49 protein-coding genes, 1 tRNA gene and 2 pseudogenes (1 of these 52 cut by a window edge) are annotated in these 55,363 nt (G+C 73.2%); 20 read left to right on the top strand and 32 right to left on the bottom strand.

The window, feature by feature from the left end; all coding sequences use genetic code 11:
• The 9 genes from ABZ854_RS13405 to ABZ854_RS13365 all read right to left on the bottom strand — a co-directional run.
• A protein-coding gene (locus ABZ854_RS13405; protein ID WP_361208878.1) for a 1,4-alpha-glucan branching protein crosses the window boundary here: on the bottom strand, window positions 1–519 show its 5' portion. It extends 126 nt beyond the left edge of the window; only the first 519 of its 645 coding nucleotides appear in the window; its start codon is at window positions 517–519; its stop codon lies off the left edge, out of view.
• 67 nt (window positions 520–586) lie between these two features.
• Entirely contained in the window at window positions 587–1,237 is a 651-nt protein-coding gene (locus tag ABZ854_RS13400) for a spherulation-specific family 4 protein (RefSeq protein ID WP_361208875.1), read from the bottom strand.
• Entirely contained in the window at window positions 1,234–2,139 is a 906-nt protein-coding gene (locus ABZ854_RS13395) for an NAD(P)-dependent oxidoreductase (RefSeq protein ID WP_361208872.1), read from the bottom strand. Before ABZ854_RS13395 ends, ABZ854_RS13400 begins: the two co-directional genes overlap by 4 nt.
• 7 nt (window positions 2,140–2,146) lie before the next feature.
• Entirely contained in the window at window positions 2,147–2,860 is a 714-nt protein-coding gene (locus tag ABZ854_RS13390; protein WP_361208869.1) for a sugar phosphate nucleotidyltransferase, read from the bottom strand.
• A gap of 49 nt (window positions 2,861–2,909) precedes the next feature.
• Window positions 2,910–3,911: a GDP-mannose 4,6-dehydratase gene (locus ABZ854_RS13385; protein WP_361208866.1), complete on the bottom strand. Its 1,002-nt coding sequence runs from the start codon at window positions 3,909–3,911 to the stop codon at window positions 2,910–2,912.
• Between the two features lie 41 nt (window positions 3,912–3,952).
• Complete coding sequence (locus ABZ854_RS13380; protein WP_361208863.1) at window positions 3,953–5,356, bottom strand: hypothetical protein; 1,404 nt, start codon at window positions 5,354–5,356, stop codon at window positions 3,953–3,955.
• Window positions 5,353–6,858, bottom strand: coding sequence for a GT4 family glycosyltransferase PelF (gene pelF / locus ABZ854_RS13375; RefSeq protein ID WP_361208860.1), 1,506 nt, complete (start codon window positions 6,856–6,858; stop codon window positions 5,353–5,355). The genes ABZ854_RS13380 and pelF overlap by 4 nt, the downstream gene beginning before the upstream one ends.
• Window positions 6,859–6,948: 90 nt before the next feature.
• Complete coding sequence (locus ABZ854_RS13370; protein ID WP_361208857.1) at window positions 6,949–9,087, bottom strand: hypothetical protein; 2,139 nt, start codon at window positions 9,085–9,087, stop codon at window positions 6,949–6,951.
• Window positions 9,088–9,487: 400 nt separating this feature from the next.
• Window positions 9,488–10,012: a hypothetical protein gene (locus ABZ854_RS13365; protein ID WP_361208854.1), complete on the bottom strand. Its 525-nt coding sequence runs from the start codon at window positions 10,010–10,012 to the stop codon at window positions 9,488–9,490.
• A gap of 466 nt (window positions 10,013–10,478) precedes the next feature.
• On the opposite strand from ABZ854_RS13365, the gene ABZ854_RS13360 reads away from it, so the two are divergent.
• Window positions 10,479–11,414, top strand: coding sequence for an SGNH/GDSL hydrolase family protein (locus ABZ854_RS13360; protein ID WP_361208851.1), 936 nt, complete (start codon window positions 10,479–10,481; stop codon window positions 11,412–11,414).
• 61 nt (window positions 11,415–11,475) lie between these two features.
• On the opposite strand, the gene pgm is transcribed toward ABZ854_RS13360, so the two are convergent.
• Window positions 11,476–13,116 (bottom strand): phosphoglucomutase (alpha-D-glucose-1,6-bisphosphate-dependent), encoded by a 1,641-nt coding sequence (pgm, locus tag ABZ854_RS13355; protein ID WP_361208849.1) that lies wholly within the window; start codon window positions 13,114–13,116, stop codon window positions 11,476–11,478.
• Window positions 13,117–13,223: 107 nt separating this feature from the next.
• Here pgm and ABZ854_RS13350 point away from each other — a divergent pair.
• A pseudogene (locus tag ABZ854_RS13350) lies at window positions 13,224–13,541 on the top strand (DUF4328 domain-containing protein); the annotation flags it as partial.
• Window positions 13,542–13,626: 85 nt separating this feature from the next.
• Here ABZ854_RS13350 and ABZ854_RS13345 read toward each other — a convergent pair.
• Window positions 13,627–14,469: a chitosanase gene (locus ABZ854_RS13345; RefSeq protein ID WP_361208846.1), complete on the bottom strand. Its 843-nt coding sequence runs from the start codon at window positions 14,467–14,469 to the stop codon at window positions 13,627–13,629.
• A gap of 266 nt (window positions 14,470–14,735) precedes the next feature.
• On the opposite strand from ABZ854_RS13345, the gene mgrA reads away from it, so the two are divergent.
• The 3 genes from mgrA to ABZ854_RS13330 all read left to right on the top strand — a co-directional run bounded on the left by mgrA (window position 14,736) and on the right by ABZ854_RS13330 (window position 16,794).
• Window positions 14,736–15,779: an L-glyceraldehyde 3-phosphate reductase gene (gene mgrA / locus ABZ854_RS13340; protein ID WP_361208843.1), complete on the top strand. Its 1,044-nt coding sequence runs from the start codon at window positions 14,736–14,738 to the stop codon at window positions 15,777–15,779.
• A 124-nt stretch (window positions 15,780–15,903) separates the two neighbouring features.
• Complete coding sequence (locus tag ABZ854_RS13335) at window positions 15,904–16,098, top strand: hypothetical protein (protein WP_361208840.1); 195 nt, start codon at window positions 15,904–15,906, stop codon at window positions 16,096–16,098.
• Window positions 16,099–16,173: 75 nt separating this feature from the next.
• A complete protein-coding gene (locus tag ABZ854_RS13330; RefSeq protein WP_361208837.1) occupies window positions 16,174–16,794 on the top strand; it encodes a DedA family protein in 621 nt (206 codons plus the stop codon).
• Between the two features lie 40 nt (window positions 16,795–16,834).
• Here the strand turns inward: ABZ854_RS13330 and ABZ854_RS13325 are convergent, their stop codons facing one another.
• Together ABZ854_RS13325 and ABZ854_RS13320 are read right to left on the bottom strand one after the other, a co-directional pair.
• Entirely contained in the window at window positions 16,835–18,571 is a 1,737-nt protein-coding gene (locus ABZ854_RS13325; RefSeq protein ID WP_361208834.1) for an MFS transporter, read from the bottom strand.
• On the bottom strand, window positions 18,568–19,047 hold the full coding sequence (locus ABZ854_RS13320) for a MarR family transcriptional regulator (RefSeq protein WP_361208831.1): 480 nt from the start codon (window positions 19,045–19,047) through the stop codon (window positions 18,568–18,570). Before ABZ854_RS13320 ends, ABZ854_RS13325 begins: the two co-directional genes overlap by 4 nt.
• Window positions 19,048–19,204: 157 nt before the next feature.
• Between ABZ854_RS13320 and ABZ854_RS13315 the strand changes: the two genes are divergently transcribed.
• A complete protein-coding gene (locus ABZ854_RS13315; RefSeq protein WP_129311377.1) occupies window positions 19,205–19,378 on the top strand; it encodes a CsbD family protein in 174 nt (57 codons plus the stop codon).
• A gap of 112 nt (window positions 19,379–19,490) precedes the next feature.
• Here ABZ854_RS13315 and ABZ854_RS13310 read toward each other — a convergent pair whose 3' ends face one another.
• Window positions 19,491–20,417 (bottom strand): SigB/SigF/SigG family RNA polymerase sigma factor, encoded by a 927-nt coding sequence (locus tag ABZ854_RS13310; RefSeq protein ID WP_361208828.1) that lies wholly within the window; start codon window positions 20,415–20,417, stop codon window positions 19,491–19,493.
• Window positions 20,418–20,654: 237 nt separating this feature from the next.
• Here ABZ854_RS13310 and ABZ854_RS13305 point away from each other — a divergent pair, with 237 nt between their 5' ends.
• The 3 genes from ABZ854_RS13305 to nrfD all read left to right on the top strand — a co-directional run bounded on the left by ABZ854_RS13305 (window position 20,655) and on the right by nrfD (window position 23,279).
• Entirely contained in the window at window positions 20,655–21,101 is a 447-nt protein-coding gene (locus ABZ854_RS13305; protein WP_361208825.1) for an ATP-binding protein, read from the top strand.
• A 111-nt stretch (window positions 21,102–21,212) separates the two neighbouring features.
• Entirely contained in the window at window positions 21,213–22,220 is a 1,008-nt protein-coding gene (locus ABZ854_RS13300; protein ID WP_361208822.1) for a 4Fe-4S dicluster domain-containing protein, read from the top strand.
• 33 nt (window positions 22,221–22,253) lie between these two features.
• Window positions 22,254–23,279, top strand: coding sequence for an NrfD/PsrC family molybdoenzyme membrane anchor subunit (gene nrfD / locus ABZ854_RS13295; RefSeq protein ID WP_361208819.1), 1,026 nt, complete (start codon window positions 22,254–22,256; stop codon window positions 23,277–23,279).
• Window positions 23,280–23,430: 151 nt separating this feature from the next.
• Here nrfD and snpA read toward each other — a convergent pair whose 3' ends face one another.
• Window positions 23,431–24,120 (bottom strand): snapalysin, encoded by a 690-nt coding sequence (gene snpA / locus ABZ854_RS13290; RefSeq protein WP_361208816.1) that lies wholly within the window; start codon window positions 24,118–24,120, stop codon window positions 23,431–23,433.
• A gap of 185 nt (window positions 24,121–24,305) precedes the next feature.
• On the opposite strand from snpA, the gene ABZ854_RS13285 reads away from it, so the two are divergent.
• Both ABZ854_RS13285 and fdh read left to right on the top strand, forming a co-directional pair.
• Window positions 24,306–25,376: a LysR family transcriptional regulator gene (locus ABZ854_RS13285; RefSeq protein ID WP_361208813.1), complete on the top strand. Its 1,071-nt coding sequence runs from the start codon at window positions 24,306–24,308 to the stop codon at window positions 25,374–25,376.
• Between the two features lie 149 nt (window positions 25,377–25,525).
• A complete protein-coding gene (gene fdh, locus ABZ854_RS13280; protein WP_361208810.1) occupies window positions 25,526–28,795 on the top strand; it encodes a formate dehydrogenase in 3,270 nt (1,089 codons plus the stop codon).
• A 16-nt stretch (window positions 28,796–28,811) separates the two neighbouring features.
• Here fdh and selD read toward each other — a convergent pair whose 3' ends face one another.
• Window positions 28,812–29,825, bottom strand: coding sequence for a selenide, water dikinase SelD (selD, locus tag ABZ854_RS13275; protein WP_361208807.1), 1,014 nt, complete (start codon window positions 29,823–29,825; stop codon window positions 28,812–28,814).
• 36 nt (window positions 29,826–29,861) lie between these two features.
• On the opposite strand from selD, the gene ABZ854_RS13270 reads away from it, so the two are divergent.
• Window positions 29,862–29,955: transfer RNA gene (locus ABZ854_RS13270), tRNA-Sec, on the top strand.
• Window positions 29,956–29,995: 40 nt separating this feature from the next.
• On the opposite strand, the pseudogene ABZ854_RS13265 reads toward ABZ854_RS13270, so the two are convergent.
• From ABZ854_RS13265 to ABZ854_RS13235, 7 genes and pseudogenes are all read right to left on the bottom strand, one after another.
• A pseudogene (locus ABZ854_RS13265) lies at window positions 29,996–31,729 on the bottom strand (SelB C-terminal domain-containing protein); the annotation flags it as partial.
• A complete protein-coding gene (gene selA / locus ABZ854_RS13260) occupies window positions 31,729–33,132 on the bottom strand; it encodes an L-seryl-tRNA(Sec) selenium transferase (RefSeq protein ID WP_361208804.1) in 1,404 nt (467 codons plus the stop codon). The pseudogene ABZ854_RS13265 and the gene selA, both read right to left, overlap by 1 nt.
• Before the next feature lie 100 nt (window positions 33,133–33,232).
• Complete coding sequence (locus ABZ854_RS13255; RefSeq protein ID WP_361208801.1) at window positions 33,233–34,792, bottom strand: MFS transporter; 1,560 nt, start codon at window positions 34,790–34,792, stop codon at window positions 33,233–33,235.
• A 110-nt stretch (window positions 34,793–34,902) separates the two neighbouring features.
• Window positions 34,903–35,898 (bottom strand): MASE1 domain-containing protein, encoded by a 996-nt coding sequence (locus tag ABZ854_RS13250; RefSeq protein ID WP_361208798.1) that lies wholly within the window; start codon window positions 35,896–35,898, stop codon window positions 34,903–34,905.
• Between the two features lie 60 nt (window positions 35,899–35,958).
• Window positions 35,959–36,813 carry a PP2C family protein-serine/threonine phosphatase gene (locus ABZ854_RS13245; protein ID WP_361208795.1) on the bottom strand — a complete coding sequence of 285 codons (855 nt, stop codon included), beginning with the start codon at window positions 36,811–36,813 and terminating at the stop codon, window positions 35,959–35,961.
• Between the two features lie 102 nt (window positions 36,814–36,915).
• A complete protein-coding gene (locus ABZ854_RS13240; protein ID WP_361208792.1) occupies window positions 36,916–37,236 on the bottom strand; it encodes a hypothetical protein in 321 nt (106 codons plus the stop codon).
• Window positions 37,237–37,309: 73 nt separating this feature from the next.
• Complete coding sequence (locus ABZ854_RS13235; RefSeq protein ID WP_361208789.1) at window positions 37,310–38,512, bottom strand: hypothetical protein; 1,203 nt, start codon at window positions 38,510–38,512, stop codon at window positions 37,310–37,312.
• 156 nt (window positions 38,513–38,668) lie between these two features.
• Here ABZ854_RS13235 and ABZ854_RS13230 point away from each other — a divergent pair, with 156 nt between their 5' ends.
• Window positions 38,669–40,114: a glyceraldehyde-3-phosphate dehydrogenase gene (locus ABZ854_RS13230; RefSeq protein ID WP_361208786.1), complete on the top strand. Its 1,446-nt coding sequence runs from the start codon at window positions 38,669–38,671 to the stop codon at window positions 40,112–40,114.
• Window positions 40,115–40,197: 83 nt separating this feature from the next.
• On the opposite strand, the gene ABZ854_RS13225 is transcribed toward ABZ854_RS13230, so the two are convergent.
• The gene (locus tag ABZ854_RS13225) at window positions 40,198–42,147 is read right to left on the bottom strand and encodes a collagenase (RefSeq protein WP_361208783.1); all 1,950 of its coding nucleotides are present in this window, start codon (window positions 42,145–42,147) and stop codon (window positions 40,198–40,200) included.
• Window positions 42,148–42,356: 209 nt separating this feature from the next.
• Window positions 42,357–43,310, bottom strand: a complete 954-nt coding sequence (locus ABZ854_RS13220) for a LysR family transcriptional regulator (RefSeq protein ID WP_361208780.1) — start codon at window positions 43,308–43,310, stop codon at window positions 42,357–42,359.
• Window positions 43,311–43,472: 162 nt separating this feature from the next.
• Between ABZ854_RS13220 and ABZ854_RS13215 the strand changes: the two genes are divergently transcribed.
• Entirely contained in the window at window positions 43,473–44,048 is a 576-nt protein-coding gene (locus tag ABZ854_RS13215; RefSeq protein WP_361208777.1) for a TetR/AcrR family transcriptional regulator, read from the top strand.
• Between the two features lie 35 nt (window positions 44,049–44,083).
• The gene (locus ABZ854_RS13210; protein WP_361208774.1) at window positions 44,084–45,292 is read left to right on the top strand and encodes a lipase; all 1,209 of its coding nucleotides are present in this window, start codon (window positions 44,084–44,086) and stop codon (window positions 45,290–45,292) included.
• A 6-nt stretch (window positions 45,293–45,298) separates the two neighbouring features.
• Here the strand turns inward: ABZ854_RS13210 and ABZ854_RS13205 are convergent, their stop codons facing one another.
• The 4 genes from ABZ854_RS13205 to ABZ854_RS13190 all read right to left on the bottom strand — a co-directional run bounded on the left by ABZ854_RS13205 (window position 45,299) and on the right by ABZ854_RS13190 (window position 48,783).
• Window positions 45,299–46,000: a class F sortase gene (locus ABZ854_RS13205; RefSeq protein WP_361208771.1), complete on the bottom strand. Its 702-nt coding sequence runs from the start codon at window positions 45,998–46,000 to the stop codon at window positions 45,299–45,301.
• A 111-nt stretch (window positions 46,001–46,111) separates the two neighbouring features.
• Entirely contained in the window at window positions 46,112–46,606 is a 495-nt protein-coding gene (locus ABZ854_RS13200; RefSeq protein ID WP_361208768.1) for a hypothetical protein, read from the bottom strand.
• A gap of 270 nt (window positions 46,607–46,876) precedes the next feature.
• A complete protein-coding gene (locus ABZ854_RS13195) occupies window positions 46,877–48,076 on the bottom strand; it encodes a cytochrome P450 (protein ID WP_361208765.1) in 1,200 nt (399 codons plus the stop codon).
• On the bottom strand, window positions 48,073–48,783 hold the full coding sequence (locus ABZ854_RS13190) for a tRNA-dependent cyclodipeptide synthase (protein WP_361208762.1): 711 nt from the start codon (window positions 48,781–48,783) through the stop codon (window positions 48,073–48,075). The genes ABZ854_RS13195 and ABZ854_RS13190 overlap by 4 nt, the downstream gene beginning before the upstream one ends.
• A 228-nt stretch (window positions 48,784–49,011) precedes the next feature.
• On the opposite strand from ABZ854_RS13190, the gene ABZ854_RS13185 reads away from it, so the two are divergent.
• A complete protein-coding gene (locus ABZ854_RS13185; protein WP_361209181.1) occupies window positions 49,012–49,848 on the top strand; it encodes a fructosamine kinase family protein in 837 nt (278 codons plus the stop codon).
• A gap of 79 nt (window positions 49,849–49,927) precedes the next feature.
• Here the strand turns inward: ABZ854_RS13185 and ABZ854_RS13180 are convergent, their stop codons facing one another.
• Window positions 49,928–50,311, bottom strand: coding sequence for a hypothetical protein (locus ABZ854_RS13180; protein ID WP_361208759.1), 384 nt, complete (start codon window positions 50,309–50,311; stop codon window positions 49,928–49,930).
• A 172-nt stretch (window positions 50,312–50,483) separates the two neighbouring features.
• On the opposite strand from ABZ854_RS13180, the gene tgmA reads away from it, so the two are divergent.
• Genes tgmA through ABZ854_RS13165 form a run of 3 tightly spaced genes read left to right on the top strand, consistent with a single transcriptional unit; the run spans window position 50,484 to window position 52,630 of the window.
• Entirely contained in the window at window positions 50,484–50,675 is a 192-nt protein-coding gene (tgmA, locus tag ABZ854_RS13175; RefSeq protein WP_129311354.1) for a putative ATP-grasp-modified RiPP, read from the top strand.
• A gap of 16 nt (window positions 50,676–50,691) precedes the next feature.
• Window positions 50,692–51,675 (top strand): ATP-grasp ribosomal peptide maturase, encoded by a 984-nt coding sequence (gene tgmB / locus ABZ854_RS13170; protein WP_361208756.1) that lies wholly within the window; start codon window positions 50,692–50,694, stop codon window positions 51,673–51,675.
• Window positions 51,676–51,733: 58 nt separating this feature from the next.
• Window positions 51,734–52,630 (top strand): Gfo/Idh/MocA family oxidoreductase, encoded by an 897-nt coding sequence (locus ABZ854_RS13165; protein WP_361208753.1) that lies wholly within the window; start codon window positions 51,734–51,736, stop codon window positions 52,628–52,630.
• A 111-nt stretch (window positions 52,631–52,741) separates the two neighbouring features.
• Here ABZ854_RS13165 and ABZ854_RS13160 read toward each other — a convergent pair whose 3' ends face one another.
• A complete protein-coding gene (locus tag ABZ854_RS13160; protein ID WP_361208750.1) occupies window positions 52,742–53,635 on the bottom strand; it encodes a GNAT family N-acetyltransferase in 894 nt (297 codons plus the stop codon).
• Window positions 53,636–53,876: 241 nt separating this feature from the next.
• Between ABZ854_RS13160 and ABZ854_RS13155 the strand changes: the two genes are divergently transcribed.
• The gene (locus ABZ854_RS13155; protein WP_361209178.1) at window positions 53,877–54,992 is read left to right on the top strand and encodes a PP2C family protein-serine/threonine phosphatase; all 1,116 of its coding nucleotides are present in this window, start codon (window positions 53,877–53,879) and stop codon (window positions 54,990–54,992) included.
• 4 nt (window positions 54,993–54,996) lie between these two features.
• Here the strand turns inward: ABZ854_RS13155 and ABZ854_RS13150 are convergent.
• The coding region (locus tag ABZ854_RS13150) for an MMPL family transporter (RefSeq protein WP_361208747.1) at window positions 54,997–55,363 on the bottom strand (367 nt) is incomplete at its 5' end.

The following is a 55,363-nucleotide window of genomic DNA, read 5'->3' as shown; positions in this document are numbered from 1 at the left end:
GACGTGGAGGGTCAGGCCCTGCGGGAGGGGAACGCGCGTGCCCGTGTCGTCGTCGGCGGCGGGGGCCGGGGCGACCGCCGCCGGGAGGGGGCCGCCGGTGCAGGCGCGGGTGACCTCGTGGTCCGGGGTGTCGGTGAGGCTCTGCGCCTGGGCCTGGGCGCGGCCCTCGATCAGGGCGAGCGACTCGGTGACCAGCACCGGGTCGTGACAGCCGTCGTAGGCCCAGCGGGTGCCCAGGACTCCGTGCTCCATGGTGCCGACGAGGGCGCGTTCGGCCCCCGCCAGCGGTGCGCCCCGGTAGGTGAGCGGCACCAGGTAGGCGGTCGGCTCGGGGCCCGAGGCGTCGGTGACCACCATGAACTCGATGCCGACCTCGCCGTCCGGGTCGTCCAGCCGGAACCCGCCGGACTTCTCCAGGACCGGGGTGGGGCCGCCCCGGTACCAGGGGCGGGTGGGCAGCCACTCCGTGAGCAGTTCGAGCTTGGTCGGGCTGACGGTGGTCCGGTGGATGACGGCCATGCCGGTGACGCTCCTCCGTGGCGCGCGGGATACGGGCTCTCGCAGCCTTTCACACCGTCCGTGCCGCTCAGGCCAGTGCCGGCGTCAACCGCGCCCAGGGGTTGGGCGGTTCTCCCGTCACCGGCCCGGCGATGGCCGCCCCGCGTTCGTGCGCGGTGCGCACGGCGAGCGGGACGAGGGCCTCGGGCACGCCGTAGACGAGGTGGCAGAACCGTTCGGGCGGGTGGCGTGCCGTCCAGGCCGGCCGGGTGAACGCGGCGACGTATGTCGACCAGTGGCCCTCGAAGGTGACCGTCAGGTCGGCGAGGCGGACGTAGCCCGGTGCCGGATGGACGCCCGGATTGAGGACGACCGTCCCGGCGCCGAGCCGCCGCACCTCCCGCAGCAGCCGCCGGCAGGCGGGCAGTCCGTCCGCGGTGGCGGTGACCCGGTCCAGGAAGCAGCCGTCAGCCGCGTACCACTCCTGGTGCCGGCGCACGTCCTCGGCGATCTCGGCCCGGTCCCGTACGCCGTAGTCGGTGTCGACGTAGCCGAGCAGGCGGGCGCCGGCCGTCCTCAGGGCCCGGGCGGCCGCCGTGAAGGCGGGGTCGGGGGCGGTGCCGGGCCCGCTCGCGGGGTTGAGGACGACCGCGTAGGTGCGGTCGGCCGCGCCGATCAGCCGGTGCCAGGCACCCGGGTCCTCGGCCGGGTGCACATACAGCGGGACCAGCAGGCTCACGGTGTACGCCCGTCGTCCGCGCCCGCCGCCCACAGCGCGTCGAGGGCGTCGTCGAGTCCGTGGGCGGGCCGCCAGCCGACCGCCCGGCCGGCGGCGGTGATGTCGGAGCACTGCCAGGACACCTGCGCGGAGCGCGCCGAGCCCGCTCCGTCCTCTTCCAGACGGCCCCGGAAGCCGGCCCGGCGGGCCAGGCCCCGCACCAGCTCCCGCACCGGAACGGCCGTGCCGCCGCCGATGTTGAGGACGGACGGCAGCGGGCCGGTCGCCGTGACCGCGAGGGCGACCGCGTCGGCCACGTCCCGGACGTCGACGAAGTCGCGGTACGCGGACAGGTCGCCGAGCCGCAGGACCGCGCCGGGGTCCCGGTCTGCCGTACGCAGCAGCACGACCATCCGGCCGGGCAGGCTCGCGGCCGGCGCGCCGGGGCCGACCGGGTTGCCGACGCGGAGCACCACGCCGTCCAGGGCGGAGGTGCGCACGGCGACGGTGCCGGCGAGTTTGGTGGCTCCGTACGGGGTGACGGGGCAGGCGGGCGCCGCCTCGGTGACCGGGCTGCCCGGCATGCCGGGCCCGTACTCGGCGGCCGAGCCGAGGTGGACCAGCCGGGCGCCCGGTGCCGCCTCGCGGAGCGCGGCGCACAGCGCGGCCGGGCCGCGGGCGTTGACCTCGGCCAGCGTCACGGCGTCACCGCCGGTGGCGCCCGCGCAGTTGACCACCGCGTCGGGGGCTGCCGCCGCCAGGGTCTTGGCGAGCCGCTCGGGCGCGTCCGTGGCGAGGTCGGCGCGGAACCCGTCGCGGGCGCGGCGGCCGGCGACGAGGATCTGCGCGCCCCGCAGGGCGCGCAGCCGCCGCGTCACATGACGGCCCAGGTACCCGGTGCCGCCGAGGACGAGAATGCGCATGCGGTTCTCAGGCTCCCTTGAGCAGCAGGGACTTGCGGCTGGTGAACTCGGCGTTGGCCCGGTCGTAGTCGTCGGGGCGGCCGATGTCCAGCCAGTACCCGTCGAACTCGTAGGCGTGCGGCGGGTTCTGGGTGCGCAGCAGGTCGAGGACCAGTTCGTCGAAGCCGAGCGGCAGGCCCGGGGTGTAGCCGTCGAGGGTGGCGCGGCTGAGGCCGTAGACGCCCATGGAGACGCGGTAGTCCATGCTGGGCTTCTCGGTGAAGGCGACGACCCTGCTGGCGTCCGTGGTGAGCACCCCGAAGTCGATGTGTACCTTGCGGGCGTACGTGGCGATGGTGAGCGGCGCCGCGGAGTCGCGGTGCCGGCGCAGGACGTCGGCGTAGTCGAGGTCGGTGAGCACGTCGCCGTTCATCACCAGGAACGTCTCGGGCAGTCTCTCGCGCAGGGTGAGCAGCGGGCCCAGGGTACCGAGGGGGTTGTCCTCGGTGGCATAGTCGACGGTCATGCCCCACTGGGAGCCGTCTCCGACGTAGGCGCGGATGATCTCGCCGAGGTGCCCTATGGCGATGGTGCAGCGGGTGAAGCCCGCGGCGGAGAGCTGGCGCAGCACGATCTCCAGGATGGCGTGCTGGTCGCCGATGGGGACGAGCGGCTTGGGCAGGGCGGTGGTGTAGGGCCGCAGCCGGACGCCCTTGCCTCCCGCCAGGATCACTGCGTGCACGGTTTCCTCCTAGGTCGGTGTGGGGGAACTCGGTGACGTGCCGGACGGGTCAGATGTTGTAGATGCCGGTCTTGTAGCGGGCCAGGTTGGCGGGGTCGCGGAAGAACTCCACGGTGTGCGCGAGGCCCTGCTCCAGGGTGTGGGCGGGCTGCCAGCCGGTGGCCTCGGTGAGGCGGGTGGCGTCGGCGACGAGCCGCATCACCTCGGAGGCGGCGGGGCGGACGCGTGCCGGGTCCTCGCGGACGTCGAGCGGGGTGTTCATCACCTTGCCGATCAGGGCGACGAGGTCGCCGACGGAGATCTCACCGCCGGTGCCGGCGTTGAAGGTGCGTCCGACGACGTCGGCGGCGGGCGCGGTGCCGACGGCGAGGAACGCCGCCGCGGTGTCCTTCACGTAGCTGAAGTCGCGGGTGGGGCGCAGGTCGCCCAGGGTGAGGGTGCGCTCCCCCGCCGCGACCTGGCCGATGACGGTGGGGATGACCGCGCGCATCGACTGGCGTGGTCCGAAGGTGTTGAAGGGTCTGAGGGTCACCACGGGGGTGTCGAAGCTGGCGTGGTAGCTGTCGGCGAGCCGGTCCCCGCCGGCCTTGGAGGCGGCGTACGGCGACTGGGTGTTGATGGGGTGGTCCTCGGTGATGGGCACGGTCCGGGCGGTGCCGTAGGTCTCGCTGGTGGAGGTGTGCACCAGGCGCGGCGTGCCGAGGGCGCGGACCGCCTCGAGCACGTTGAGGGTGCCGGTGACGTTGGTCTCCACGTAACTGTGCGGGGCCCGGTAGGAGTACGGGATCGCGATCAGCGCGGCCAGGTGGTAGGCGACGTCGGCGCCGTCGAGGAAGCCGCGGACCGAGCCGGGGTCGCGGACGTCGCCGAGGACGATCTCCACGTGGTCGAGGACGTCCGGGGCGAGGGTCTCCAGCCAGCCGTAGGACGAGAAGGAGTTGTACTGGGCCATGGCCCGGACCCGGTGTCCGGAGGCGACCAGGGCTTCGGTGAGGTGGGAGCCGATGAAGCCCTCGGCTCCGGTGACGGCGGCGCGCGGTGCGGAGGTCAACTCAGGGGTCCTTCCGGTCGGTTGGTCGGATGGGTGCGGTGTCAGGCGTGCCGGGCGGGCCGGCCGAGGAGCGCGGGTACGCAGGCCACCAGGCAGAGGGCCGCGGCGCCGCAGCACAGCGGCAGCGCGGCCGGTCCCGGTGGCAGCCGCAGCAGCTGGGCGGCGCCGGCGCCGGCCGCCGCGGTCAGGCAGATCGCGGCGGCCGGCCACGCCGTGCCGAACGCCTGCAGGAGCAGGGCGGTCCACAGGGTCGCGGCGAGCGCCAGCAGCGTGGCCGGGTCGGCACCGGTGAGGAGCGCGGCCGGCAGCAGCGGCAGGAGGTAGGCGAGCAGGCACGCGCCGAGGACGGCGGCCGAGCGGAGCAGGAATCCACGGGGGGTGGCGGTGGCGCGGAGCGCGGCGACGGACAGGCCGCGGTAGCGGTAGAGCAGCCATTCGGCCGGCCCCATGCTGACGGTGAGCACGATCACGGCGTACGGCGCCCGGCTTCCCTCCAGCAGCACCAGGACCGCGGCGGCCAGCCCGAACAGCCCGTACGGCAGCGAGCGCAGCAAAGGGTGCCGGGGACCGGCGGATTCGGCCGGTCCGGCGAGGGCGCTGCGCAGCGCGTGACCGGTGACGGCGAGGGTGGCCAGGAGGGCGAGCAGGGCGGCCCCCGCGCGCAGTGCGGGTCCGGGCTCCCACCAGGGCAGCGGTGCGGCGCCCGCGACGAGTGGGGTGAGCGCGGCGAGCAGCGGCCGTTCGCGGGCGAGGACCAGCAGGATGCCGGCCGCCGCCAGGTACAGGGACTGGACGGCCGCCGCGAGGGTCACCGTGCCGAGCCCGCCGGTGACGGCGGCGGCGGCCGTGGCGAAGGCCGCGCCCAGGGGGGCGCCGGTCAGGAGGGTGCGGGCGGCCGCCCGGCGGCCGGCCGTCATCCGCAGGTGGGCGCGGTGGCCGAGGGCCTGTCCCCAGGCCCAGGAGACGATCGCGGCCGTGATCAGGGCGGTGAGGTGGCGGCCGGGGTGCCACAGGGGTGCGGTGAGCGGGTAGGCGAGGCCGGGCAGGGCGAACAGCAGGCCGCGCAGCAGACAGCGGAGGTGGTCGGGACGCCAGGGGTCGGCCACGGGCGCGGGATCCGGGAAGGTCCGGGGGACGCGCTCGTACAGGGCCGTGGCGAGGGAGAAGAGGTCGGGATGGCCGTAGCGCTCCTGGATGACCTCGGCGGACAGGCCGTCGGCCTCCAGGAGGGCGGCGACCTCGTACGGGTGGACGGCGGGGCCGATACGGTCGGCGAGTTCGGCGGCCAGGGCGTTGACGGCGTCCTCGGCCGGCCCGGTGCCGGGCAGGCGGAGGGCGAGCGTGTGCTGGTCGGTACGGGGGCCGCGGGCGGGTGGGGTCGTGAGGCGGAGGGCCAGGGTGTCGTGTTCCGTTCCGCCCGGTTCGAGCGCCATGGGTCCGCTCATCCGGCCAGGCTCCCCGCGCCGGCGACGGCCCGCCGCGGCTCCGCGGCCGCCGACGGCCTTGTGCGGCTGGGCAGTTCGAGGTAGATGGAGCGGAAGGTGTCGATGGTCTGGCGCAGGGTGAACTGCTCGATCACGCGGAGCCGGGCCGCCTCCCCCATCGCGGTGCGGCGGCCCGGGTCGCCGAGGAGTTCCAGGGCGGCCTCGGCCATGGCGGCCGGGTCGCGCGGCGGGACGACGAGCCCGGTGTCGCCGACGGCCTCGCGGACTCCGCCGACGTCGGTGGAGACGGTCGCCCGGCCGCAGGACATCGCCTCGATGAGCGTGAACGGGAAGCCCTCGCTGATGCTGGAGAGCATCACGACGTTGCCGGCGGCGTAGGCGTCCTTGATGTCGTCGATCCGGCCCTCGAAGGTGACGGCGTCGGTGTGGCCGAGTTCGGCGGCGAGGGCCTCGCAGCGCTCCCGGTAGGCCTCGCCGCCCCGCGGTGTACCGCCGAAGAGGCGGAGCCGGGCGGCGGGCGTGCGGGCGCGGACGAGCGAGAAGGCGCGGATCAGGGTCTCCAGGTCCTTGATGGGGTCGACGCGGCCGGCCCAGCTGAGGGTGGGCGCGTCGGGTTCGGGTCCGGCGGGCGGGAACGCGACGGGATCCACGCCGTTGTAGACGGTGCGGATGGACAGCGGGTCGGCGCCGCCCTGTTCCTCCCACAGCCGGTTGTAGCGGTTGCCCGGGGTGATCAGCGCGGCCCGGCGGTAGCTCTCCTCGGCGAGCAGCCGGAAGAAGCCGAGGACGACGGCCTTCACCGGCCAGCGGTACGGCGCGGTGCGGTAGCCGAGGTAGCGCTCGCGCAGGTAGACGCCGTGCTCGGTGAGCAGCAGCGGGACGCCGTGGCGGTCGAGTGCCGCCAGCCCCGGCAGGACCGCGACCCCGCCGCTGACCGCGTGCGCGACCCCGTCCCGGGGCGGGGGTGCGGCCAGCGGGCGCAGGGCGTGTTCGAGCAGGGCGGTCGCGGTGACCGCGTCGTGCAGGGTGGGCCGTGCCTCGCGGACGACGAGCCCGGGGCGGGTCCACACCGCGGCGAGGACCGCCACGGCGCGGTCGCCGCGCAGGAACGGGCTCAGCGTGCCGTCGGCGGCGGCCCGCGCCAGGGCGTACAGGGCGGGTGCGAAACCGTCCTCGGCGCCCGGGTCGAGGAGTGCGGTCAGGAAGCGCTCGTAGGCGGTGGTGAGCCGCCGCTGTGCGCGGCCCCTGGCCGGCTGCCCCTCGGGCGGGGCGCCCCACATGGGTACGGAGTTCACGGTCCGGACGTGGCCGGGCAGGTCCCAGACCACGGGTTCGTGTCCGGTGCCGGTGACGGCGATGACGTCGAAGTCGAGGTCGGGCATGCCCTGGACGAGCTGGTCGCACCAGACGCTTACGCCGCCGTGGCTGTGCGGGTAGGTGCCTTCGGTGAGCAGGGTGACGCGCGCCGCGCCGGGGCGGCGCGCGCCGTGGTGAACGTGCATGGCTGTGCTCCACGGCCGAGGTGTGGGGTGGTCGTGCCCATGCCGGTTCCGGCCGCCGCGGGGGCGGCCGGAACTGCGGGTGGGCGCCGGTCAGTTGTCCGGCGTGTACGGCACCTGCTCGGTCACGCCGGCGGGGACCTTGGCGTGCGGCGCGGGCCGGGTGGCCGCGGGGGCCTTGTGGTGCGCGGTCGTGGACGGGGCCGTGGAGGCGGCGGTGGACGGCAGGGTCAGGGTGAGTGTGCCGCCCGTGGTGGTGGTCCAGCCGGACGTCGCGCCGGCGTAGGCGGTGCCGAAGGCGTGGCCGGACTGGGTGGTGCCGGTGGGCATGGTCGCGGTGGCGGCGATGCCGGCCGGTGCCTGGACGGTCACGGTGGCGCCGATGCGGTAGGCGGTGACCTGTCCGTTCTGTACGGCGGTGCGCCAGGTGGCGCGGCGCTGCAGTTCGGTGCCGATGTCCTTCATCCGCAGGTTGACCAGAGGGGTGCTGTCGGTGAACAGGGCGTCGTAGCCGTCGAGGACGCCGTCGAGCACCGGGTAGGCGAGGCGGTCCTCGGTGAGGTTGGACTGGTGGATGAAGTGCGGCTTGGGGTCGTTGGCCAGGACATGGCCGAGGTCGATGCGGGTCTCCAGCGGCACGATGTAGTCCTGGTAGCCGGTGCTGGTGTCCAGCGGGGCCGGCAGGCAGGTGGTGGTGGCCGGGTTGTCCTCGCAGATGCCGCTGCCGCCCTGGGCACGGCTGGTGTAGATCCAGTTGTACTCGTCGGCCTCCTCGCTCGCCGTGCCCGCGTTGTAGAAGACGTTCATGGGGTAGCGGGAGACGGTGGTGGCGGGGCCGACGACGCGCTGTTCGGGGTCGCGGGAGTTGTCCGAGGCGAGCCACTTGACGCCGTTGTCGGCGAGGGCCGGGGCCAGGTTCGGGTTGTCCTGGGGCTGCTGCGGGAGGATCTTCAGTCCGGAGTGCTCGCCGGTGACCAGTTCGTCGTCGTCCAGCGGCAGCCCGTTGAGGTGGCCCCAGACGCGGTTGATGGCGATCTCGTTGTCGATGGCGCTCCTGCTGACCCACTTCGTGCTGCCGTCGGGATTGGTCTCGCAGGTCCAGGGCACGACGGTGGTGTTCTGCTCGCACCCGAGGAACGCGTGCGTGTAGGTGTGGTTGACCCAGCGGAACTGGTTCCGGTCGGCGACGAGTTTGTCGGCGAGCTGGTCGACGCCGTTGTTGTCCGACCGCTGGTCGACGCTGCCGGCGCCGTTGTAGACGAGGTCGAAGGTGAAGTGGTGGCTGCTCTGCCAGGCGGTGGCGTGGTCGACGTCGGCGGGGGTCATCCGGATCGGGCTGGGCGTGCCCTCGTCGTTGGTGCAGTCGACGTCGCCGGGCGTGCAGTTGAGCTTGGTGTCCCAGCGGTCGTCGGCGGCGAAGACGTCGTCGACGTGGACGGCGAAGTAGTTGCGGGCGGCGCCGAGGTGCACGCCGCCGGTCATCCACTCGACGATGCCGCGGGAGAGCAGCCGGAACTGCTCCTGGTACTGGTTGTAGACGAAGGTGACGACGAGTTCGCGCCGCCCGTCGTGCCGGTACTCGCCGACCAGGGAGCCCTGCTTGGTGGTGCCCGGGATGGGGGCCTGCACGTACGGCGTGAAGTCGGCGCCGGCGACGGGCGTCGACAGGTAGGCGTAACTCTCGCCCACTGTCGGCGAGTTGTCCTCGAACGGGACGGCGCCCTTCAGATAGCCGAACGGGCCCGCCTCGCCGGCGGCGGTCACCTGGGCCTGGACGCCGTCGAGGCTGCCCGAGTAGCCGCCGTACACCGGGTACTGCAGGCCGGCCTCGGGGCGGGCGTAGGTGTAGGCGTCGACCTGCGGGACCGCGTAGGTCCGCTCGTAGTCGGCGAGGGCGGTCATCTCGGCCGAACCGGCCGCGAACGGGTTGTCGTTGGGCAGGACGACGGCCTGGTACTTGGCGCGGGGCCGGCCGTCCACGGTGTCCGCCAGGAAGGCGGCGTCGATGGTGGGCCGGCCGGCCTGCGTCAGGTCGACCTTCGTGTAGGGCGTTCCGGCCGTGTCGAGTTCGGCGGCGATGGCGTCGGTGGCCGGGCCGCCGTCGCTCACCAGCAGGACTCTGAGGTCGATACGCGGTGCCGTGGTCTCGGCATGGGCCGATCCGGCCTGCAGTCCGAGCGCGGCGATGAGCGCGCCCACCGTCAGGGCGGTGGTGCGAATGGTCCGCTTCATGCGGTGAAGTCCCCTCCCCGGGCAGGGGTGAGTACGGCTCGCATGGAGCGGACGCACCCCCTCGCGTGACGCCGGCGTCCCCCTCAGAGGCCGGTCGTCGACGCATCCGTCGCGTCACATGGTGATGTCCGTGTGGAGCTTTCGTGGGCGAGTTGAGAAACCTGACGGAAAAGTGCAGGTGACGAAATCGGTCCCGTGGGAACCGGTTCGGCCGTTCTTCCGTCGTCCCCTCGCCGGTGCGGCAGGTGGGCGGACAGGGCTGGTCCGCTGGTCCGGGCCGGGTCGGCGCACCGGCGGGCCCTGGGGGCCCGCCGGGCGGAGTGCCGATGGTACAGACCACACGGGGACGTGTCCTGAGGGGTGTTTCAGGTCACCGCCGGCACGGGGTACCAGGCGCTGGTCAGGCGCACAGAACGCGGGTCTCGGGCGTGTAGACGGGCCCGCCGCTGGTGTTCGTACTGTCGCTGAACTCGGCGTAGTAGTACGAGTAGAAGCCGATGTCGCCGTTGCAGCCGGAGTCGGCGGCGATCTGCAGCGTCAGGGTGACGGTACGGCTCTGGCCGGGCGGGATGGTGGCGCCGTAGTCGCCGCCCAGGTTGGTGGGGCCGGTCCCGGTGCAGGGGGTGCTGCCGGCGGCCGTGGCCAGGGTGCAGCCGGTGAAGCTGTACTTCAGGTCCGGGCGCTGGGTGGTGAGCCAGGTCGGGTCGATGGTCTGGTACACGAACCAGATGTCGTAGGTCTTGTTGTTGGTGATGGTCATCGACAGGTTCACCGAGCCGCCGGGCGTGGTGGTGGCGCTGCTCGAGGTGAAGGTCAGGTCGGCCGGCGCGGGGTCGGCGCTGGCGGCGGGGGCCAGGCCGAACAGGGCCAGGGCGAGGGCGAGGACGGCGGTGAGACCGAGACGTCTCAGCAGAGGTGATCGCATGGCCCGGGAGGCTAGGCAGGCCACGTCGGCGCCGTCTGCCCCGACGGTTGCGGTCCGCACCGGGGTCGGCCGAAAGTGCATGTCCCGTGAAGGCAGCGCGAAGGACCTGTGGGGGTTCCTTGCGGGCCGCATATGCGCACGCCACGGGCCAGGGGACCGGGAGGCTTCCCTGACCGGCCGAACTCCGGTTCCCTAAAAGGCAATTGGCGAGGACCATACCTGCCCGGAGGGGCGGAATGCGGCCCACCGCTTGCCCGACGGGGGGATTCTCGGCCAACTGCCGTAACTCCGGCCGGGTTCCGCGACGGGACACCCGGAGGCCGCGGAGTCACCGCCGGTGAAGATGATTCGCTCCCGCTTCTGGCCCGCGGGACCTACCGGGCGGTATACAGAACCGGTCGAACGCGCGGGACCGTCCCTCGGTGGCCGGTTCCGTGCGACGGAGCGGCCTCAGGGGGAGGATGCGATGGCTGACGGCACGCAGGCGGGGAGCGGGGCGAGAGGCCGGCGGCGGGCCGCCGCGCTGGGGGCCGCGCTGGGCGGTTGCGCCCTGGTGGCCGCGTCCACGACACCGGCCGTCGCACATTCCGGGCACGGGCAAGGGCACGGCCACGGCCGCGTCTTGTCGTACGTCGCGCTCGGGGACTCCTACACCTCGGGTCCCGGCATCCCGCGGCAGGTGGACGCCGGGTGCGCCCGCTCCGACCACAACTACCCCTCGCTGCTGGCTGCCGGACCCGGGATCGGCGCGTTCAAGGACGTCAGCTGCGGCGGCGCCACGACAGCCGAGATGTGGAAGGCGCAAGGAGACAACGGGCCCCAGCTGGACGCGGTGCGCCGGAACACCGACCTGGTGACGCTCCAGATCGGCGGCAACGACATCGGGTTCGGCACCATCATCGGCACCTGCGCCAAGCTCGCCGCCCAGGACCCGACGGGCGACCCGTGCGAGCGGTCGTACAACGCCTCCGGGTACGACGCACTGACGCTCGCCGTGCTGAAGACGGCACCCAAGGTGGCCGCGGTCCTGCGGGCGGTGCACGCCCGGGCGCCGCACGCGCGCGTCCTCGTCGTCGGCTACCCGGACCTGCTCCCGGACGACGGTCACGGCTGCTTCCCGTCGGTGCCGTTCGCCCAGGGCGACTTCCCCTACCTCAGGGACACCGAGAAACGGCTGAACCTGATGCTGCGCCTGGTCGCGGGCGTCAACCGGGCCGAGTACGTCGACACCTACGGTCCCACCGTCGGCCACGACATGTGCAAGGCGCCCGTCGACCGCTGGATCGAACCGCTGCAGCCGGCCTCCCCCGCGGCCCCGGCGCACCCCAACGCCAAGGGGGAGCAGGCGATGGCGCGGGCTGTCCTGGACCGGCCGGCACACGGCCGCGGCCACCGGCGCTGATCGGTACGGCGGCGCCGGGGCGGTCCGAGCGGGCGTCACCCGCCCGGACCGCCGCGGCGCCTCAGTCGCCCAGCGCGGCCAGGACGACGGCCTTGGCCTCCTCCTGCACCCGGGCCAGGTGGTCCGGGCCGAGGAAGGACTCCGCGTACACCTTGTAGACGTCCTCGGTGCCCGAAGGACGCGCCGCGAACCAGGCGTTGGCGGTGCTCACCTTGATGCCGCCGAGCGCGGCGCCGTTGCCGGGTGCCTCGGTGAGGACGGAGGTGACCGCCTCTCCCGCCAGGCTGTCGGCGGTGACCTGGGCCGGGGACAACTTCGCCAGCAGCGCCTTCTGTTCGCGGGTGGCGGGTGCGTCGACGCGGGCGTAGGCGGGCTCGCCGAAGCGGGCGGTCAGGTCGGAGTAGTGCTCGGACGGTGTCCTGCCGGTGACGGCCGTGATCTCGGAGGCGAGCAGGGCCAGGATGATGCCGTCCTTGTCGGTGGTCCACACCGAGCCGTCCCGGCGCAGGAAGGAGGCGCCGGCCGACTCCTCGCCGCCGAACCCGAGGGCGCCGTCGGCGAGTCCGTCCACGAACCACTTGAACCCGACGGGAACCTCGACGAGTTGACGGCCGAGGTCGGCGGCGACCCGGTCGATCATCGAGGAGGAGACGAGGGTCTTGCCGATGCCGGCGCCGGCCGGCCACCGCTCGCGGTGCCGGTACAGGTAGGAGATGGCCACCGCGAGGTAGTGGTTGGGGTTCATCAGGCCGGCGTCCGGGGTGACGATGCCGTGCCGGTCGGCGTCGGCGTCGTTGCCGGTGGCGATGCGGAAGCGGTCGCGCTGCTCGATGAGGGAGGCCATCGCGTACGGCGAGGAGCAGTCCATGCGGATCTTGCCGTCCCAGTCCAGCGTCATGAACCGCCAGGTGGGGTCGGTGTGCGGGTTGACCACGGTCAGGTCGAGCCGGTGCTGCTCGGCGATGCGGCCCCAGTAGGCGACGGAGGCGCCGCCGAGCGGGTCGGCGCCGATGCGCAGGCCCGCGGCGCGGACGGCGTCGAGGTCCAGGACGCTCGGCAGGTCGCCGACGTAGGTGCCGAGGAAGTCGTACCGCCCGGTGGTGGGCGCGGCGAGCGCGCGAGTGTACGGCACGCGCCGGACGTCCTTCAGGCCGCCGGTGATGATCTGGTTGGCGCGGTCCTGGATCCAGGCGGTGGCGTCGGAGGCGGCCGGGCCGCCGCTCGGCGGGTTGTACTTGAAGCCGCCGTCGGCGGGCGGATTGTGCGAGGGCGTGACGACGACGCCGTCGGCGAGGCCCGTGGTGCGGCCCGCGTTGTGGGTCAGGATGGCGTGCGAGACGGCGGGCGTGGGCGTGTAGCCGTCGGCGCTGTCGACGAGCACGGTCACGTCGTTCGCCGCGAACACCTCCAGCGCGGTGACCCTCGCGGGCTCCGACAGGGCGTGGGTGTCGGCGCCCAGGAAGAGGGGGCCGTCGGTGCCCTGTGCGGCGCGGTACTCGCAGATGGCCTGGCTGGTGGCGGCGATGTGGTCCTCGTTGAAGGCACTCGCCAGGGACGACCCGCGGTGTCCCGAGGTGCCGAACGCCACCCGCTGGGCGGGGTCGGCCGGGTCGGGGTGCAGCGCATAGTACGCGGTGACCAGCCGGGCCACGTCGACAAGGTCCTCGGGACCGGCCGGGCGGCCCGCTCGCTCCTGCGGCATGAGTCCGTTCCTCCGCATCGGTGTGATCGAACGCTCGCCGCCCATCTTCCTGGTCGGGGACTTGAGGCGCGAGTGCGCACCGCTGGGGCCGTACGGTCTGGTTCCTCCGGCTGCGGCGGACCGCGGAACGGCTGTCCCCGGATGCCGTGCGGAGCTCCACCTCATGGGCGGTGTGGTCCTGGCTGGTTCCCGTGGCGGACCTCTGGGCCCCGCGCCGCCTCCTCCTGCCGGTCCACCGCGTGAGCGTGTCCGGGACCCCGGAGCGGCTCAGGCGCGATGTCGTCCTGGTCAACCTCTGGTGGGCGGCCTGGGTGGCGCACGCGCTGCTCGCGGGGGCGGCGTCCTGGGGGACGACATCGCTGGTGCTCCTCGTCGTCGAGGAGGCGCTCGAACTCGCCGCCGGAGCCCTGTCGATCGTCGTGATCGAGCGGCTGACGGACCGGCAGGGAACTCCGGGGTACGGCACACCGGTGGTGCCGTACCCCGGGGAGCGGCCGCGTCACGTCTGTCTCAGCCGATGTGGTACGGGTCGCCGTACACCTTCCAGTCGAGGGGGGTGTCCAGGTCGAGGTTGCCCTTGCGCAGGAAGACGCGCTGCTCGGTGTCGACCCTGCTGGTGTCGCTGTGGGCCTCCTCCTGCTTCATGGCCCATACACGGGCGTCCAGGAAGGCGTTGAGGTACGTCGTCTCGTCGCCGCCCTGGGCCGGAGGCTTGGCGTGGCGCAGGGCCCGCTTGCGGATGCTGCCGAAGCTGGTGGGGTCGTCGCCGTCGCCGTGCATGACGATGGCGTCGTAGTAGGTGAACTGGCCGAGGGCGCGCAGCCCGTCCGCCTTGCCCTGCTTGACGGCGGGGTTGAAGTAGACGCGGTCGCGCTCGTCGTTCTGCGCCTGCTGGAACGCGCTGTCCTGGGCGGCCTTGCGCCAGTCCCGGGGGAAGTTCGGGTCGAGGCCGTCGTGCGAGTCGCTGCCGTTGACCCGGCGCAGGGCGGGCAGGTACTTCGCGAGGACGTTGCCGGGCTTGCGGTCGGTGTACTGCTGGACGAGTTCGAGCATGTCGCCGGTGCCGGAGCAGAAGCCGATGATGCCGGCGGTGTAGCCGCGCCCGTCGCCGATGTCCTCGATGTACTTGTACTGGGCCTTCCAGTCGAGCGAGGAGTTCTCCGCGCTCGACACCAGCTTCATGGCGATCTCCTTCTTCGCCGGGTCGTCCAGGCCCGGCGCGGCCGCGGACGCCGAGCCGCCGCCGTGCCAGACGCCGATCACGGCGCCGGTGGCGGCGGCCCCGAGCAGCGCGACGGCGCTACGGCGGGAGATGCGGGAGGGGGCGGCCGCGTCGCGGCGTATCTGCACCACAGGGACTCCAAGTGGGGGTGGGGGGTGGGACGTTACTAGGGATGCGTGCGCCGCACCTACTAGTAGGAAAGTTTCCTATCAGAAGCGTCGGACATCGATAACCCGCGTGCCGCAGATTCATAGGATCGAACAAGCCCGATTCAGAAGCCGCACCGCTCAATGCCATGCGGGGCAGCGGTTGGACTTACCAATCTTGGTGACGCAGGGTGGACAGGCCCCCCTCGCACCCTCGGGGCACCCCTACGGCACCACCCGGAGACGACCCGATGAACCACGTCGCGGACCCCGCTCGCTACGACGGCACCATGCGCTACCGGCGCTGCGGCCGCTCGGGACTGGACCTCCCGCTCCTGTCCCTGGGCTACTGGCACAACTTCGGCGACGACCGCCCCTTCGAGACCCAGCGCGAGATCGCGCTGCGCGCCTTCGACCTCGGGATCACCCACCACGACCTGGCCAACAACTACGGTCCGCCGTACGGCGCGGCCGAGATCAACTTCGGGCGGCTGCTCAAGCAGGACCTCGCGCCCTACCGGGACGAGCTGATCGTCTCCACCAAGGCCGGCTGGGACATGTGGCCCGGCCCGTACGGGCAGGGCGGCGGCTCGCGCAAGTACGTGCTCGCCTCGCTCGACCAGTCGCTGCGCCGCATGGGCGTGGACTACGTCGACATCTTCTACTCGCACCGGCTGGACGCGACCACGCCGCTGGAGGAGACGATGGGCGCGCTCGACACGGCCGTGCGCCAGGGCAAGGCCCTGTACGTCGGCATCTCCTCCTACGACGCCGAGCGCACCCGGCAGGCCGCCGCCATCCTGCGCGACCTCGGCACTCCGATGCTCATCCACCAGCCGTCATACAGCATGCTCAACCGCTGGATCGAGACCGACGGGCTGCTGGACGCCGCCGCGGAGGAGGGTTTCGGCGTCATCGGGTTCACGGCGCTCGCCCAGGGGCTCCTGACGGGCCGCTACCTCGACGGCGTGCCGCGGGACTCGCGGGCCGCGCAGGGCACCTCCTTCGACGCCGCGTGGCTGACCGACGACATGCTGCGCCGGCTGCGCGCGCTCGACGACATCGCCGCCCGGCGCGGGCAGACCCTGGCCCAGATGGCGCTCGCCTGGGCGCTGCGGGACGAGCGCGTCACCTCCCTGGTCATCGGCGCCTCGCGCACCGAACAGCTGGAGCAGAACGTCGCCGCACTGAAGAACCTCGACTTCAGCGACGAGGAACTCGCCGAGATCGACACCCACGCGACGGACGGCGGAGTCGACCTCTGGCGCGAGGCCCGGCTGGGCACGCTCGGCTGAGGCAGTCGGCCCTCGTGAGTTGTGGCACTCAGTGACACAGGACACTGACGTATCGGGAAATTCGGACATACTAGAAGTCATTCGGACCGCGACTGCCCCGCGACTTCAAGGAGCCGCTCACCGCATGCCGTACGGAGCCCCCGACCACCCCGTCCTGCTCCCCCACCCCGACCTGGGCCTGGCCCGCGGCTGTGAGCACTGCCTCGGCTGGGGAACGGTCGTCACCCGCGACGGGGAGCACGCCCTGTGCCACATCTGCCAGCCGGAACCCGGCGACGACGACGGAATCACGGAATCCGCCCCTTCCTCAGCGGCGTGACCCCTTCGCACCACGGCACCGGGTGCCGAGCGTCGCGCGACCGGCCGCGCCCGGCCGTCGTCGTACCGTTGACGCATGGCCGCCCCTCCCCTGCCGGGCTTCCTGGCCCATCTGGCGCCGCTGCTCGGCCACTACGGCTACCTGGCCGTCGGGGTGGTCTTCGTGGAGGACTTCGGGGTGCCGGCCCCGGGCGAGACCATCCTGCTGGCCGCCGGCGTCTACGCCGGAGCGGGGCGGCTGAACATCGTGGCCGTGGCGGTCATCGCCTTCGTCGCGGCCGTCGCCGGGGACAACGTCGGCTATCTGATCGGCCACTACGGCGGGCGCGCCTTCGTCCACCGCTGGGGCAAGTACGTGTTCCTCACGCCGAAGCGTTTCCAGGCCACCGAGGAGTTCTTCGAGCGGCACGGCGGCAAGGTCGTCACGGTGGCCCGGTTCATCGAGGGCCTGCGCCAGGCCAACGGCATCATCGCCGGCACCACGGGCATGCCCTGGCGCCGCTTCCTCGCCTTCAACGCGCTCGGCGCGGCGCTCTGGGTCGGCGCCTGGTCGACCCTCGCCTACTTCGCGGGCAGCCACCTCACGGCCGTCTACGACGAGATCACCCGCTACCAGGTCTACGTCCTCGTCGCCCTCGGCGTCCTGGTCGCGGGCTTCGTCGTACGGCACGTCGTACGACGCAGGCGCGAGCGCTGAGCCCCGTCCGGGCCGGGGCGGCGGGCCCCGGGGCCGGTCGTCAGGAGGAGCGGGCGGTGCGCCGGGTGGCCCGGTCCTTCGGCGACGGGTCGGGGGCGTCGCCGTCGGCCCGCTCGTGGCCTCCGCGCAGCGCGGAGGCCAGCGCGGCGATCAGCGCCATTGCGGCGGCGACCCCGAAGACGATGGTCAGGCCGTGGTGGAACGGCCCGGAGACCAGCTCGGGGAAGAACGAGTGACCGGTCAGGGTGGCCCGCTGGGCGTCGGTCAGCCGGTCCAGCGTGCCGCCGCCGGAGAGCAGGTGGCCGATGGGGTTGTTGCCGAGGAACGTGGCGAACAGCGTGCTGACCGGCGGCAGCGAGGCCGCCTGGTGCGCGGTGGCGGCGGGCACCCCGTGAGCCTGGAGCCCGCTGCTGAGCGTCGACGGCAGGGAACTGGCGAGTCCGGAGACCATCAGCGAGAAGAAGACGCCGATGGACAGCGCGGTGCCCGAGTTCTGGAAGGTGGAGCGCATCCCGGAGGCGACACCCCGGTACCGGGCCGGCACGCTGCCCATGATGGACGAGGTGTTCGGCGAGGAGAACATGCCCTGGCCCAGCCCGCTCAGCACCAGCAGCGCGGCGAAGGTGCCGTAGTCGAAGTCGACGGGCAGCGCGAGCAGGCCGACGAAGGACGCGGCGACCAGGAGCAGACCGGTCGTGGAGAACAGACGGGCGCCGAACCGGTCCGACAGGTAGCCGGAGACCGGCCCGGCCACCAGGAACCCGACCGTCAGCGGCAGCATGAAGATGCCGGCCCACAGCGGGGTGTCCTCGAAGTCGTAGCCGTGCAGCGGCAGCCAGATCCCCTGCAGCCAGATGATCAGCATGAACTGCAGGCCGCCGCGGGCGATCGCGGTCAGCAGGGCGGCCAGGTTGCCCGCGGCGAACGCCCGCACCCGGAACAGGGAGAGCCGGAACATGGGCTCGGCGACCCGGCTCTCGATCACACAGAACGCCAGCAGCAGGACGGCACCGCCGATCAGGCCGGAGAGCACCCAGGGGTTGGTCCAGCCGGTGGCGTGACCGCCGTAGGGCTGGATGCCGTAGGTGATGCCGGCGAGGAGCACGCCGGCGCCCGTGGCGAAGGTGACGTTGCCGAGCCAGTCGATCCGGCCGCGCCCCCCGGCGGCGGTCTCCCTGAGGCTCAGGTAGGACCAGATGGTGCCGGACACGCTGACCGGGACGCTCACCCAGAACACCGCGCGCCAGTCGACCGCGGCGAGCAGCCCGCCCGCCAGCAGCCCGAGGAACTGCCCGGCGAGCGCGGTGATCTGGTTGACGCCGAGGGCCATGCCGCGCTGCCGGGCCGGGAAGGCGTCGGTGAGGATCGCGGCCGAGTTGGCCGTGAGCATCGACCCGCCGAACGCCTGCACCATGCGCCACAGGATCAGCCACAGCGCGCCCGCCCCGGCCCGGAAGGGATCGAGGGAGAGCGCGACCGAGGCGCAGGCGAAGACCAGGAAGCCGAGGTTGTAGATCCGCACCCGGCCGAACATGTCTCCGAGCCGGCCGAGCACGACGACCAGCACGGCGGACACCAGCAGATAGCCGAGGATCATCCACAGCAGGTAGCCGATGTTGCCGGCGGCCAGCGGGTCGAGGCCGATGCCGCGGAAGATCGCCGGCAGGGAGATGATCACGATGGAGGCGTCCATCGTGGCGATGAGGACGCCCAGGGTGGTGTTGGACAGGGCGACCCACTTGTAGTGGGGTCCCGGCGGCGTCTCCCGGCCGTTCACAGCTGTTCCGCCAATCGGTCGAGCAGGGGCAGGGCATCCTCGAGAGCCCTCAGTTCCTGCGGGCTGAACTCGTCGAGGGCCCGGGCGAGGCGCCCGACCGACTCCGAGCGGCGTTCCTCCAGCATGGTCCGGCCCTCGTCGGTGATCGACACGATGGCCCGGCGGCCGTCGGTGGCGTCGGGGGTACGGCGGACCAGTCCGCGGTGTTCGAGGCCGGCGAGTGTCGTCGCCATGGCCTGGGGCCTGACCCGCTCCAGGTCGGCGAGCGAACCGGGCGAGTCCGGTCCGGCGCCGGCCAGGCGGGCCAGCACCGAGACACCGGAGAGGGTCACGTCACCGACGGCGTGCGCGCGGCGCAGCCGGCGGGTGATCCGGGCGACGGCCAGCCGCAGGGCCGCGGCGAGGGCGGCCGTGTCCTGCCCCCCGGCTCCCCGTCCCTCGGCCGCGTCGTTCGCGGGATTCCGTTCCAGGTCCATGATTACTAACAATAGGTTTATCAGTCTGGACTGTTCAACCAAGGTTGAGTAATTCACGGGATGCGTACGGCCGGGCCGGCGGGTGTCCGCGTTTGGGCGGCGCCACGGTGGACAACCGGACAGCACCACACGCCGAACGAGGTTGGGAGTGACACCCATGGCTGGCAACCAGAAGGCCAAGGCCAAGGCGGAGCAGGCCAAGGGCAGGATGAAGGAGGCGGCGGGCCGCGCCGTCGGCAACGAGAGCATGGAGGCCGAGGGCCGGATGAAGGGCGCCGAGGGCGATGCCCGTCAGGCCAAGGAAAAGGCCAAGGACACGTTCAAGCACTGAACCGGCGTCGAGCCGAAGGGGCGGGTCCGGACCATCAGGTCCGGACCCGCCCCTTCGTCCGTGTGCTTCGTCCGTGCGCGCGGGTTCGTCCGTGTGCGCGGGCGCCGGGCGCTCAGCCCTCCGCCAGGAGTTCGCCCCGCAGCCGGGTCAGCAGGCGCGACAGCAGCCGGGAGACATGCATCTGGGACACCCCGAGGCGCTCGCCGATCTCGGCCTGGGTGCGCTCCTCGACGAACCTGAGGTGCAGTATGTGCCTGTCCCGCTCGCCCAGCCCGGCGATCAGCGGAGCCAGCGCGTGGAAGTCCTCGACGAGCTCCAGGGCGGTGTCCTCGGCGCCGATGAAGTCGGCCAGGACGCTCTCGCCGTCCTCGCCGGAGCCGAGCGTGGCGTCCAGGGACGAGGAGGTGTAGGCGTTGCGCGCGAGCTGCGCCTCGACGACCTCCTCCTCGGACAGACTCATCAGCTGCGCGAGTTCCGCCACGGTCGGCGTCCGGTCCAGGCGGCTGGAGAGCTCCTCCGTGGCGCGGGCGAGCTGCACCCGGGCCTCCTGCAGGCGCCGGGGGACGTGGACGGCCCAGGACGTGTCCCGGAAGAACCGCTTGATCTCGCCCACGATGTAGGGGATCGCGAAGGAGGTGAACTCCACCTCGCGGGCCACCTCGAACCGGTCGATCGCCTTGATCAGCCCGATCACCCCGACCTGGACGATGTCCTCGGTCTCCGCCGGGCCCCGGCTGCGGAACCGCGCCGCGGCGAACCGCACCAGGGAGATGTTCATCTCGATCAGCGTGTTGCGGGCGTCCTGGTGCTCGTGCGTGCCCTCTTCCAGCTCCGCCAGCCTGCGCAGGAAGAGGCGGGTCAGCTCGCGGGCGTCCTGCGGGGCGACCCGCGAGGGATCGGCGACCTCCGGCAACCCGGCCCCTGCGGGGCTGGCGCCCCGCGCCGACTCGGATCGTGCGGGCTCGCACCGTGCGGGCTCGGCGGTCCCCGGCAGCCGCGCCGTCCTCGTCCGCTCCGTCGCCGTCACGCTCGCCGTCATGCCGAGTCCCTCCCGAAGTCGCCGGCGGCCGGTCCGCCGACTCCGCTGCGGTTACCCCGGGTTCGCGCGGTCATGCCCTGCGTGCACGACCCGGGCCGCCGGGTCTCCCTGCCGCGGTCACTGACCAGGCGTTCACGCGCAACCGGTGGATTCCTGTCCGGCGGCCCCTTGTTCGCGGCCGAAACGGGTAGCCGGGACCGGGACGGCACCACGATCCACAGGCACAGGAAGGGGCCCATGGACATCCCTCTCGGGGCCAGAGCAACGGCGCGGCCGCGCCCCGCGCTCCTGCGCCGCAGCCTCAGCTGGGACTACGGTCCGCCCTGCCTCGCCGAGGCGCGAGACGCCGTAGGGGCGCTCCTCGCGCGCGCGGAACCCGCGCCCCGGCGGCGGGCCGTCCAGGACGCCCAGCTCGTCGTCAGCGAACTCGTCACGAACGCGATCCGGCACGCCCCCGGTCCCGGGACGCTCCGACTGGAGCTGGCCCCCGACGCGGCGACCCTGCGGATCAGCGTCATCGACACCTCGGCCGATCCACCGCTCCCCCGGCCTGCGGACCCGGGGCGTGTGGGCGGCCACGGTCTGCGCCTGGTGAGCCTGCTCAGCACCGGGCTACGGACCACCCTCGTCCCCGGCGGGAAGCGGGTCACCGCCACGGTCTCCCTGACCGACGGGCCCGCCTGAGCCCCCGTCGGGGCGCGGGCCGTTTCGGACGCGCGGCGGGCGGGCACCCGTGCCAGGCTCGTCACAGGCGCGCTCACGTACGCCGCTGCCGGTCTCCGAGGAGGTGACGGCATGACCCGGGACAAGACGTCGGCCGGCGCGCACGCCGGGCACGGGAACCTGTTCTCCGGTCCGCAGCCGGACGTGGCCGGCGCCGCCGGCTATCCGGACGCCCCGCCCCGGGTCGGCTTCTTCACCGACACCTCCGTGTGCATCGGCTGCAAGGCGTGCGAGGTGGCCTGCAAGGAGTGGAACGCCGTCCCGGAGGACGGCCTCGAACTGACCGGCATGTCCTACGACAACACACAGGGACTCGGCGCCGACACCTGGCGGCACGTGGCCTTCATCGAGCAGCGCAAGCCGCTCGGCGGCCAGGAACCCGGTCTCGGCCACGAGAGCGTCGACGTCTTCGCCGCCGCCTACCGGCTGGGCGCGGACACCGCCGCGCCCGCGCCGGCGCCCGAGAACGAGGTGATCTCCCCCGTCTCCCCCGACGGCCGCACCGAGCTGCGCTGGCTGATGGCCTCCGACGTGTGCAAGCACTGCACGCACGCGGCCTGCCTCGACGTGTGTCCCACGGGCGCGCTCTTCCGCACGGAGTTCGGCACGGTCGTCGTCCAGGAGGACATCTGCAACGGGTGCGGCTACTGCGTGCCCGCCTGCCCCTACGGCGTCATCGACCAGCGCGAGGACGACGGCCGGGTGTGGAAGTGCACCCTGTGCTACGACCGCCTGGGCGCCGGCATGGAGCCGGCCTGCGCCAAGGCCTGCCCGACCGAGTCCATCCAGTTCGGCCCGCTGGAGGAGCTGCGGGAACGTGCGGCGGCCCGGGTCGCGCAGCTGCACGCCGCCGGGGTGACCGACGCCCGACTGTACGGGGAGGACCCGGAGGACGGGGTCGGCGGCGACGGCGCGTTCTTCCTCCTGCTGGACGAGCCCGAGATCTACGGCCTGCCGCCGGACCCGGTGGTCACCACCCGCGACCTGCCCGACATGTGGCGGCACGCCGCCCTGGCCGCCGTCTCGCTCGCCGCCCTCGCGGTCGCCGGCTTCGCGAAGAGGCCGGGGCGGGGACGCTGACGGGACGGCCGACGACACCATGAGGAGGCCGCGATGACCGGATCGGACGTCACCCGGGACGGGCTGCGGGGCGCGCGGCCGGGGCGGGAGGCCGTCACCGGCGCACAGCCGGGCCGCCACCGGCGCCGTCGGGGGCGCGGGCGCGGCGAGCAGTCGATGGTGCCGGACGCCGAGATCTCGTCGTACTACGGCAAACCGGTCCTCAACAAGCCGACCTGGGAGCCGTTGGACATCGCCGGATACCTGTATCTGGGCGGCCTCGCCGGTGCGTCCTCGCTGCTGGCCGCCGGGTCGGCCGTGACGGGGCGGCCGGAGCTCGCGCGGACGGCGAAGCTGGGCGCGGCCGGGGCCATCTCGCTGTCGCTGGCCGCGCTCGTGCACGACCTCGGGCGCCCGGCCCGCTTCCTGAACATGCTGCGGGTCCTCAAGCCCACCTCGCCGATGAGCGTGGGCTCGTGGCTGCTCGCGGGCTACGCTCCGCTGACGCTGGCCGCCGCGGCCACCGACGTCGCGGGCCGGTACCGGCTCGTCGGCCCGGCCGCTACCGCGGGGGCCGCCGCGCTCGGCCCGGCGGTGGCGACGTACACCGCGGTGCTGCTGTCGGACACGGCCGTGCCGTCCTGGCACGAGGGGTACCGGCAGCTGCCGTTCGTGTTCGCGGGGTCCGCGGCGAGCGCGGCGGCGGGTCTGGCTCTGGTGTGCGCGCCGACGGCCCAGGCGGGGCCCGCCCGGCGTACGGCGGTGCTGGGCGCCGGACTGGAGCTGGGGGCGTTCCAGCTGATGAAGCGGCGTATCGGGCTCGCCGCGGAGCCGTACGAGCAGGGCAGGCCGCATGTGCTGCTGCGGGTGGCGGAGGCTCTGACGGTGGCCGGTGCGGCGCTGTCGGTCCTGTCCGGGCGGCGGCGTGACCGGCGGCTCGCCGTGGCGGCCGGTGCCGCGCTGCTGACCGGGTCGGCGGCGCTGCGGTTCGGCGTGTTCCACGCCGGGGTGGCCTCGGCGGAGGACCCCGCCTACACGGTCGTACCGCAGCGGGAGCGGCGCGCCGCGCGCGAGGGCTGACGGGTGCCGGTCCTTCCCGTCCGTCCGTGGGCGCCCGGACCGTTCGCGGGGTGGTGCGCCCATGACGCGTGGGGGGTGACGGACGGGGAGGACCGGTTTCCTGGGGGGCGCGGGCCGTCTCGTGGCCGTCCGCGCCCGCCGGCCGGGGTGCTCAGCGCACCGTGTTCACCTTGTGCAGGGCCTTGGCGAGGCCGTTGGCCCACAGCTGGTCGACGCGGGCGCGTTCGTTGGCGTCGGGGTAGCGGTTGGTGCAGGACGGGCCGGGGCCGCCGCCCGACATCAGTTCGCTGCACGGGCCGCTGTAGTCGTCGGGCAGGCCCAGCACGTGGCCGGTCTCGTGCGCGGCGACGCGGATCGAGTCGTACTCCTGGTTCTGCTGGTAGTCGAGGAAGATGTAGCCGCGGCCGTGGCCGTCCGTGGAGGCGTACGAGCCCTGCGGGTCGCTGCCCTCGTAGTAGGCGAAGTCGGCGCCGCCGGAGCTCTCCTGGAGGCGGACGTTGGACACGGAGCTGTTCCAGATGGAGGCGGCGCTCGATATCTGGGAGCGGAAGCTCGGGGCCTGGGAGTCGTCGTAGTAGACGGTGACGGACTGCAGACCGGGGTGGGCCGCCTGCTTCTTGGCGACCGACTTCAGGACGGCCTGGAAGAACGCCTTGGTGTCGGCGGAGTTCTCGTGCGCGCCCGTGAAGTGGGCGGCCCGGGCGTCGGGGGCGGCCGGCTGCGCGGTGTGGGCGCTCGCGGGGACCACGGTGCCCAGGGAGGCGAACGCCAGGCCGACGCCGAGCGCCAGCAGTCTCCGGGAGGTCTTCGCGGCCGGGGAGGTCGTACGGGACGACGTCATGTGGGGGGCTCCTACTCGTTCGTGTGGGGTGGTGAACGATGAGTCGCCTCCGAGTCTCGGGCAGTTGAACGGCGAGCGGATGATGGCAACCGGGGATAGGGCGAGGCTATCGGCGGCCAACTCGTGCGGTTCCGTTCGGATTTGAACATCTGGCGTGGGCCCGCCGGCCGCCCTACGCTCCCGCCATGGAGTTCGAGGTGAGGCATCTGCGGGTGCTGTGCGCCATCGCCGACGCGGGCAGCCTGCACAAGGCGGCTCGTGAACTAGGCATGGCCCAGCCGTCGTTGAGCACCCAGTTGCGCCGCATCGAGCAGACGCTGGGCGGCCGCCTGTTCACCCGGGGCCGCGCGGGCTGCCGTCCGACTCCGCTGGGGCATGTCGTGGTCAGCCGGGCCCGGCCCCTGGTCGCCGAACTCGCCGCGCTGGTCACGGAGACGAGGGCGGCGGCGGCCCGGGCGGCGGACGGACCCCGGCTGCGCATCGGCGCCACGGCGAGCCGGGCGCTGCCGGGCTGGCTGCGCCGGCTGCGCGGGCGCTCGCCCCGGACCGAGCCGACCCTCCAGATGGACGTGTCTGCGAACGCCCTGCTGGGGCTGGTCGCCGAGGGCCGGCTCGACATGGCGTTCGTGCACGAGGTGGAGGGCAGCCCGCTGCGCGTCCCGGCGGGGCTGTGCCTGCGGGTGCTGGTGGAGCGGGAGCCGCAGTTCGTCACCCTGGCCGCGGACCATCCCGCGGCACGGCGGCCCGAGGTGCGGCTCGCCGACCTCGCCGGTGACCGGTGGATGATCGACTCCACGGTCGACGGGGAGTGGGACGGGCTGTGCCGGGTGCTGCGTGCGGCCGGGATCGAGCCCGACCTGCTGCACGGGGACTACCTCACCGCGTTCTCGCTGGCCGCCATCGGCGAGGTCGTCACGGTCAGCCAGCCGACCACCCGGCCCCGCTCCGACCTCGCGGTCCGCCCGCTGCGGGGTGACCCGATCGGCGTACGGCTGCTGCTCGCGGCCCGGACGGAGGCCGAGCTGGACGACGGGTACGCCGAGCTGGAGGAGGCGTACTGGGAGGCGGCCCGCCAGGCCCCGGCGTACCGCACGTGGCTGGAGCGGGCCCGCGCGGCGGAGCCGGCCCGCGCCCTCGGGGCCCGCGGCGCGCATGTCGCGCCCGAGGGGACGCGCGGCGGGACGCTCTCGGGCCGGGTGCCGGCGCCGGGGGCGCCGCGCCGGGCCGCGGGAGCGCAGGGCATGGTCCGCTCCTGACCAGCCCTCGTGCGCCCCGGCCCCTGTGCGAAGCGCCGTCCGGTCCTGCCCTTGTTTGGTCCGTCCTCGCCGGGGTACCCAGCCGCCCGCGGATGCCGCCTGCGCGGGGCGGCGGGAGACTGGGCACAGTGAGCGGAGGGAGCGTTGACGTGGGTGTGCGCACCTGGATCGACTCCTGGCCGGTCTACCGTCAGCTCACCGGGACCGACCCGCTCGGGCGGGGCGCGGCGGCCAAGAGCGGGCGCAGCGAGCGGCTGGAACCCCGGGTCGCCACGGCCGACCGGGTGGTGAAGTCCGTCTGCCCGTACTGCGCGGTGGGCTGCGGCCAGAACGTCTACGTCGAAGACGGGAAGGTCACCCAGATCGAGGGCGACCCGGACTCCCCCGTCTCGCGCGGCCGGCTCTGCCCCAAGGGCTCGGCCAGCCTGCAGCTCACCACGGGTGACGCCCGCGAGCACCAGGTGCTGTACCGGCGCCCGCACGGCACCGAGTGGGAGCGGCTGGACCTGGACACGGCGATGGACATGATCGCCAACCGGGTGATCGAGGCGCGGCGGGCCGGCTGGCAGTGGGAGGTCGACGAGACCCGGACCCGGCGCACGCTGGGCATCGCGAGCCTCGGCGGGGCCACGCTCGACAACGAAGAGAACTACCTGATCAAGAAGCTGTTCACGGCCATGGGCGCGATCCAGATCGAGAACCAGGCGCGTGTTTGACACTCCTCCACCGTTCCCAGTCTGGGAACCTCATTCGGGCGCGGCGGCGCGACCACCTTCCAGCAGGACCTGCAGAACTCGGACTGCATCGTCATCCAGGGTTCGAACATGGCCGAGTGCCATCCGGTCGGGTTCCAGTGGGTCATGGAGGCGAAGGCGCGCGGCGCGAAGCTGATCCACGTCGACCCGCGGTTCACCCGGACCAGCGCGCTCGCCGACGTGCACGTGCCGCTGCGCGCGGGCTCGGACATCGCGTTCCTCGGCGGGATCATCAACTACGTCCTGAGCGAGGAGAAGTACTTCCGGGACTACGTGGTGGCCTACAGCAACGCGCCGGTCGTCCTGCGGGAGGACTTCCGCGACACCGAGGACCTGGACGGCGTGTTCTCCGGCCTGGACCCCGACAGCCGCTCCTACGACAACAGCAGCTGGCAGTACGAGGGCACCGAGATGCAGTCGGCGTCGGGCCAGCGCGACCAGGAGTACGACAAGCGCACCGGTGGCGGCAGTTCGGTCACCGAGGCCGCGGGCGGCGAGTCCCACGGCTCCGGCGGGGCCGACATCGGCGAGGGCGACTTCGAACGCGACGAGACGCTGACCCACCCGCGCTGTGTCTTCCAGGTGCTCAAGCGGCACTACGCCCGCTACACCCCGGAGCTGGTCGAGCAGATCTGCGGGGTGCCGCCGAAGCTGTTCCGGCAGGTGTGCGAGCTGGTCACGGAGAACTCCGGGCGCGAGCGGACGACCGCGTTCGCCTACGCGGTGGGCTGGACCCAGCACACGGTGGGCGTGCAGTACATCCGCGCGGCGGCCGTGCTGCAGACGCTCCTCGGCAACATCGGCCGGCCCGGCGGCGGGATCATGGCGCTGCGCGGGCACGCCTCCATCCAGGGCTCGACGGACATCCCGACCCTGTTCAACCTGCTGCCCGGCTACATCCCGATGCCGCACGCGCACAAGGAGGAGGACCTGGACGCCTTCGTGCGCGCGGAGGCCGCACGCAAGGGCTACTGGGGCAACATGCGCGCCTACCTGGTGAGCCTGCTCAAGGCCTACTGGGGGGAGGCGGCGACGGCCGGGAACGACTTCTGCTTCGACTACCTGCCCAGGCTGACCGGTTCGCACTCCGCGTACGAGATCGCCATGGCGCAGCTGGACGGCGACTGCAAGGGCTACTTCCTCGTCGGGGAGAACCCGGCGGTCGGCAACGCCAACTCCAAGCTGATGCGCCTCGGCATGGCCAACCTGGACTGGCTGGTCGTACGGGACTTCTCGCTGATCGAGTCGGCGACGTGGTGGAAGGACGGCCCGGAGATCGAGACCGGGGAGCTGCGCACCGAGGACATCGGCACCGAGGTGTTCTTCCTGCCGGCCGCCGCGCACACCGAGAAGGACGGCAGCTTCACCAACACCCAGCGGCTGCTGCAGTGGCACCACCAGGCCGTGGAACCGCCCGGCGAGGCGCGCAGCGACCTGTGGTTCACCTACCACCTGGGGCGGATCGTCAGGGAGAAGCTGGCCGGGTCCGCCGACGAGATGGACCGCCCGGTGCTCGACCTCACCTGGGACTATCCGACGAGGGGCGCGCTCGCCGAGCCGGACGCGGAGGCCGTGCTCGCGGAGATCAACGGCCACGACGCCGACGGCGCGCCGCTGTCGTCGTACGAGCAGCTGAAGACCGACGGCTCCACCTCCTGCGGCTGCTGGATCTACTGCGGGGTCTACGCCGACGGCGTCAACCAGGCCGCCCGCCGCAAGCCGGGCCGGGAGCAGAGCTGGGTGGCGCCCGAGTGGGCGTGGGCCTGGCCGGCCAACCGGCGCATCCTGTACAACCGCGCCTCGGCCGACCCGGACGGCAAGCCGTGGAGCGAGCGGAAGGCGCTGGTGTGGTGGGACCCGGACGAGGGCGAGCAGGGCGAATGGACCGGCCACGACGTGCCCGACTTCAAGAAGGACAAGTCGCCGGACGCCGAGCCGCCCGAGGACGCCACCGGCCCCGAGGCGCTGACCGGCCGGGACCCATTCATCATGCAGGCGGACGGCAAGGCCTGGCTGTACGTGCCGTCCGGGCTGACCGACGGGCCGCTGCCGACGCACTACGAGCCGCAGGACTCGCCGTTCCCGAACCTGCTTTACGGCCAGCAGCGCAATCCGGTGCGGCAGGTGCTGCCGGCGCGGCCGGACAACCGCTACCAGCCCAGTGCCGGTGAGCCCGGCGCGGAGGTGTTCCCGTACGTGGCGACCACGTACCGGTTGACCGAGCACCACACGGCGGGCGGTATGTCCCGTTGGCAGCCGTATCTCGCCGAGCTGCAGCCGGAGTTCTTCTGCGAGGTGTCGCCCGAGCTGGCCGCCGAGCGGGGCCTGGAGCACACCGGCTGGGCGACGATCGTCAGTGCCCGGGGTGTCATCGAGGCGCGCGTCCTGGTCACCGACCGGGTGGCGCCGCTGACGGTGCACGGGCGGACCCTGCACCAGGTGGGCCTGCCCTACCACTGGGGCCCCAACGGCTACACCACCGGCGACGCGGCCAACGAGCTGCTGCACCTGTCCCTGGACCCCAACACCCATATCCAGGAGGCCAAGGCGTTCACCGTGGACATCCGGCCCGGGCGCCGTCCCCGCGGCCCGGCGTCGATGGAGCTGGTGCGCGCCTACCGGGACCGGGCCGGCATCGACGAACACACCGGCACGGAACTGTGAGCAGGGGCCCTCGGGCCTACCGGAGCACGAGCGAGTGTTCCCCGAGCGGCACCAACTCCCCCACCACCGGCGCGCCCGGCACCTCGCCGGCCACCAGCAGCCCGCCGGAGGTCTGGGCGTCTGCGAGGAGCAGCCGGGTGTCGTCGTCCGGGGTCCCGAAGTCGGTGAACGGGGCCACCCACTCCAGGTTGCGCCGGGTGCCGCCGGGCACGTACCCGTCCCGTACGGCTTCCCGGGCGCCGTCGAGGAAGGGCACGGCGGCGGTGTCGAGGACGGCGGTCACACCCGAGGCGCGGGCCAGTTTGTGCAGATGGCCGAGGAGGCCGAAGCCGGTAACGTCGGTGGCGCAGCGGGCGCCCGCGGCCAGGGCGGCGGCACAGGCGTCCCGGTTGAGGGCCGTCATGGTGGCGATCGCCTCCTCGAACCGTTCCCCGGTGGCCTTGTGACGGTTGTTCAGCACACCCAGGCCCAGCGGTTTGGTCAGCGACAGCGGCAGTCCGGGCCGGCCCGCGTCGTTGCGGAGCAGCCGGTCCGGGTCGGCGATCCCGGTGACGGCCATGCCGTACTTCGGTTCGGGGTCGTCCACGCTGTGCCCGCCGCCGACGTGGCAGCCGGCCTCGGCGGCGACGTCCAGGCCGCCGCGCAGCACCTCGCGGGCCAGGTCGAACGGCAGCCGGTCGCGGGGCCAGGCGAGCAGGTTGACGGCGAGGACGGGGCTGCCGCCCATCGCGTACACGTCGGACAGGGCGTTGGCGGCGGCGATGCGCCCCCAGTCGTAGGGGTCGTCCACGACCGGGGTGAAGAAGTCGGCGGTGGACAGCACGGCGGTGCCGCCGGGCCCGGGGAGGGCGACGGCGGCCGCGTCGTCGCCGGTGGCGAGCCCGACCAGCAGCGGCGCGTTGCCCCCGCCCCCCGGTGCCGCGAGACCCCTGACCACGTCCTCCAGTTCACCGGGCGGGATCTTGCAGGCGCAGCCGCCGCCATGCGCGAACTGCGTGAGGCGGACGGGCGCTTGGCGGGTCGGTGTCATACCGGTCTCCTCGGGCAGTAGCCTGACGACGGCGGTGGAGGCGTGTGGGTGCCTGGTGGCCCTCCCGGTCTTCAAAACCGAGGTGTCCGAGGATCTCGGGCAGGCAGGTTCGATTCCTGTCCGCCTCCGCTCACCGCGTCCGTCCGGCAGCGTCGGTACTGGTCGTCGACGCGTTCCGTGTAGCCGCAGGCGTCGAGGAACTCCAGGAGGGGTACGGCGACCCGGCGGGTGGTGTCCAGGGCGCGGCGGGCCTCGCTGAGCGTGAACGGCTGCGGCAGGCGGGCCAGGGCGGTGGCGGCCTCGCTGTCGGAGCCGGGCAGGAGCACGATGCCGTCGGTGATCCGCAGCAGGGCGCCGGCCGCGACGGCGGCGGCCAGTTCCCGGCGGTGCAGCCCCAGTTGCGTCAGCCGGCCGGCTTCGGGCGCGCGGAACGGCGTACGGGCCAGGTCCCGGCGTACGGCGTCCACCGCGGCCCGCACGGGCGGTGGCAGGGTGGGGCGGGCGGGGCCGGCCGGGTGGAGCCGGCCGTCGTGGCTGCGCAGATCGCGTGCCGTGCGGGCGAGGGCGTCGACCAGGGCGCGGTCGGGCAGCCCGAGCAGGTGGCGGGCGGCCTCGGTGGGCAGCCCGGGATCCAGCGGGTGGGTGCGGGCGTGGCGGTCGACCTCGGTGGTGAGCCGTTCGGCGAGGGCCGTCCAGTGGGTGTCGTCGGCCAGCCAGTCCCCGGCGACGGGTGCGGTGGGAGCCGGTACGCCCATGGCGAGGAGGTCGGCGCGGCGCACCAGTTTGCGGCGCCGGAGTTCGGCGGCGCCGTCGGGGTGTCCGGTCATGGTGGCGAGGTCGGCGGCGCGGGCCCGGCCGGCGCCGCGCCGGGTCAGCCGGGGCGGGCGGACGTCCAGGACCGTGACGGCGCAGGGCATGCGGGTGCCGCCGGGTTCGCGCAGCACGGCGCGGTCACCGACCCGCAGGGGCAAGGCGCGGCGCAGGGTGAGCCGGGCGGTGTCCTCGCCGAGCGGGCGGATGGTGACGGGGACGGCGGCGGTGCCAAGGTGCAGGGTGACGGAGCGGGGCAGGTCAGCGGCCGGTTCGCCGGTGACGCGGACGTCGGTCACCTCGGTCGGCAGCCAGCGGTCCGGGGTGAGCAGCACCTGCCCGCGCGCCAGTGCGGTGTCGTCCGGGCCGTGGACGTTGACGGCGACGCGGGCCACGCCGGCGACGGTGTCCCGGTCCTCGTGCAGGCTCTGCAGCCCGCGCACGCGCAGCACGCCCGTGCCGTCCCCGGTGACCAGGCGGTCGCCGGTGCGCAGGGTGCCGGCGCCGAGTGTGCCGGTGACGACGGTGCCGTGGCCCCGGACGGTGAACGCCCGGTCCAGCCAGAGGCGTACGTCGGCCTCGGGGTCGGGCGTTGGCAGCGCACCGGCCAGCCGGGCGAGTGCGGCGCGCAGTTGGTCGAGTCCGGCGCCGGTGACGGCGCTCACCGCGACGGCGGGCACCGTGCCGAGGGTGGTCGCGGCGAGGCGTTCGACGGCGTCGGCGCGGACGGGGCCGGGGTCGGCGAGGTCGCTGCGGGTGACGGCGAGGACGGCGTGCCGGACGCCGAGCGCGTCGAGGACGGCGAGGTGTTCGGCGGACTGGGGCTGCCAGCCCTTGTCGGCGGCGACGACGAACAGCACGGCCGGGACCGGTCCGGCGCCGGCCAGCATGGTGGCGACGAACCGCTCGTGTCCGGGGACGTCGACGAAGGCGAGGGGTTCACCGCCGGGCAGTTCGGTCCACACGAAGCCGAGGTCGAGGGTGAGGCCGCGGCGGCGTTCCTCGGCGTGGCGGTCGGGTTCCATGCCGGTGAGGGCGCGGACGAGGGCCGACTTGCCGTGGTCGACGTGTCCGGCGGTGGCCAGGACCCGCATCAGGCCCGCCCTTCGGCGGCGGGCCGGGCCGCCGACCGTACGGCGTGGGCGAGCCGGTCGTCGTCCTCCTCCGGGACCGTCCGTAGGTCGAGCAGGCACCGTCCGCCCTCCAGGCGGCCGACGACGGGGGTACGGCCGGTGCGCAGGACGTGCGCGTACGGCTCGGGGAGGGACAGCGCGGCGCTGGGCAGGTCGACGCCGGGCGCGCCTCCGCCGCCGACGGTGGCGGCGGTCTCGACGGCGCGGGCGTCGGCGCCTTCGGCGGCGAGGGCCGCGGCGAGCGTCCGGGCGCGGGTCATGAGCCGGTCGGGGTCGGCGGTGAGTCCGGTGGCGGTCGGGGTGGGCGGTCCGGTGAGGGTGGCCTCCAGGGCGGCGAGGGTGAGCTTGTCGACGCGCAGGGCGCGGGCCAGGGGATGCCGGGCGAGGGTGCGGACCAGGTCCCGGCGGCCCAGCAGGAGTCCGCACTGGGGGCCGCCGAGCAGTTTGTCGCCGCTGGCGGCGACCAGGGCGGCTCCGGCGCGCAGCGCGGTGCCGGCGTCGGGTTCCTCGGGGAGCGCCGGGTGCGGGGCGAGGAGGCCGGAGCCGATGTCGACGACCACGGGGGCGCCCAGTGCGGCCAGTTCGCTCACGCCGGCGGCCCGGGTGAATCCGGTGACGCGGAAGTTGGAGGGGTGCACCTTCAGCACGAAGCCGGTGTCCGGGCCGATGGCGGCGGCGTAGTCGGCGGCGGTGGTCCGGTTGGTGGTGCCGACCTCGCGGAGCCTCGCGCCGGTGGACACCAGCAGGTCGGGCAGCCGGAAGCCGTCGCCGATCTCCACCATCTCGCCCCGGCTGATCACGATCTCCCGGCCGGCCGCGAGCGCGGTGGCGGCCAGGACGAGGGCGGCGGCGCCGTTGTTGACGACGTGCACGGCACCGGCGTCCGGTACGCGGTCCTGGAGCGCGGCGAGGGCGGAGCGGCCGCGGCGGGCCCGTACGCCGGTGGCCAGGTCGAGTTCCACGTCGGTGGGTCCGGCCGCCTCGGCGACGGCCTGCCGGGCCGCCGCCGACAGGGGAGCGCGGCCGAGGTTGGTGTGCAGCAGCACGCCGGTGGCGTTGATCACCGGGCGCAGGCCGCCGGCGGTGTCCGGCAGCAGGGCGACGGCGGTCTCGGGAACCCGCTCGGGCGGGACGGTGCCGTGGCGTGCCCGCTCCTGTGCCTGCCGGATCGCGGCCTTGACGGCGGCGGGGCCGAGCCGGGCGGCCGCCTCGGCCAGACGCGGGTCGCGCAGCAGCACGTCGGTGCGCGGGATCCGGCGGCGCACGTCACCGGGGTTCGGTTGCCTCGGCTCGCCGGGGCCGGGGCCGGGGGCGCCCGCCCGGGTCGACTCGTCCGCTCCCGTGGGTGCCACGTGCTGCTCCATGCCGCCCCTGTTCCTCCGGTCCGGCCCCCTGCCCGTACCGCCCATCGTCTCCCAGTGCCCCCGTCCGGGCGTTCGACACGCCGGGCCGCAGCGGCCGCCGTCAGCCGGTGCCGTGGCCGGGGCCGTTGCCCTGGAGGCGCTCCAGGTCGGCCGCGCGGACCTGGATGACGAGGAGGGCGATCACGGCGGCGATCGCGGCGAGCACCGCCGCGAGGACGAACGCGGCCGAGACGCCGGCGGTGAGGACGTGGTCGGACCAGGGCGGCGGGAGCTGTCCGGTGCGCCGGAAGCGGAGGCGTTCGGCCGGGGTCGCCCCGGACAGGAACGCCGGGACCTGCCGGGCCGCCTCGTTGCCGCTGGCCGTGCCGAACACGGTGACCAGGATGGACAGGCCCAGCGAACCACCGACCTGCTGGGTGGCGTTGAGCATCCCGGAGGCGGCGCCGGACTCGTGCACGGGGACGTTGGACAGGGCGGTCAGGGTGAGCGAGACGAACTCCATGCCCATGCCGAGGCCGAAGACGAGCATCGGCCCGAGGATGCTGCCCGCGTACGTGGAGTGCACGTCGGTCAGCGTCAGCCAGGCCAGTCCGCCGGCCGCCAGGACCGCGCCCGTCACCATGAACGGCTTGGGGCCGAACGTGGGCAGGAACCGGGACGCGAGCGCGGCCCCGACCGCGATCACCACGCTGACCGGCAGGAACGCGAAGCCGGCGGCGAGCGGACTGAAGTTCAGCACGTCCTGCACGAACAGGGTGAGGAAGAAGAACATCCCGAACATGGCCGCGGCGAGACTCAGCATCATGCCGTAGGTGCCGGCCCGGTTGCGGTCGGCGAACATGTGCAGCGGCGTGATCGGCTGCCGCGAGCGCCGTTCGATCAGCACGAACGCGGCGAGGAGGACGACGGCCACGGCGAACGAGGCCAGCGTGAAGGCGTCCCGCCAGCCCTGCTGGGCGGCCCGGATGAAGCCGTACACCAGCAGCACCATGCCGGCCGTGGAGGTGAGCGCGCCGGTGAGGTCGAAGTGGCCGGGGTGGCGTTCGGACTCCTTGATCCAGCGGGGCGTGGCCAGGGCGATGAGGATGCCGATCGGCACGTTCACGAAGAACACCCACCGCCAGTCCAGCCACTCCACGAGGATGCCGCCGGCCAGCAGGCCGATGGCGCCGCCGGCCGCGGACACTCCGGCGAAGACGCCGAAGGCCCGGTTGCGCTCGGGCCCCTCCCGGAAGGTTGTGCTGATCAGGGCGAGGGAGGTGGGTGAGGCGATGGCGCCGCCGACTCCCTGTACGGCCCGGGCGGCGAGCAGTTCGCCGGGGTTCTGGGAGAGTCCGCCGAGCAGCGAGGCGAGCACGAACAGCAGCACGCCGAAGAGGAAGACGCGCCGCCTGCCGAGGATGTCTCCGGCGCGGCCGCCGAGCAGGAGAAGGCCGCCGAAGGTGAGGGTGTAGGCGTTGAGGACCCAGGAGAGGCTGGTGGTCGAGAAGTCCAGGGCGCTCTGGATGTGCGGGAGCGCGATGTTGACGATGGTGATGTCCAGGACGACCATCAGCTGGCACGAGGCGATGACCAGGAGCGCCATCGCGTTCCCGCCGCCGCCGGATTTCCCGGTGGCGGAGGTGCGGGGGGCCGCGGTGGGGCGGGAGCTGCTGCTCATGACGGGGGGCGACGCATCGCGCTGGGCGAGGTGGGCGGGTGCGGCCGGTGCTTCGTCCGGCGGCGTCCACCGTTCGACGCTACGCCCGCCCGCGACCCGTCACCACTCGATCATCGCTCCCGCTGCCCCTCGGGGACGTCGTACGGCGGCCGGGGCTGTGGCGCGTCGCCGGCGGTGAGGTGTTCCAGCACCTCGACCAGTTCCTGGCAGGCCTGTTCCACGGAGCTGCGGGTGTTGCGCTGCTCCGTGATCAGCGCGGACAGCAGGAGGGCGGTCAGGGCCATGGCGCCGTTGAAGGCCTGGAGTTTCATCATGACCTCGACGCGGCTGAGCCCGGCGAACGGGCCCACGCCGTCCGTCGCCGCGATCGTGGCGAGCACCGAGGTCACCAGGGCGCAGAGCATGCTGCCGACCAGCTGGAAGCGGAGGGCGGCCCAGATGATCAGTGGGTAGACGAGGAAGAGCATGCTGACCGGGCTGTAGGTGGCCAGCGGCACGAGGCAGCAGGCGACGACGGTGAGGGCGGTCGCCTCCTTCCAGCGCCGCAGCGACGGTCTTCGGCGTGGTCCGCGCAGCATCAGCAGGAACGGGGTGACGATGAGGACGCCCATGGCGTCGCCGACCCACCAGGCGAGCCACACGGGCCAGAAGCTGCCCGCGTCGAGTTTGTGCGTGATCAGGAGCTGGCCGGCGCCGACGGTCGCGCTGATCAGCATGGCGGTCAGGGCGCCCAGGAAGACCAGGGCGAGGCCGTCACGCAACCGGCCCAGGTCGGTGTGGAAGCGGGCCCGGCGCAGCAGCAGGGCCGAGCACACGGGGGCGGCGGTGCTGCCGAACATGACGACGAGCACGTCGGGCTGGGGTGTGGTGAGGGAGGAGACGACGAGGAGGGAGCCGATCGCCACGGCGGGCCAGTAGCGGAGCCCGAGCAGGAGCAGGGCGGCGACGGCCACGCCGGTCGGCGGGTAGATCGGGGTGACGACGGCGCCTCCGACGGAGAGCTGCCGCAGGAGCCCGAGCCGGGCGGCCCCGTAGTAGCACGCGGTGACGGCCAGCGCCCGCAGGGCGTAGCCGGCCGGCCGGCGCAGGTCCTGGACAGTCACCACACCTGCCATCTGACACCGGTGGCGGCCGCTCGGCCAGGCGGGAGGGGCCGGGTGGCGGCCCTATGGCTGAACGCCGGCACCGTCGAGGCCGGGGACGCAGGGGCCGTCGAGGCCGACGACGAGGACGGCGGCGTCGTCCTCGTGGCCGACGCTCTCGGCGCCTTTGATCACGGCGGCGGCCAGGGCGTGGGCCTCCAGGCCGGCGACGGCGGCGATGCCCGCGAGGCGCACCACCTGGTCGAGGCCGTCCTCGATGCTCAGGGACGGCCCCTCGACGACCCCGTCGGTGAGCAGGACGTACACCCCGCCGGTGCTGAGCCGGTGCCGGGTGACCGTGTAGTCGACCTTCTCCTGGATGCCCAGCGGGGGTCCGCCCTCGTCGTCGGCGACGCCGGACTTGCCGTCGGCGGTCGCCCAGACGTAGGGGATGTGTCCGGCCCGTGCGCTCTCCAGGACTCCGGTGGCGGGGTCGAGGCGCATGAAGGTGCAGGTGGCGAAGAGTTCGCTGCCGAGGGTGAGGAGGAGTTCGTTGGTCCGGCCGAGGAGTTCGCCGGGCTCGCTGGTGACGGTGGCGAGGGCGCGCAGTCCGGCCCTGACCTGGCCCATGAAGGCGGCGGCCTCGATGTTGTGGCCCTGGACGTCGCCGATGGACAGCCCGATCCGGCCGTCGGGCAGGGTGAAGGCGTCGTACCAGTCGCCGCCCACGTTCAGGCCGAAGCAAGCCGGCGCGTACCGGACGGCCAGGTGCAGGCCGGGGACCTCGGGCAGGTCCCGGGGCAGCATGCCGCGCTGCAGGGCGATGGCCAGTTCGACCTGGCTGCGCTGCAGCTCCGCGCGCTCGCGTGCCTGGGCGGTGAGCGACCCGAGTCTGGCGAGCAGCTCGTCGCCTTCGTCCGTGGAGCGCTTGCGGGGCATGGATCACTTCCGGCTGGGCGACAGCCCCATGAAGGGCAAACGCCTAGATTTTACCTATATTCGGGAATTTCGCCCCATCTGTGGCGCCGGAACCGGTGCGCGTCAGCGGACCTCCGAGTCGATGCCGGTGACGACCGCGGGACCCAGGGGTGCGGTCCGCTCGTCGAGTCCCGCCTCCCGCAGGGCGGAGCCGGCGAGCCTGCGCGCCTCCTCCTCGGCGTCGTGGCGGGTGTCCGCCTCGACGGTCAGCCGTACGGTGAAGGTGGCGTCCTCGTTCACGGTGAGCACGTCGAGGTCCTGTGTGTTCCCCATCCGGGTGCCGTGCGGATCGGCCGGCCGGAGCGCGCTGCTCACCCGGCCGGGGACGTCCGCGTCGATCCCCGCGGTGAAGGTGCCGGGCACGCTGATGACGTAGGTCGTCATGACGGTCCTTTCGTCGGGCGTCTGATCGCCTACCCCGATTCGCGCGCTCCGCACAGCCCGTCGCCGGCCCCGCTCACAGCGGGGAGTGCGCCACCACCGTCACATAGGCGCCGTAGAGCAGGGACACGGCGGTCAGGGCGGCGCCCACCAGGACGGCCCGGGCCGGCCGTGCCCACCAGGCCCGGGCCAGCGCGCGGGCCAGGGGGAACAGCAGCGGGAAGGCGGGCAGCAGGAAGCGGGGCTTGGAGGAGAAGGAGCCCGAGCCGCCGATGACGAGCAGGACCAGTACCCCGGCGAAGACGAGCAGCGGCAGCGGGGCGCCGTCCAGGCACAACAGGGCGAGGAGCAGCAGTCCGGCGGCGACGATCACCAGGGCGTACGGGTAGACGACGCCGCCGCCGTACAGGAACAGGGCCCGCAGGAAGCGTGCCGCGCCGACGCCGAAGTCGAACCGCGAGGTCCACGCGCTCTGCACCATGAAGTAGCCGCCGAGCAGATTGCCGGTCCGCTCCCCCACCCAGAGCACGTAGCCGAGCCAGCCCAGGGGCGCGAGGAGGGCGCCGGCCCACACGGCGGCCGGCATCCGGCCACGCCGCCGCACCAGTTCGCAGACGGCCGTGACGCCGAGGGCGGCGGCGACGGCGAAGCCGCTCGGCCGGGACAGCCCGGCCAGCGCGGCCAGCGAACCGGCCCACAGCCAGCGGCCGTTGAGCACGCAGTACAGGGCCCAGAAGGCGAGGGCGGCGAACAGGGACTCGGTGTAGGCGAGGGTCAGTTCGACGGCGTGCGGGAGGACGGCCCACAGGGCGACCAGCGCGGTGGCGACGGCACGGCCGTACAACTGGTGGCCGATGAGGTAGAGGCCGTAGGCGGCAGCGCCCGCGGCGGCCCAGGCCAGAGCCACGCCGGCCTGTCCGGGGGTGAGCGGCAGCAGCACGGTCACGGCCCGGACGAGGCCGGGGTAGAGGGGGAAGAACGCCCAGTCGGTCTGCACCGCGCCCGTGGGGGTGATCCAGATCAGGTGGCCGTAGCCGTGCTGGGCGATGTGCAGGTACCAGCGGGAGTCCCAGGAGTGCGCGAGGGTCCTGCCGAGCGAGTGCCGGGTGGCGTGGTCGGCGAGCAGTACGGCGACGACCCCGGCGAGCCGGACGGCCGCGAACAGCGCGAGGGCCTGGCGGGCCCCCCGGCGGACGCCGGGCCGGCCGGCCCCCGCCGGGCGCGGGCGGAGAGCGGCGGGGGCGAGGGGTTCGGGGCGGGGTACGGAGGACGTGCTCACGGGTCGACCATGGTCACGGCCGGACGGCCGCGCAACGCCCGACCCGGCTTTCTTACGATCTTCACCCTGATTCAGCAACCCCACGCAGGGACCGGCGGAATGATCGAAGTAGGGTGTGGTTACCATATGAGCGCTGCCTAGCTCGAAAGATGAACCGTGACTGTCAACGACGACTCGTTCACCAACTGGAAGAACCGCGAGGAGATCGCGGAGTCGATGATCCCGATCATCGGGAAGCTGCACCGCGAGCGGGACGTCACCGTCCTGCTGCACAGCCGCTCCTTGGTGAACAAGTCGGTGGTCAGCATCCTCAAGACGCACCGCTTCGCCCGGCAGATCGCCGGCGAGGAGCTGTCCGTCACCGAGACGATGCCGTTCCTCCAGGCCCTGACCGCCCTCGACCTCGGGCCCTCCCAGATCGACCTCGGCATGCTCGCCGCCACCTACAAGGCCGACGACCGCGGCCTGGGCGTGGCCGAGTTCACCGCTGAGGCCGTCGCCGGCGCCACCGGCGCCAACAAGATCGAGCGCCGCGAGCCCCGCGACGTCGTCCTCTACGGCTTCGGCCGCATCGGCCGCCTCGTCGCCCGCCTGCTGATCGAGAAGTCCGGCTCCGGCAACGGCCTGCGGCTGCGCGCCATCGTGGTGCGCGGCGGCGGGGCTCAGGACATCGTGAAGCGGGCCTCACTGCTGCGCCGCGACTCCATCCACGGCCAGTTCCAGGGCACGATCACCGTCGACGAGGACAACAGCACGATCCTCGCCAACGGCAACGAGATCAAGGTGATCTACGCCGACGACCCGTCGACCGTGGACTACACCGAGTACGGCATCCGCGACGCCATCCTCATCGACAACACCGGCAAGTGGCGGGACCGAGAGGGCCTCTCCAAGCACCTGCGCCCCGGCATCGAGAAGGTCGTGCTGACCGCGCCGGGCAAGGGCGACGTCCCCAACATCGTGCACGGCGTCAACCACGACACCATCAAGCCGGACGAGCAGATCCTGTCCTGCGCCTCCTGCACCACCAACGCCATCGTCCCGCCGCTGAAGGCGATGGACGACGAGTACGGCGTGCTGCGCGGGCACGTGGAGACCGTCCACTCGTTCACCAACGACCAGAACCTGCTGGACAACTACCACAAGTCGGACCGCCGGGGCCGTTCCGCGCCGCTCAACATGGTGATCACCGAGACCGGTGCCGCCTCCGCCGTGGCGAAGGCGCTGCCCGACCTGAAGGCGCCGATCACCGGCAGCTCGATCCGTGTGCCGGTGCCGGACGTGTCGATCGCGATCCTCAACCTGCAGCTGGCCCGCGAGACCACCCGCGACGACGTCCACGACTACCTGCGGGACGTGTCGCTCACCTCGCCGCTCAAGCGCCAGATCGACTTCACCACGGCGCCCGACGCGGTCTCCAGCGACTTCATCGGCTCGCGCCACTCCTCGATCGTCGACGCCGGCGCGCTGAAGGTGGAGGGCGACAACGCGATCCTCTACCTCTGGTACGACAACGAGTTCGGCTACTCCTGCCAGGTCGTCCGGGTCGTCCAGCACGTCTCGGGCGTGGAGTACCCGACCTACCCGGCGACGGCGGTCTGACGGCCCGCCGCCCCTTCACCGGCACGCGTACGGCCGCCGACCGGGTTCCGGTCGGCGGCCGTCGCCGTGCGGGGCGCGGTCCGTCAGGCCTTGGCGGGACTGGCGCACGCGCCCGCGGCACACGCCGTGAGCCACTGGTCGAAGTCGGCGTCGTAGCGGGTGCCGATACCGTCGTGGTAGACGGCGTATCCGCCGGCGTAGTCACCGACGCGGAAGCGGGCGAGCATGCGCTGGATGTCGTCGGGGTGCCGCTCGGCCATGTAGCGCACGGCGAGGTAGCCCCACGGGTAGGTGCGGGTCTCGTCGCTGTTGTCGTAGGTGCTCTGGAAGAGGGTGCTCAGGGCGTAGGTGTGCTTGGCCGCCTCCTGGACCGCCTCGTCGTCGGCGATGCCCCGGTAGCCGTAGGAGACGTACTCGGCCAGCCCCTCGATCCACCACACGTCCGGCACCGCGATCTCCTGGGTGAAGTCGCCCTTCATGTCGTCGCGGCCGTCGAGGAAGTGCGTGTACTCGTGGTTGAGGTTCCAGATCCGGGCGACGAAGCCGTCGTCGGTGGCCTTCTGGTACATGATCGACGTCGGCCGGTTCGCCGGGTCGGTCGGGTCCCCGGTCAGGGTGATGCCGCCGTTGTCGGTGCTCACGCCGTAGATGGCGCCGGCGTACGTCTGGTAGTCGGCGCGGCTGGCGAAGACCACGAGCTGGATGGTCGAGGCGTACTGGCCGGGTATCGGGCCGTCGGCCTTGACCAGGTCCCGGAAGTAGGCGTCCTGGTGCAGGATGCTCGCGCAGGCGGCGTCGAGGTCGGCCGCGGTCAGCGACTGGGCGCGGATGGTGTGGTCCGCGTCGCACTGGTGGACGACCGGCAGGGCGGCGTCGGTCAGCTTGGCGGGCAGGTCGCAGACGTCGTAGTACGCGCAGTCCGCGCCGTCGTAGGCGCTCGCCTGCGTGGCCACCGCGACCCAGAGTCCGGCGGTGGGCCCGGTGATGGCGGAGCCGTCGAGCAGGTCCTTCGTCAACGGCTGGACGACCGGCCGCAGTTCGGGGTGCTCGACGTAACGCGCCAGGTTCATCCCCGCGTTGGAGTCCAGGAACGCCAGGTCGCCGCCGAGCAGGCCGGTGTGGTCCAGCGCGAAGCCGTACAGCGTGTCGGTCACGCGCGGGTCGGCGGCGACGGCGTCGACGTACGCGGGGTTCCAGTTGCCGCGCCACAGGGGCGTGTAGACGTCGTTGACGGCCCTGACCATGCTGTCGACGGAGTCGTAGGAGCTGTCGTAGGCGTTCAGAAGCCGGCGGTACACGTACAGGTAGCGGCCCTGCTGGTCGGCGCTGTCGGTGAGGATGACGCTCTCGCCGAGGATGTCGCCGTTGGCCGCCGTGACGTCCCGGGAGTGGCGGGTGGCGAAGAACGTGTCGAGGCCGTCGGTGACGGAGGTGGTCAGGCGGGTGGTGTACGGCCCCACGTCGTCCGGGTGGTTGAACTGCACGTAGTAGCCGGCCCGCAGGAAGAGGACCAGTTGCAGCAGGCCGCGCGAGTTGTCGCCCCGGTAGGCGGCCGCGGTCCGGGTGAAGGCCCGGGCGACCGTCACCATCTGGGCCTGCCGGAACGCGTCGTGCGCGTCCTGGCCGGTGACCGCGAAGAGCGTGTTGACGCAGTCCGGTGTCGAGGCCCGCACGAACGACACCAGGGCGGAGCCGGTCCGGGAGCCGAAGTCGGCCGGGGTGCACGAGACCGCGGGGCGGGCCGCGGGGGCCCCGCGCCCGAAAGCCGGTGCCTGGGGCGGGAGTCGGTCCGGACTGATCCGCCGGTCCTGGGTCGCGGGGTGCTGGGTCGCCGGGGTGGCCGCTCCGGCCGGGGGCGGGGCGGACGTGTCCGGGTGCGCGGGGGTGGCGTGACCGGTGTGCTGCCGGGGTGCGGGGGCCGCGGCGTGCGGCTGGGGCGCGGCCAGGGCCGGTGTGGTCAGCAGGCCGGCCACGGTGACGCAGACGGCGGCGGCGCCGGCCATGCGTCTGGGCAGCGCGAAGCGATAGCGCATCGGGTTTCCTCCAAGGGACGCGCCTCGGTGGGGTGTTGAGGCGTGTGAGGACTGTCTCAGCGCCGCACCCCGCCCAACAATGCCGTGTGACATAGCACATGGCACCGGCCGCTCATAACATCACGGGACACCCTTGGGACGTACGCCGATTGCCCGGGCGTCAGCCGCCGACCGCCCCTACGCCCCTACGCCCCTACGCCCCTACGCCCCTACGCCCCTACGATGCTCCAGGTGCGGGAGGCCCAGTTCCTCAGGTGGGGGGCCTGGGCGACGAGATCGCGGTATGCGGCGGTGGCCGACTGAAAGAGCGTCTCCACCTCGTCCTCGGTGACGGAGTCCGGCCGCCAGGCCAGCACGTAGCGGCACCACAACGGCGAGCCGACCAGCGGCTTGACGACGACGTGCGGGATCGGGCGCAGCGTCGGCTGGACCATGGACACGCCCAGGCCGTCGGCGATCATGCTCTGCAACTGGGCCTGGTCGCCCAGGAATTCGTGCACGGCGACCGGGGTGAAGCCGGCCGCGGCGCAGGCGTCGTAGAAGACCCCGGGCCAGCCGGCGCCGTCGTCCGGGGTCACGAACCACGCGTCCTCGGCGAGGTCGGCGAGCTGGACCTGCGCGCTCTGCCGCAGCCGGTGCCGGGAGGGCAGGGCCACGAAGGTCGGCTCGGTGACGATCCCGCGGTGCTTGACCGACGCCGAGTGCCGCAGTTCCCGTCCGGGGTAGTCGGCGGCGATGGCCGCGTCCGCCGTCGCGCCCTCGAGCAGTTCCACGATCCGTGAGGAGGCGTAGGCGCTGGTCACGGCGACGGTCAGCTCGGGCATCCGGGTGCGCATCCGGGAGACGGTGCCGGACAGCATCGGGGAGTTGGTCGCAGCGACCCGCAGGGTGCGGCCGGGCCGTGGCGCGGCGGTGCGGTGGCCGATGGCGTCGGCGCGGGCCAGTACGTCGCGGGCCTGGGCGACGACCTCCGCGCCGTACCGCGTCGGCCGGACCCCGCCCGTGCCGCGCTCGAAGAGCGGTTCGCCCAGGAACCGCTCGATGCGCCGGAGCTGGGTACTGACGGCGGGCTGCGAGTAGCCCAGCTGTGTGGCGGCCCGGCCCACACTGCCCGCGTCGGCGATCGCGCACAGCACGCGCAGATGCCGCAGCTCCAGCTCCATCGGTCCACTCCCCGTCTCGTTCCGGCGGCAGCGTTCCATTGTCCCGTCCCGGGCACAAGTTCGAGTTCCGGCCCGCGGGGCGGCGTCCGTACGGGCCCGATTCGATTGCCTAATAGGTTTAGGTAGATGCATACTCACCTTAGGCAGAGGGAAAGGCTCATCATGGTGCGAGCGGGGCTGACCACCGAGCGGCTGGTCCGGGCGGGAGCGGAGCTGGCCGACGAGGCCGGCTTCGAGCAAGTCACGCTCTCGGCGGTGGCCCGCCGATTCGACGTCAGAGTGGCGAGCCTGTACTCGCACCTGAAGAACTCCCACGACCTCAAGAGCCGCATCGCCCTGCTCGCCCTTCAGGAGATGGCCGACCGTGCCTCCGAGGCCCTGGCCGGGCGGGCCGGCAAGGACGCGCTGGACGCGTTCGCCGGCGTCTACCGCGACTACGCCCGCGCGCACCCCGGCCGCTACGAGGCCGCCCGGTACCGGCTGGATCCGGAGACCGCCGCGGCGAGCGCGGGCGGCCGGCACGCGCAGATGACGCGGGCCATCCTGCGCGGCTACGACCTGACCGAACCCGACGAGACCCACGCGGTCCGGCTGCTGGGCAGCGTCTTCCACGGCTTCGTGAGCCTGGAGTCCACCGGTGGTTTCAGCCACAGCGCGCCCGGCTCCGAGGAGTCCTGGACGCGGATCCTGGACGCCCTGGACGCCCTGCTCCGTACCTGGCCGACCCCCGGCCGCTGAACCGCAGACACGACCGAAACGCAGGCACGACACCCATGACCTCGACCGAGCCCGGCTGGATCACCACTCCTCTGACCGACGCACTCGTCCGCGGCGCCCTCGACCTCGAACACACCGCGCACGGTCTGCTGCCGCACCGGCTGCCCGCCGCGGCCCGCGCCCAGTGCGCCGACCCGCAGCTGGCCATGGCCGAGTCCCAGCCGTCCGGCGTGCGGCTCGTGTTCCGCACCCGCGCCAGCGCCGTCGAGCTGGACACCGTACCGACCAAGCTGGTCTACACCGGCGCGCCGCCCCGGCCGGACGGCGTGTACGACCTCCTCGTCGACGGACGCCCGGCCGGCAGCACCTCGGTGACGGGCGGCCACACCGTGACCGTCGACCTGTCCACCGGCAGCGCCCAGCACCGGCCCGGCCCGGCCTGCACCGCGCGCTTCACCGGCCTGCCCGACCGGGTCAAGGACGTGGAGATCTGGCTTCCGCACAAGGAGACAACCGAACTGGTCGCCCTGCGCACCAACGCGCCCGTGGAACCGGTCCCGGACGCGGGCCGCGCGGTCTGGCTGCACCACGGCAGTTCGATCAGCCACGGTTCCGACGCGGCGAGCCCCACCACCACCTGGCCGGCGGTCGCCGCCGCACTCGGCGGGGTGGGGCTGGTCAACCTGGGCCTGGGCGGCAGCGCCCTGCTCGATCCGTTCACGGCGCGGGCCATGCGCGACACGCCGGCGGACCTCGTCTCCGTCAAGATCGGCATCAACCTGGTCAACACCGACCTGATGCGGCTGCGCGCCTTCGGACCCGCCGTCCACGGCTTCCTCGACATCGTGCGCGAGGGCCATCTGGGCATCCCGCTCCTGGTGATCTCGCCGATCCTGTGCCCGATCCACGAGGACACGCCGGGCCCGAGCCTGCCGGATCTCAGCGGTCTCGCCGACGGCCGGCTGAGGTTCGTGGCCGCCGGCGACCCGGCGGAGACCGCGGCCGGGAAGCTGACCCTCAGGGTGATCCGGGAGGAGCTGGCCCGGATCGTGGCGCTGCGGGCCGCTTGGGACCCGCATCTGCACCACCTCGACGGCCGGGCCCTCTACGGTGAGCAGGACGCCGCCGAGCTGCCCCTGCCCGACGCGCTCCACCCCGACGCGGCCACGCACCGCCGCATGGGCGAACGGTTCGCCGCGCTGGCGTTCGCGGCGGACGGCCCCTTCGCGGCGCACCGCGCCGGGCCCGCGTCCCCGCGCCCGTGACTCCCCTCAGACGAGGTGGGCGAAGACCACCAGGTTCTCCGTGTAGTCCTTGGCCGTGTGGTCGTAGGCGCCGGAGCAGGTGATGAGCCGCACCTCGGGCCGGTCGGCGTCGGCGTAGACGCGCTTGCTGGGGAAGTTGTCCTTGTCGAAGTTCTCGGCGTCGTCGACGACGAACGTCGCCGTCCGCCCGTCGGCCCGCTCCACGGAGAACGTGTCGCCGGGCTTGAGCAGGTACAGGTTGGCGAAGACGGCGGCGGAGGTCTTCGTGTCCACGTGCCCGGCGATGACCGCGGTGCCCGTCTCCCCGGGGGACACCCCGGCCGAGTACCAGCCGACCAGGTTGGTGTCGTCGGCCGGTGGGGGCTGGAGCTGGTCCGAGGCGTTGGTGACGAGGACGGTGAACGGGGCGTTCACGGAGATCTTCGGGATGAGCAGCCGGGTCGGCGCGGAACGGGGCAGCGGGGCGGCCGCGCGTGCGCTGCCCGTCGAGCCCGTGGACGGGCTGGTGGGGACGGCGGGAGCGGAGGCCTTTGCGCCGTCGACGCGGGACACCTCCGGGGTGGGGTCGGTGCCCTTGTGGCCGCCGAAGATGCCGAGGGCGACCACTGCGATCGCCACGCCCCACAGGGTCAGCCGTCCGCCGCCGCGGGGAGCGGGTTGTTCCGGTGCCGGTTCGTCGGGGGGCGGGGAGGAGGGAGCAGCTGCCATCGGACACCACCTCACTCGGGCACGGCAGCACGGGGGTCGGGGTGTGGGGGCGCGGGCCGCCGGCACGGTGTGCGCCGACGGCGGCCGCTGCCCCCAGGGGTGCGGACGCGGTCAGGCCGGCTGGGCGCCCTTGCGGCGGCGAAGCGCGAATGCTCCGGCGCCGGCCAGCCCCAGGACGGCCAGGCCGCCCGCGGTGACCCCGGACGTGGTGGCGAGGCCGCCGCCGCCGGTGTGCATGCCGCCGTGCGGCTTGTCGTGGTCGCCGCTCCAGCCGCCGTCGCCCTTGTCCCGGTAGGTGTCGGGGTCGAACCGGCTGTCGCCCTGGCCCTGGCCCTGGCCGCCCCAGTCGCCGTTCACCATGGCCAGCGCACCGCCACCCGTGTGCATTCCGCCGCGCGGCGCGTCATGGCTGTGTCCGTTGTCGTGCTCCGTGCTGTAGTCCTTGTCGTGTTCCTTGCCGGACCCCTTGTCGTGCTCCTTGCTGTACGAGGAGTCGCCGTGGCCTCCGTCCCCGCTCGCGGTGACGGCGAACGCGGCCCCCGGCGTGGTGAAGGCGAGGGCGGCGGTGGCCGCCGCCGTGGCGAGAAGCATGCGGGCAGAACGCATATCGATGTCCTTCCGCCGTGGCCGGGCAGCGGATACCCCATCAGCTGAATAGACCCGGCACCGACATGAACCACCGTCAGTCAGGCCGCTCCGGGGCACCATCCGGGCCGCCCACCCGTGTCAGGACGCCACCCGTCTGCCCCACTCCCCCAGCTCCCGGGCGGCGCCTCGGTGCGCCATATCGGTGACGGACACGCGACACGAACGGCGGCGGCCCCGACCGGGGTTCCCGGCCGGGGGCGCCGCAGTGGCCGTACGCCGGATCCCGGGTTACCAGGTCACCGGCAGCCGCTCGGGGATGCGTTTCATGAAACCGGTGCGCCAGACCAGCTCGCCGGGCGGGACGGCGAGGGCGAGGCCGGGCAGGCGGGCGAGGAGGACCTCCAGGGCGGTGCGGGCGTGGGCGCGGCCCAGTGCTGTGGCGGGGCAGTAGTGGGCGCCGCCGCCGAAGGAGAGGTGGTCGGCGGTGTTGTCGCGGCGGACGTCGAAGCGGTGCGGGTCGGGGAACTTCTCCGGGTCGAGGTTGGCTCCCTCGACCAGGACCAGGACGAGTTCACCGGCGCGTACGTCGACGTCGCCGAGCCGCACGTCCTCCAGGGCGAGGCGGGGCAGCCCGTCGCCGATGGAGAGGTTCACCCGCAGCAGTTCCTCCACGCCGGGGCCGATCAGCTCGGGCCGGTCCCTGAGCAGTTGCAGGGTGCCGGGGTGGGTGAGCAGGTACACCAGGGCCATGGTGAGGAAGCCCGAGGTGGAGACGGTGCCCGCGCCGAACAGGGTGACGCCGACGGTGGCCAGCATCTCGTCCGTGAGGTGGGCGTAGTCGGGGTCGTCGCGCAGGGCGGCGAGTTCACCCATCAGGCCGTGCGTCGCGGGGTCGTCGAGCAGGGCCGTCATACGGGCGATGTCGCGGTCCCAGTTGATCCGCGCTCCGCTGATCGGGCAGGGCGAGTTCATGAAGGCGATGTCGAGGCTGCGCAGGAAGGCGGGGCCCTCGGCCTGCGGGATGCCGAGGAGGTGACAGTGCATGCCCGCGGAGTACGGCTCGCAGAACGCGCCGCGCAGGTCGGCGGTGGGCCCGTCGGCGACCACCCGGTCCACCAGCCGCTCGGCGTCCGCCCGCAGCCACTCGGCCAGGCCCGGCGTCTTGGGGTTGACGGCCTTCATCACCGCCCGGCGCAGCCCGGCGCCGGTGATGTTGCCCATGTTGTTCACGACCTCGGGCGGGATCGTGAGCGCGTACTGCCGGGGCACGCCTGGCGCCGAGGTGTCCTTGAGGGAGAAGCGGGGGTCCTTCAGGACCTGGTGGCACAGCTCGTAGGAGGAGACCAGCCAGGCCTCGTCGCCGGCGATGGTGCGCACCCGCCGCACGGGGGCGGTGGCGCGCAATTCCCCGACCTCGGCGGGCACGCGGGTGCCGTCCCAGGAGAAGGGGAAGCCGGGCAGGCTCGGGGCGTCGGGGGCGGTGGTCATGCCACGGCTCCTTCCAGGGCGGCGGGGGTGACGACGGCGTGGCCCTGGTTGCGGGAGGCGCGCAGGCCGGCGCCCCGGGAGTAGAGCAGCTCGGCCATGGGCAGCAGTTGGTGGTAGCAGTTGAGGGAGGACGGCACCTTGAGGACGGCGGGGGTGTCGAGGAACAGCGGGGCCTCGGCGACCACGTACTCCAGGCACACGGCGCGCTGCCGTTCGCTCACCGGCTCACCGCGCGCGGAGAGGAAGCGGGTCACCAGGGCGTTGCAGACGGCCCGGAACTCGGCGTCCGCGTTCAGCCGGTTCTTCAGCTCCCGATGGATCTCCTGGTAGGCGGGATTGGTCCGGAAGGAGGACATCGGGTGCCAGTCCAGCCGGTCGCCGTCCGGGTCGGCGGCCGTGACCGCGTCCCGGACCTTCGCGCGTACACCGCGCAGGTTCTTCACCGCCTTGCGGCGGGCCTCGTCGGGCGGGTAGCCGGATGCCTCATAGGTCTCGGCCACGTACAGGTCGGTGTAGACGAAGTCGACCCTGTCGAAGTGGTCCAGTCCCCAGCGGGCGAGGTCGTGCAGTCGGCGGGCCGAGAAGTAGCTGTTGCCCGGGGACACACCGATCACGGCGTGTGCACCCTCGCCGAAGATGACTTCGCAGTGGGAGGTGTAGGGCTGAACCTCGAAGACGTCGGCCATCAGCACGGATGCTGTGGTCAAAGGGGTGAATCCTCCACCGCTCGCTAGTCCCTGCAGGGCCCTGTGCCCCTGGTGTGGCGATGCGGCGCCCTCACGCTAGCCGCACGAAACCAACACGGGTAGTTACCGCCTGGGTTTGGCTGAAAATAGTCGTATCAATGGTCGAAGTGCCGTGCGGGGGACGTCACTTGCGGGACGTACTCTGGGGCCGTGTTCGACCGAGACGAGAGTGCCGAGAGTGCGGGGCAGGTGGTGTCCCGGCTCACCGGGCGCCGGGTCACGGCGGAGCGGGCGGCCTCCGGGTCACCGGCCGAAGTGACCCTGGAGGGCGGTCCGGTGGTGATGGTCAAGCGCGGCGACGCCCCGGGGGCGGTGCGTGCGGAGGTGGCCGGGCTGCGCTGGCTGGCCGGCGCGGGCGCGGTCCGGGTGCCCGCGGTGCTCGGGCACGACGAGCGGTGGCTGGTGACGGAGCGGATGGACACCGGGCGTCCCGACGCGGGGGCGGCGTCGCGTTTCGGCCACGCGCTGGCGCATCTGCACGCCGCCGGCGCACCGGAGTTCGGCGCGGCGCCGCCGGGCGGACCCGAGGACGCGTTCATCGGACGCGCCCCGATGCGCAACGAGCCGGGCACCGACTGGCCGTCCTGGTACGCCGAGCACCGCGTCCTGCCGTATCTGCGGGCCGCGGTGGACGCCGGGACCGTGCGCGCCGGGGAGGCGGTGGTGATCGAGCGGGTCTGCGCGCGGCTGCCGGACCTCGCGGGACCGGCCGAGCCACCGGCCCGGCTGCACGGGGACCTGTGGAACGGCAATGTGCTCTGGGGCGCGGACGGGGAGGTCCGGGTCATCGACCCGGCCGCGCACGGCGGGCACCGGGAGACGGACCTGGCGATGCTGCGGCTGTTCGGCTGCCCGGAGCTGGAACGGATCCTGGCCGGCTACCAGGCGGCGGCGCCGCTCGGCGACGGCTGGACCCGCCGCGTCGGGCTGCACCAGTTGTTCCCGCTGCTGGTGCACGCCGTGCTGTTCGGTGGGGGCTACGGCGAACAGGCCGTCGCGGCGGCCCGGGAGGCGCTGACGGGCTGACCCGGCGCACGGCCCGGCGGGATTGGCCGGCCCGGCGGGCTCGGGGGCCGGCAGGCCCAGCAGGCTCGGCGTCAGAGGCTCATCTGACGCCCTGGCGGATCTCCTCCAGCCGCGTCGTCAGACGCTGGTGGCGCTGCGAGGCCGCCTGGGAGGAGTTCAGTCCCTGGTGTCCGGCTATCTGCCGCCAGTCCATGCCCCGGCGCCGGGCCTCCATCACCACCTGGCTCTCCAGCCGGTCCAGTTGGTGACGTAGTCCGTCGAAGAGGCTGAGGGCCGCGCCGATGTCATCGAGCGTGACATGCGACACATCGTCAGCCTCCGCGCGGTGGTGTCCGGTGGCCGTCAGCAGCCGCCCGAGGAGGGCCGCGTCCCGGGCCAGTCGGGCCGGCACGCTGTCGACGGGGGCGTCCTCGGTGATCGCGGCCAGCCTGCGCCTGGCCGCTTCCTGGGCGTCATGTGCCATGCGGGCATGCTATCCCGGCCGTGCAACGGAACAACGTTGTGTTGTTTCCTTGTTCCGGCTCCCGGGGTACCGCTCCCGACGGCCCCTCTCCGGGCGCCGGTCACTCAGCGTAAGGAAACCAATCACCCGTTCGATTCGTATAAGGACGTGAAAGCCGAATCAGGGAGAGACCATGCAACCGTTCACGCTCAACTACGCGCGGCCCGCAGTGGAGTTGGACGTCACCACTCCGTACGCGTACGACTCCGGACTGCAGTTGAACGTCCTCCCGGACGGAAGGATCGCCGCCTCCGACCACGCCACTCTGAGAGCACTGGGGACCACGACCTCGACGGCCGGGTCCAAGACGCACTTCGACGACTGACCGCGGGCCATCGACGATGACCGTGCTCATCCTGACCAGTGAAGAGGACGTGACGGCGGACATGGTGGTCCTCCGGCTGGGCGAGGCCGGCGTGCCCGTCGTCCGGCTCGACCCCGCCGATCTCACCAACGGCGTGGCGCTGTCGGGCGAGTACGTGCAGGGCGCCGGCCGCGGACACCTGTCCGTCGGCGGGCGCCTGGTGAGCATGAGCGGCCTGCGCTCCGTCTGGGTGCGCAGGCCGGGCGCAGCGGCCGCCCGCGCGGCCCAGCCGTCCGCCTGGCTGACGGAGGAGTCCACGCAGGCGCTGTACGGCATGCTGCGCTGCACGGACGCGCGCTGGATGAACCATCCGGACGCCGCCCGCCGGGCCCGTCACAAGCCCTGGCAGCTGCGGCTCGCGCAGGACAGCGGGCTGGCCGTGCCGGCCACCCTCATCACGACGTTCCCGCAGGCGGCCCGGGAGTTCGCGGAGCGCTTCCCCGACCTGGTGGTCAAGCCGGTGTCCGGCGCGCATCCGCAGGAGCCGCCGCGCGCCGTGCCGACCAGCCGGGTGGCCCCCGGCACAGACTTCTCGGCCGTCGCGTACGGCCCGACCCTGCTGCAGCGGCGGATCGCGAAGCGGGCCGACATCCGGCTCACGGTGGTCGGCGACCGGCTGCTGGCCGCGCGCAAGCCGGCCGACCCCGACGCCCATCCCGACGACGTGGACGTGCGGTTCGCCCCGTCGGTCTCCCCCTGGCTCCCGGCCGAGACCCCCCACCGGGTCGCCGAGTCGGTGCGCCGGTACATGCGGAGCGCCGAACTCGCCTACGGCGCCTTCGACTTCGCGGAGGACGCGGACGGGATCTGGTGGTTCCTGGAGTGCAACCAGTCGGGTCAGTTCGGCTTCGTCGAGATGGACACCGGCCAGCCCGTCGCGGCGACCATAGCCGCCTGGCTGGCGGGAGACGGTGAACCGTCACGGACCCCGGCGGACGGTGAGCGGAACACGGCCTCGTGAGGTGGCAGGGACGGTTCACGAGAAGGTGGTGGGGACGGTTCGCGGAAAGGACGACGACATGCGCATAGGACTGCTCGGCACGGGTCCGTGGGCCCGGGCGGCGCACGCACCGGCCCTCGCGGAGCACCCCGGGCTGGACTTCGCCGGGGTGTGGGGCCGCCACCCGGAGGCGGCCCGCGCGCTCGCGGAGCGGTACGGCGTCCGGGCCTACGACGACGTCGGCGCCCTGCTCGCCGACGTGGACGCGGTGGCCGTCGCGCTGCCTCCCTCCGTGCAGGCCGGGTTGGCGGTGCGGGCCGCGCGGGCGGGCTGTCACCTGTTGCTGGACAAGCCGCTCGCGCTCGACGTCGCCGAGGCGCGGTCCGTGGCCGGGGCGGTGGAGCGCGCCGGGGTCGCCTCCGTGGTCTTCTTCACCACGCGGTTCCAGCGGGAGCCACAGGCGTGGATCGAGGAACAGGCCGCCGTTCCGGGCTGGTTCACGGCGCGGGCGCAGTGGCTCGGGGCGGTGTTCACCGGGGACAGCCCGTTCGCGGCGTCGCCGTGGCGCCGGGAGAGGGGCGCCCTGTGGGACGTGGGGCCGCACGCACTGTCCGTCCTGCTGCCTGTCCTCGGCGACGTCCGGCGGGTCCTGGCCGCGGCCCACGGCGCCGCGGACACCGTGCATCTGGTCCTCGACCACACCGAGGGCGCGTCGAGCACCCTCACCCTGAGCCTGTCGGCGCCCCCGGCCGCGGCGGGCGCCGACGTCGAACTGCGCGGGGAGGCCGGCGTGACCCTGCTGCCGCGAAGTTCCGAAGGTGCGGTCCCGGCCCTCGTACGTGCCGCGGACGCCCTCCTGACCTCGGCCCGCACGGGCCGCCCCCACCCCTGCGACGCCACCTTCGGCCTACGCGTGACCGAGATCCTCGCGACAGCGGAGGCCGGCCTGTCGCGCAGTAGTTCCCCCCGCCCCTGAAAGGGGCGCCGGGAACTGCGCGAACGGGGCTCCAGGGGCGGAGCCCCGGGGACGGGAAGGAAGGGGCGGCGGGGGCGAAAACCGGCCAGTCAGCACCTCACCCGGACGGTATTACCGCCTCGCCCAGAAGTTCAGCCGCTCCCGGGTCACCGGATACCCCGCACGGGCGAAGTGCGCGGCCATCGGAACGTTCCCCCGGTCCGTCGCACCGGCGACGAACTCCGCACCCCGCTCGACGAGGAAGTGCGTGCACTCGGCGAGCAGGTCGAACGCGTACCCGTGCCCCCGCTGTTCGGGCACGACCCCGATGAAGCCGACGCACGGCCCGGACGGGTTGTGCGCCGGGATGTGGATGCCGACGGGCTCGCCCTCGGGGGTACTCGCGACCTGCCACCACTCCCGCGGCGAGGGGAACCAGCGGAAGACCTCCAGCTCCTCCCGCGCCGCCTGCTCCACTCCCCCTTCCGCGACGGCCCGCAGGGCGTGCGCGTCCAGGGTGACGGAGTGGATGCGGCGCAGCAGGGCGTCGAACACGGCGTCGTCCGGTTCGGCCGTGAAGCGCAGCCGGCCGGGCCGCTCGGGCAGGCCGCGGTCGCGGGTCCAGCGGTACAGGAACCGCTCGACGAGCGGCTCGTAGCCGGCGGTGCGGGCAGCGGCCGTACGGGCGTCGACGGCGGCCCGCAGCGTGGCCGACTCACGCCAGCCCGTGGGGACGTCGAGGTCGATCTCGTCGACCCGCCAGGGCGCGGTCCGCAGCAGGGCGGCTCCCGCGTCGCGTTCGCCGTCGGCCACGTCGAACCAGTCGATCAGGAAAGGCTCGGTGTCCTCGGGCCTGCCCCACCAGGCGGCGCGGGCCACGACCCGTCCGGCGCGCAGGGCTACCCGCTGCCAGTCGGGGCGGAAGCGGGTACGCCGGTGCTTCTCGGCGAGGCCGAGCGGATCGGGCAGGGCGTCGAACAGGTGGGCACTGCTCTCGTCGAGCGTGCGGATGACCAGGTCGGTCATGGGTGTCCTTCCGGATACGCGTGCGGTGTGCGGCGCTCCCGGTCGGATTCGGACGACGTCGGATTCAGACGTGGCACGCCCTGGCAACGGGGAGGGGGGAGCGCGGGCAGGCTGTGGTCATGACGCTCGCCTCCTTCCGTCCGTCGCGGGCGTGCTGCCGGAGCCTATGCGGAGGCGCGGGCGGCCGTCCACCGCATTTCCGGCGGCCTGGAGCGGGCCGGCGTAGCGTGGTGTCGTGGCTCTGGCACCGTGGCGCGGCGGCTCGTCGCGTCAGGAAGGGGAGGACCGCGGCTGGCTGCGGGGCGCACCGCCACCGCGCTGGGTCCGGGTGCTTCCGGTCCTGCTGCTCGTGGCGGTCACCGTGGCCACGCTGCTCACCCCGGACGCGCGCGACGTCGGCTTCCTGCTGGGCGCGATCCCGCCGCTGGCCGTCCTGTCGTACGGCTGGGCGGCGACCGCGGTCCTCGGTGCCCTGGTCGTCGTCGTGATGAACGTGCCGGCCACGCATCTGAACCGTCCCGGCAACACGGACCTGCTCACCGTCGTGTTCGTCGCGGTGCTGAGTGTGTTCGTGTCCTATGTGCGCAGCCGCCGGGACGCCCAGCTGAACACCGAGCGCGCGATCGGCGAGGCGGTGCAGCGCGCCGTGATGCCGCCGCTGCCGGAGCGGGTCGGGCGGGTCGGGTGCACGGGCTTCTACCGGGCCGCGGAGGACGGGACGCTGGTGGGCGGGGACTTCTTCGACGTGCGGGAGGGGCCGTACGGGGTCCGGGCGGTGATGGGGGACGTGCGGGGGCACGGGCTCGCGGCGGTCGCGACGGTGGTGTCGCTGCTCGGCGCCTTCCGCGAGGCGGTGCTGGACCTGCCGGACCTGGTGTCGGTCGCCGACCGGATGGACCGCCGACTGGCGGTGGACTCGGCCGGTGTGCGGCACGGGGAACTGTTCGCGACGGGGCTGCTGCTGGAGTTCTCCGCCGACGCCCGGACGGTCCGTGTCGTCGCCTGCGGTCATCCGGCGCCGGTCCTGCTGCACGACGGGCGCGCCCGGGAGATCGGCGTCCGGCCGGGCCCGCCGTTCGGGCTGGGCCTGGTGGGCATGGACCCGCCGAAGGAGGTCACCGTGCCGCTGGAGCCGGGCGACCGGCTCTTCCTGGCCTCCGACGGCGTCTGGGAGGCCCGTGACCCGGCCGGGGTCTTCTACCCTGTGCCGGAGCGGCTGGCCGCCCTGTCGGGCACGACGGCCGCCGGTCTGCCGGCCGCGGTGTGGGCGGAGCTGGTGCGGCACTACGAGGTCCGCGACGACGCCACCATGTTGGTGCTGGAGCCGGGGCCCCGCGGCGAGCGGCCGCGCGCCTGACGGCTCATCTGGCCTCGCTGTCGCCCTCCGCGTCGATGCGCGGCATGAGCCGGTCCAGCCACAGGGGCGTCCACCAGGCTTGTCTGCCGAGCAGGGTCATGACGGCTGGGACGAGCAGCAGGCGTACGACGCTGGCGTCGATGAGGGCGCTCACGGCGAGGCCGAGTCCGAGCATCTTGACCACGATGTTGTGGCTGAGGATGAACGCGGCGAACACGCTCACCATGATCAGGGCGGCGCAGGTGATGATCCGGGCGGTGATCTCCAGGGCGTGGGGGTGTCGAAATGCCAGACTACGCGCTCGTTGTTCTCGCTCTCCTTGTTGAACGCGGGAACGAAGCCGCCGGGGATGTGCTCGACCGACGTCACCG

The sequence above is a fragment of the Streptomyces sp. NPDC047028 genome, assembly GCF_040644095.1.
Classification (GTDB): domain Bacteria; phylum Actinomycetota; class Actinomycetes; order Streptomycetales; family Streptomycetaceae; genus Streptomyces.
This window is presented reverse-complemented; position numbering and strand designations above follow the sequence as displayed.

What these genes read in the sequence shown, in the direction of transcription:
- ABZ854_RS13255 (WP_361208801.1), bottom strand. Translation starts at nt 34,792, where the DNA reads ATGAGCAGCAGCTCCCGCCCCACCGCGGCCCCCCGCACCTCCGCCACC.
- ABZ854_RS13315 (WP_129311377.1), top strand. Translation starts at nt 19,205, where the DNA reads ATGGCTGGCAACCAGAAGGCCAAGGCCAAGGCGGAGCAGGCCAAGGGC.
- ABZ854_RS13370 (WP_361208857.1), bottom strand. Translation starts at nt 9,087, where the DNA reads ATGAAGCGGACCATTCGCACCACCGCCCTGACGGTGGGCGCGCTCATC.
- ABZ854_RS13210 (WP_361208774.1), top strand. Translation starts at nt 44,084, where the DNA reads ATGACCTCGACCGAGCCCGGCTGGATCACCACTCCTCTGACCGACGCA.
- pgm (WP_361208849.1), bottom strand. Translation starts at nt 13,116, where the DNA reads ATGCCGCAGGAGCGAGCGGGCCGCCCGGCCGGTCCCGAGGACCTTGTC.
- ABZ854_RS13245 (WP_361208795.1), bottom strand. Translation starts at nt 36,813, where the DNA reads ATGCCCCGCAAGCGCTCCACGGACGAAGGCGACGAGCTGCTCGCCAGA.
- ABZ854_RS13365 (WP_361208854.1), bottom strand. Translation starts at nt 10,012, where the DNA reads ATGCGATCACCTCTGCTGAGACGTCTCGGTCTCACCGCCGTCCTCGCC.
- nrfD (WP_361208819.1), top strand. Translation starts at nt 22,254, where the DNA reads ATGACCGGATCGGACGTCACCCGGGACGGGCTGCGGGGCGCGCGGCCG.
- ABZ854_RS13205 (WP_361208771.1), bottom strand. Translation starts at nt 46,000, where the DNA reads ATGGCAGCTGCTCCCTCCTCCCCGCCCCCCGACGAACCGGCACCGGAA.
- ABZ854_RS13360 (WP_361208851.1), top strand. Translation starts at nt 10,479, where the DNA reads ATGGCTGACGGCACGCAGGCGGGGAGCGGGGCGAGAGGCCGGCGGCGG.
- ABZ854_RS13395 (WP_361208872.1), bottom strand. Translation starts at nt 2,139, where the DNA reads ATGCGCATTCTCGTCCTCGGCGGCACCGGGTACCTGGGCCGTCATGTG.
- ABZ854_RS13165 (WP_361208753.1), top strand. Translation starts at nt 51,734, where the DNA reads ATGCGCATAGGACTGCTCGGCACGGGTCCGTGGGCCCGGGCGGCGCAC.
- ABZ854_RS13285 (WP_361208813.1), top strand. Translation starts at nt 24,306, where the DNA reads ATGGAGTTCGAGGTGAGGCATCTGCGGGTGCTGTGCGCCATCGCCGAC.
- ABZ854_RS13215 (WP_361208777.1), top strand. Translation starts at nt 43,473, where the DNA reads ATGGTGCGAGCGGGGCTGACCACCGAGCGGCTGGTCCGGGCGGGAGCG.
- mgrA (WP_361208843.1), top strand. Translation starts at nt 14,736, where the DNA reads ATGAACCACGTCGCGGACCCCGCTCGCTACGACGGCACCATGCGCTAC.
- pelF (WP_361208860.1), bottom strand. Translation starts at nt 6,858, where the DNA reads ATGCACGTTCACCACGGCGCGCGCCGCCCCGGCGCGGCGCGCGTCACC.
- snpA (WP_361208816.1), bottom strand. Translation starts at nt 24,120, where the DNA reads ATGACGTCGTCCCGTACGACCTCCCCGGCCGCGAAGACCTCCCGGAGA.
- ABZ854_RS13320 (WP_361208831.1), bottom strand. Translation starts at nt 19,047, where the DNA reads ATGGACCTGGAACGGAATCCCGCGAACGACGCGGCCGAGGGACGGGGA.
- ABZ854_RS13160 (WP_361208750.1), bottom strand. Translation starts at nt 53,635, where the DNA reads ATGACCGACCTGGTCATCCGCACGCTCGACGAGAGCAGTGCCCACCTG.
- ABZ854_RS13305 (WP_361208825.1), top strand. Translation starts at nt 20,655, where the DNA reads ATGGACATCCCTCTCGGGGCCAGAGCAACGGCGCGGCCGCGCCCCGCG.
- ABZ854_RS13310 (WP_361208828.1), bottom strand. Translation starts at nt 20,417, where the DNA reads ATGACGGCGAGCGTGACGGCGACGGAGCGGACGAGGACGGCGCGGCTG.
- ABZ854_RS13300 (WP_361208822.1), top strand. Translation starts at nt 21,213, where the DNA reads ATGACCCGGGACAAGACGTCGGCCGGCGCGCACGCCGGGCACGGGAAC.
- ABZ854_RS13180 (WP_361208759.1), bottom strand. Translation starts at nt 50,311, where the DNA reads ATGGCACATGACGCCCAGGAAGCGGCCAGGCGCAGGCTGGCCGCGATC.
- selD (WP_361208807.1), bottom strand. Translation starts at nt 29,825, where the DNA reads ATGACACCGACCCGCCAAGCGCCCGTCCGCCTCACGCAGTTCGCGCAT.
- ABZ854_RS13200 (WP_361208768.1), bottom strand. Translation starts at nt 46,606, where the DNA reads ATGCGTTCTGCCCGCATGCTTCTCGCCACGGCGGCGGCCACCGCCGCC.
- tgmA (WP_129311354.1), top strand. Translation starts at nt 50,484, where the DNA reads ATGCAACCGTTCACGCTCAACTACGCGCGGCCCGCAGTGGAGTTGGAC.
- selA (WP_361208804.1), bottom strand. Translation starts at nt 33,132, where the DNA reads ATGGAGCAGCACGTGGCACCCACGGGAGCGGACGAGTCGACCCGGGCG.
- tgmB (WP_361208756.1), top strand. Translation starts at nt 50,692, where the DNA reads ATGACCGTGCTCATCCTGACCAGTGAAGAGGACGTGACGGCGGACATG.
- ABZ854_RS13380 (WP_361208863.1), bottom strand. Translation starts at nt 5,356, where the DNA reads ATGAGCGGACCCATGGCGCTCGAACCGGGCGGAACGGAACACGACACC.
- ABZ854_RS13195 (WP_361208765.1), bottom strand. Translation starts at nt 48,076, where the DNA reads ATGACCACCGCCCCCGACGCCCCGAGCCTGCCCGGCTTCCCCTTCTCC.
- ABZ854_RS13220 (WP_361208780.1), bottom strand. Translation starts at nt 43,310, where the DNA reads ATGGAGCTGGAGCTGCGGCATCTGCGCGTGCTGTGCGCGATCGCCGAC.
- ABZ854_RS13330 (WP_361208837.1), top strand. Translation starts at nt 16,174, where the DNA reads ATGGCCGCCCCTCCCCTGCCGGGCTTCCTGGCCCATCTGGCGCCGCTG.
- ABZ854_RS13240 (WP_361208792.1), bottom strand. Translation starts at nt 37,236, where the DNA reads ATGACGACCTACGTCATCAGCGTGCCCGGCACCTTCACCGCGGGGATC.
- ABZ854_RS13225 (WP_361208783.1), bottom strand. Translation starts at nt 42,147, where the DNA reads ATGCGCTATCGCTTCGCGCTGCCCAGACGCATGGCCGGCGCCGCCGCC.
- ABZ854_RS13335 (WP_361208840.1), top strand. Translation starts at nt 15,904, where the DNA reads ATGCCGTACGGAGCCCCCGACCACCCCGTCCTGCTCCCCCACCCCGAC.